This window comes from Microvirga sp. HS2, from assembly GCF_055792805.1.
Window position 1 is genome coordinate 1 of record NZ_JBVVAJ010000010.1, and the last position, 56,990, is coordinate 56,990.

Annotated in this window: 51 protein-coding genes, 1 tRNA gene and 3 pseudogenes (1 of these 55 running past the window's edge); 33 read left to right on the forward strand and 22 right to left on the reverse strand. The window is 63.4% G+C overall.

Annotated elements, in window-relative coordinates; translation table 11 throughout:
- The 4 genes and pseudogenes from ACS5Q0_RS11005 to ACS5Q0_RS11020 form a co-directional block, all read right to left on the reverse strand.
- Positions 1-218: pseudogene (locus ACS5Q0_RS11005) on the reverse strand (malate synthase G); the annotation flags it as partial.
- A 102-nt stretch (positions 219-320) separates the two neighbouring features.
- Positions 321-677 (reverse strand): hypothetical protein, encoded by a 357-nt coding sequence (locus ACS5Q0_RS11010; protein WP_473126676.1) that lies wholly within the window; start codon positions 675-677, stop codon positions 321-323.
- A gap of 223 nt (positions 678-900) precedes the next feature.
- Positions 901-976: transfer RNA gene (locus ACS5Q0_RS11015), tRNA-Ala, on the reverse strand.
- Between the two features lie 61 nt (positions 977-1,037).
- Positions 1,038-1,415 (reverse strand): TIGR02300 family protein, encoded by a 378-nt coding sequence (locus ACS5Q0_RS11020; protein WP_473126677.1) that lies wholly within the window; start codon positions 1,413-1,415, stop codon positions 1,038-1,040.
- A 173-nt stretch (positions 1,416-1,588) separates the two neighbouring features.
- Between ACS5Q0_RS11020 and aroA the strand changes: the two genes are divergently transcribed.
- The 4 genes from aroA to ACS5Q0_RS11040 all read left to right on the forward strand — a co-directional run bounded on the left by aroA (position 1,589) and on the right by ACS5Q0_RS11040 (position 4,861).
- The gene (gene aroA, locus ACS5Q0_RS11025; protein WP_473126678.1) at positions 1,589-2,941 is read left to right on the forward strand and encodes a 3-phosphoshikimate 1-carboxyvinyltransferase; all 1,353 of its coding nucleotides are present in this window, start codon (positions 1,589-1,591) and stop codon (positions 2,939-2,941) included.
- 7 nt (positions 2,942-2,948) lie between these two features.
- On the forward strand, positions 2,949-3,587 hold the full coding sequence (gene cmk / locus ACS5Q0_RS11030) for a (d)CMP kinase (RefSeq protein ID WP_473126679.1): 639 nt from the start codon (positions 2,949-2,951) through the stop codon (positions 3,585-3,587).
- Positions 3,588-3,666: 79 nt separating this feature from the next.
- Entirely contained in the window at positions 3,667-4,473 is an 807-nt protein-coding gene (locus ACS5Q0_RS11035; protein ID WP_473126680.1) for a DUF1194 domain-containing protein, read from the forward strand.
- A 10-nt stretch (positions 4,474-4,483) separates the two neighbouring features.
- Positions 4,484-4,861: a methylglyoxal synthase gene (locus tag ACS5Q0_RS11040; RefSeq protein ID WP_473126681.1), complete on the forward strand. Its 378-nt coding sequence runs from the start codon at positions 4,484-4,486 to the stop codon at positions 4,859-4,861.
- Positions 4,862-4,926: 65 nt separating this feature from the next.
- Here the strand turns inward: ACS5Q0_RS11040 and hrpB are convergent, their stop codons facing one another.
- The 3 genes from hrpB to ACS5Q0_RS11055 form a co-directional block, all read right to left on the reverse strand.
- Positions 4,927-7,392 carry an ATP-dependent helicase HrpB gene (hrpB, locus tag ACS5Q0_RS11045; protein WP_473126682.1) on the reverse strand — a complete coding sequence of 822 codons (2,466 nt, stop codon included), beginning with the start codon at positions 7,390-7,392 and terminating at the stop codon, positions 4,927-4,929.
- Positions 7,393-7,434: 42 nt separating this feature from the next.
- The gene (locus ACS5Q0_RS11050; RefSeq protein ID WP_473126683.1) at positions 7,435-8,055 is read right to left on the reverse strand and encodes an HAD family hydrolase; all 621 of its coding nucleotides are present in this window, start codon (positions 8,053-8,055) and stop codon (positions 7,435-7,437) included.
- Positions 8,056-8,270: 215 nt separating this feature from the next.
- Complete coding sequence (locus ACS5Q0_RS11055) at positions 8,271-10,562, reverse strand: NADP-dependent malic enzyme (protein ID WP_473126684.1); 2,292 nt, start codon at positions 10,560-10,562, stop codon at positions 8,271-8,273.
- Between the two features lie 149 nt (positions 10,563-10,711).
- On the opposite strand from ACS5Q0_RS11055, the gene mutS reads away from it, so the two are divergent.
- Positions 10,712-13,438 (forward strand): DNA mismatch repair protein MutS, encoded by a 2,727-nt coding sequence (gene mutS, locus ACS5Q0_RS11060; RefSeq protein ID WP_473126685.1) that lies wholly within the window; start codon positions 10,712-10,714, stop codon positions 13,436-13,438.
- A gap of 12 nt (positions 13,439-13,450) precedes the next feature.
- Here the strand turns inward: mutS and ACS5Q0_RS11065 are convergent, their stop codons facing one another.
- Positions 13,451-13,906 carry a response regulator gene (locus ACS5Q0_RS11065; RefSeq protein WP_473126686.1) on the reverse strand — a complete coding sequence of 152 codons (456 nt, stop codon included), beginning with the start codon at positions 13,904-13,906 and terminating at the stop codon, positions 13,451-13,453.
- 494 nt (positions 13,907-14,400) lie between these two features.
- On the opposite strand from ACS5Q0_RS11065, the pseudogene ACS5Q0_RS11070 reads away from it, so the two are divergent.
- From ACS5Q0_RS11070 to qatD, 5 genes and pseudogenes are all read left to right on the forward strand, one after another.
- Positions 14,401-15,264 (forward strand): annotated as a pseudogene (locus tag ACS5Q0_RS11070) (YifB family Mg chelatase-like AAA ATPase); the annotation flags it as partial.
- 467 nt (positions 15,265-15,731) lie between these two features.
- Entirely contained in the window at positions 15,732-17,528 is a 1,797-nt protein-coding gene (locus tag ACS5Q0_RS11075; protein WP_473126687.1) for a KAP family NTPase, read from the forward strand.
- 344 nt (positions 17,529-17,872) lie between these two features.
- A complete protein-coding gene (locus tag ACS5Q0_RS11080; RefSeq protein ID WP_473126688.1) occupies positions 17,873-18,415 on the forward strand; it encodes a hypothetical protein in 543 nt (180 codons plus the stop codon).
- Positions 18,412-19,713, forward strand: a complete 1,302-nt coding sequence (gene qatC / locus ACS5Q0_RS11085) for a Qat anti-phage system QueC-like protein QatC (protein WP_473126689.1) — start codon at positions 18,412-18,414, stop codon at positions 19,711-19,713. Before ACS5Q0_RS11080 ends, qatC begins: the two co-directional genes overlap by 4 nt.
- Complete coding sequence (qatD, locus tag ACS5Q0_RS11090) at positions 19,710-20,435, forward strand: Qat anti-phage system TatD family nuclease QatD (protein WP_473126690.1); 726 nt, start codon at positions 19,710-19,712, stop codon at positions 20,433-20,435. The genes qatC and qatD overlap by 4 nt, the downstream gene beginning before the upstream one ends.
- Positions 20,436-20,670: 235 nt before the next feature.
- Here qatD and ACS5Q0_RS11095 read toward each other — a convergent pair whose 3' ends face one another.
- The 5 genes from ACS5Q0_RS11095 to ACS5Q0_RS11115 form a co-directional block, all read right to left on the reverse strand.
- Positions 20,671-21,441, reverse strand: a complete 771-nt coding sequence (locus tag ACS5Q0_RS11095) for a hypothetical protein (protein ID WP_473126691.1) — start codon at positions 21,439-21,441, stop codon at positions 20,671-20,673.
- A gap of 554 nt (positions 21,442-21,995) precedes the next feature.
- Positions 21,996-24,620 (reverse strand): response regulator, encoded by a 2,625-nt coding sequence (locus ACS5Q0_RS11100; protein WP_473126692.1) that lies wholly within the window; start codon positions 24,618-24,620, stop codon positions 21,996-21,998.
- 340 nt (positions 24,621-24,960) lie between these two features.
- Positions 24,961-25,293 carry a response regulator gene (locus ACS5Q0_RS11105; protein WP_473126693.1) on the reverse strand — a complete coding sequence of 111 codons (333 nt, stop codon included), beginning with the start codon at positions 25,291-25,293 and terminating at the stop codon, positions 24,961-24,963.
- Between the two features lie 237 nt (positions 25,294-25,530).
- The gene (locus tag ACS5Q0_RS11110) at positions 25,531-25,935 is read right to left on the reverse strand and encodes a response regulator (protein WP_473126694.1); all 405 of its coding nucleotides are present in this window, start codon (positions 25,933-25,935) and stop codon (positions 25,531-25,533) included.
- Between the two features lie 947 nt (positions 25,936-26,882).
- A complete protein-coding gene (locus ACS5Q0_RS11115; RefSeq protein ID WP_473126695.1) occupies positions 26,883-27,077 on the reverse strand; it encodes a hypothetical protein in 195 nt (64 codons plus the stop codon).
- A gap of 286 nt (positions 27,078-27,363) precedes the next feature.
- Here ACS5Q0_RS11115 and ACS5Q0_RS11120 point away from each other — a divergent pair, with 286 nt between their 5' ends.
- A complete protein-coding gene (locus ACS5Q0_RS11120) occupies positions 27,364-27,591 on the forward strand; it encodes a DUF6894 family protein (protein ID WP_473126696.1) in 228 nt (75 codons plus the stop codon).
- A gap of 50 nt (positions 27,592-27,641) precedes the next feature.
- Here the strand turns inward: ACS5Q0_RS11120 and ACS5Q0_RS11125 are convergent, their stop codons facing one another.
- On the reverse strand, positions 27,642-27,782 hold the full coding sequence (locus ACS5Q0_RS11125; protein WP_473126697.1) for a hypothetical protein: 141 nt from the start codon (positions 27,780-27,782) through the stop codon (positions 27,642-27,644).
- 252 nt (positions 27,783-28,034) lie between these two features.
- Between ACS5Q0_RS11125 and ACS5Q0_RS11130 the strand changes: the two genes are divergently transcribed.
- From ACS5Q0_RS11130 to ACS5Q0_RS11145, 4 genes are all read left to right on the forward strand, one after another.
- Entirely contained in the window at positions 28,035-28,331 is a 297-nt protein-coding gene (locus ACS5Q0_RS11130) for an integration host factor subunit alpha (protein ID WP_473126698.1), read from the forward strand.
- A gap of 54 nt (positions 28,332-28,385) precedes the next feature.
- On the forward strand, positions 28,386-28,544 hold the full coding sequence (locus ACS5Q0_RS11135; protein ID WP_473126699.1) for a hypothetical protein: 159 nt from the start codon (positions 28,386-28,388) through the stop codon (positions 28,542-28,544).
- A 305-nt stretch (positions 28,545-28,849) separates the two neighbouring features.
- Positions 28,850-29,479 carry a GGDEF domain-containing protein gene (locus ACS5Q0_RS11140; protein WP_473126700.1) on the forward strand — a complete coding sequence of 210 codons (630 nt, stop codon included), beginning with the start codon at positions 28,850-28,852 and terminating at the stop codon, positions 29,477-29,479.
- A gap of 225 nt (positions 29,480-29,704) precedes the next feature.
- Complete coding sequence (locus tag ACS5Q0_RS11145) at positions 29,705-29,944, forward strand: hypothetical protein (protein WP_473126701.1); 240 nt, start codon at positions 29,705-29,707, stop codon at positions 29,942-29,944.
- 170 nt (positions 29,945-30,114) lie between these two features.
- On the opposite strand, the gene ACS5Q0_RS11150 is transcribed toward ACS5Q0_RS11145, so the two are convergent.
- On the reverse strand, positions 30,115-31,872 hold the full coding sequence (locus tag ACS5Q0_RS11150; protein WP_473126702.1) for a hybrid sensor histidine kinase/response regulator: 1,758 nt from the start codon (positions 31,870-31,872) through the stop codon (positions 30,115-30,117).
- Positions 31,873-32,265: 393 nt separating this feature from the next.
- Here ACS5Q0_RS11150 and ACS5Q0_RS11155 point away from each other — a divergent pair, with 393 nt between their 5' ends.
- The 6 genes from ACS5Q0_RS11155 to ACS5Q0_RS11180 all read left to right on the forward strand — a co-directional run bounded on the left by ACS5Q0_RS11155 (position 32,266) and on the right by ACS5Q0_RS11180 (position 35,991).
- Complete coding sequence (locus ACS5Q0_RS11155; protein WP_473126703.1) at positions 32,266-32,937, forward strand: sigma-70 family RNA polymerase sigma factor; 672 nt, start codon at positions 32,266-32,268, stop codon at positions 32,935-32,937.
- Positions 32,938-33,260: 323 nt separating this feature from the next.
- Complete coding sequence (locus ACS5Q0_RS11160) at positions 33,261-33,704, forward strand: DUF3597 domain-containing protein (RefSeq protein ID WP_473126704.1); 444 nt, start codon at positions 33,261-33,263, stop codon at positions 33,702-33,704.
- Positions 33,705-34,036: 332 nt separating this feature from the next.
- Entirely contained in the window at positions 34,037-34,504 is a 468-nt protein-coding gene (mscL, locus tag ACS5Q0_RS11165) for a large conductance mechanosensitive channel protein MscL (protein WP_473126705.1), read from the forward strand.
- A gap of 129 nt (positions 34,505-34,633) precedes the next feature.
- Positions 34,634-35,176, forward strand: coding sequence for a YidB family protein (locus ACS5Q0_RS11170; RefSeq protein WP_473126706.1), 543 nt, complete (start codon positions 34,634-34,636; stop codon positions 35,174-35,176).
- Between the two features lie 65 nt (positions 35,177-35,241).
- Complete coding sequence (locus ACS5Q0_RS11175; RefSeq protein ID WP_473126707.1) at positions 35,242-35,589, forward strand: DUF2853 family protein; 348 nt, start codon at positions 35,242-35,244, stop codon at positions 35,587-35,589.
- 81 nt (positions 35,590-35,670) lie between these two features.
- Positions 35,671-35,991, forward strand: coding sequence for a hypothetical protein (locus tag ACS5Q0_RS11180; protein ID WP_473126708.1), 321 nt, complete (start codon positions 35,671-35,673; stop codon positions 35,989-35,991).
- 340 nt (positions 35,992-36,331) lie between these two features.
- Here ACS5Q0_RS11180 and gcvA (ACS5Q0_RS11185) read toward each other — a convergent pair whose 3' ends face one another.
- Positions 36,332-37,216: a transcriptional regulator GcvA gene (gene gcvA, locus ACS5Q0_RS11185; protein WP_473126709.1), complete on the reverse strand. Its 885-nt coding sequence runs from the start codon at positions 37,214-37,216 to the stop codon at positions 36,332-36,334.
- A gap of 198 nt (positions 37,217-37,414) precedes the next feature.
- Here gcvA (ACS5Q0_RS11185) and ACS5Q0_RS11190 point away from each other — a divergent pair, with 198 nt between their 5' ends.
- The 4 genes from ACS5Q0_RS11190 (at position 37,415) to ACS5Q0_RS11205 (ending at position 42,083) form a co-directional block, all read left to right on the forward strand.
- Positions 37,415-38,821, forward strand: a complete 1,407-nt coding sequence (locus ACS5Q0_RS11190) for an amidase (protein ID WP_473126710.1) — start codon at positions 37,415-37,417, stop codon at positions 38,819-38,821.
- A gap of 12 nt (positions 38,822-38,833) precedes the next feature.
- On the forward strand, positions 38,834-40,081 hold the full coding sequence (locus tag ACS5Q0_RS11195; RefSeq protein ID WP_473126711.1) for an MFS transporter: 1,248 nt from the start codon (positions 38,834-38,836) through the stop codon (positions 40,079-40,081).
- A 348-nt stretch (positions 40,082-40,429) separates the two neighbouring features.
- Positions 40,430-41,233: an SDR family oxidoreductase gene (locus tag ACS5Q0_RS11200; protein ID WP_473126712.1), complete on the forward strand. Its 804-nt coding sequence runs from the start codon at positions 40,430-40,432 to the stop codon at positions 41,231-41,233.
- Between the two features lie 211 nt (positions 41,234-41,444).
- On the forward strand, positions 41,445-42,083 hold the full coding sequence (locus ACS5Q0_RS11205) for a YdeI/OmpD-associated family protein (protein WP_473126713.1): 639 nt from the start codon (positions 41,445-41,447) through the stop codon (positions 42,081-42,083).
- 203 nt (positions 42,084-42,286) lie between these two features.
- Here ACS5Q0_RS11205 and ACS5Q0_RS11210 read toward each other — a convergent pair whose 3' ends face one another.
- Positions 42,287-42,994, reverse strand: coding sequence for a glutathione S-transferase family protein (locus tag ACS5Q0_RS11210; RefSeq protein WP_473126714.1), 708 nt, complete (start codon positions 42,992-42,994; stop codon positions 42,287-42,289).
- Between the two features lie 104 nt (positions 42,995-43,098).
- Here ACS5Q0_RS11210 and ACS5Q0_RS11215 point away from each other — a divergent pair, with 104 nt between their 5' ends.
- Complete coding sequence (locus tag ACS5Q0_RS11215; protein ID WP_473126715.1) at positions 43,099-43,980, forward strand: LysR family transcriptional regulator; 882 nt, start codon at positions 43,099-43,101, stop codon at positions 43,978-43,980.
- Positions 43,981-44,211: 231 nt separating this feature from the next.
- Here ACS5Q0_RS11215 and ACS5Q0_RS11220 read toward each other — a convergent pair whose 3' ends face one another.
- Positions 44,212-44,865: a glutathione S-transferase family protein gene (locus tag ACS5Q0_RS11220; protein WP_473126716.1), complete on the reverse strand. Its 654-nt coding sequence runs from the start codon at positions 44,863-44,865 to the stop codon at positions 44,212-44,214.
- A 97-nt stretch (positions 44,866-44,962) separates the two neighbouring features.
- Here ACS5Q0_RS11220 and ACS5Q0_RS11225 point away from each other — a divergent pair, with 97 nt between their 5' ends.
- The 3 genes from ACS5Q0_RS11225 to ACS5Q0_RS11235 all read left to right on the forward strand — a co-directional run bounded on the left by ACS5Q0_RS11225 (position 44,963) and on the right by ACS5Q0_RS11235 (position 48,268).
- Positions 44,963-45,463: a winged helix-turn-helix transcriptional regulator gene (locus ACS5Q0_RS11225; RefSeq protein WP_473126717.1), complete on the forward strand. Its 501-nt coding sequence runs from the start codon at positions 44,963-44,965 to the stop codon at positions 45,461-45,463.
- 240 nt (positions 45,464-45,703) lie between these two features.
- A complete protein-coding gene (locus tag ACS5Q0_RS11230; RefSeq protein ID WP_473126718.1) occupies positions 45,704-47,077 on the forward strand; it encodes a transposase in 1,374 nt (457 codons plus the stop codon).
- A 399-nt stretch (positions 47,078-47,476) separates the two neighbouring features.
- Complete coding sequence (locus tag ACS5Q0_RS11235) at positions 47,477-48,268, forward strand: crotonase/enoyl-CoA hydratase family protein (RefSeq protein WP_473126719.1); 792 nt, start codon at positions 47,477-47,479, stop codon at positions 48,266-48,268.
- A gap of 9 nt (positions 48,269-48,277) precedes the next feature.
- On the opposite strand, the gene gcvA (ACS5Q0_RS11240) is transcribed toward ACS5Q0_RS11235, so the two are convergent.
- The 4 genes and pseudogenes from gcvA (ACS5Q0_RS11240) to ACS5Q0_RS11255 form a co-directional block, all read right to left on the reverse strand.
- Positions 48,278-49,165 carry a transcriptional regulator GcvA gene (gene gcvA, locus ACS5Q0_RS11240; protein ID WP_473126720.1) on the reverse strand — a complete coding sequence of 296 codons (888 nt, stop codon included), beginning with the start codon at positions 49,163-49,165 and terminating at the stop codon, positions 48,278-48,280.
- Between the two features lie 533 nt (positions 49,166-49,698).
- Positions 49,699-50,894, reverse strand: a pseudogene (locus ACS5Q0_RS11245) (IS91 family transposase).
- A 28-nt stretch (positions 50,895-50,922) separates the two neighbouring features.
- Entirely contained in the window at positions 50,923-51,813 is an 891-nt protein-coding gene (locus ACS5Q0_RS11250; protein WP_473126721.1) for a tyrosine-type recombinase/integrase, read from the reverse strand.
- Between the two features lie 707 nt (positions 51,814-52,520).
- The gene (locus ACS5Q0_RS11255) at positions 52,521-52,763 is read right to left on the reverse strand and encodes a helix-turn-helix domain-containing protein (protein ID WP_473126722.1); all 243 of its coding nucleotides are present in this window, start codon (positions 52,761-52,763) and stop codon (positions 52,521-52,523) included.
- Positions 52,764-52,938: 175 nt separating this feature from the next.
- Between ACS5Q0_RS11255 and ACS5Q0_RS11260 the strand changes: the two genes are divergently transcribed.
- The 4 genes from ACS5Q0_RS11260 to ACS5Q0_RS11275 all read left to right on the forward strand — a co-directional run.
- Positions 52,939-53,262 (forward strand): DUF6634 family protein, encoded by a 324-nt coding sequence (locus tag ACS5Q0_RS11260; RefSeq protein WP_473126723.1) that lies wholly within the window; start codon positions 52,939-52,941, stop codon positions 53,260-53,262.
- A 221-nt stretch (positions 53,263-53,483) separates the two neighbouring features.
- Complete coding sequence (locus ACS5Q0_RS11265; protein ID WP_473126724.1) at positions 53,484-53,825, forward strand: DUF6634 family protein; 342 nt, start codon at positions 53,484-53,486, stop codon at positions 53,823-53,825.
- 15 nt (positions 53,826-53,840) lie between these two features.
- Positions 53,841-55,433: an AAA family ATPase gene (locus ACS5Q0_RS11270; RefSeq protein ID WP_473126725.1), complete on the forward strand. Its 1,593-nt coding sequence runs from the start codon at positions 53,841-53,843 to the stop codon at positions 55,431-55,433.
- A 761-nt stretch (positions 55,434-56,194) separates the two neighbouring features.
- On the forward strand, positions 56,195-56,990 hold the 5' portion of the coding sequence (locus tag ACS5Q0_RS11275; protein ID WP_473126726.1) for a TnsA endonuclease N-terminal domain-containing protein. It continues 14 nt past the right edge of the window; 796 of the gene's 810 nt are visible here — the first part of the coding sequence; it begins with the start codon at positions 56,195-56,197; its stop codon lies beyond the right edge, outside the window.

The window sequence follows — 56,990 nt, forward strand, 5'->3', positions numbered from 1 at the left end:
TGGCCGGAGCGGGCGCGGTGATAATCGTCGATCTGGGCCTGGAGCTTATCGCGGATGGCCAGGAGCTCCCGGTCGCGCGGCGCGAAATTCTCGACCAGGCCCGCCAGTCCCGTCCAGAAGGCTACGGCCGATACGCCGGTGCCGGCCAGCGCCTCCCGCTCGATGAAATCATGAAGAACCGGTGCAACCTGGAGGCCGTTCGTCTCAACGCGCGTCATTGTTCCCGCTTTCGTGGATCAGGATATCAAACTTCTATTTTTAAAGCCGTCGCCCGAAAAGAGAAGACGAGCCCCCTCTAGGCAATGAGGCGGGGAATGACACTAGCGGAATTCGCGGCCCGTCAAGTCCTGCAGGCTATCCAGAAAGGCTCGGAAATGCAGGCTCTCCTCCGGGGAATGATTGGAAGCGCCGCTCGGCAGCGGATAAGCGTTGGAGCCTGAGGCTTCGAGGGTTCTGTCCTGATACATTAAAAGGACACGCCACTGTGTGCCGTCGGTCGCCTGCGGATTGAAGTAGCGTGGCTTCCATTGCCAGACCGCCAAACGATCCAGCCGCTCGCGGAAGCGAGCCCACGATTCCGGCGACGGTTCGATGACCTCCTGGTGCGGATCGCGGACATGCCGCTCGTAGACGAGCTTTTCCCCATCCTGCAACCGCAGCGTGGTGTAACCGAACAATGCGTTTCCGTAGTAGATTTCGAGCCGCTGTGGAGGCGCCAGATCAGCCGCCGCGACCGTGCGAACCAAGCATACGAAGAAGAGGACGGGAGCGAGGGCCTTTCTCATATCTTGCAAAGTAACGAAAAAACGTTTCCTCACAAGCCGGGCCACGGATAGAATGAGAATAAGCAGTACGATTTGATGGGGATCAGCTGCCTTGCCCCGAGCTGAGGGGGAGATTTGGTGGAGCCAGGCGGGATCGAACCGCCGACCTCTTGCATGCCATGCAAGCGCTCTCCCAGCTGAGCTATGGCCCCTTTGAAATCCGCGGCGTTTGGGAACGCCGCGGCGTCTCTATAATCAGGTCCGACGCGAGGTTCAAGCCTCTTCGTCGTCTTCCAGATCACTATCGATCAGATCCGAAACGTCATCGTCGCCCTCTTCCTCGTCCTCGAGGAAGGTGTCGTCGGTGTCGTCATCGGCCACGTCGATGTCGTCATCGGCCGGGATGTCCTTTTCGTTCTCGCCAGCCTCGACCTCGTCGAGGGAGACCATCTCCGGACCGGTAGTCTCCAGCTCGGTGTCCTCGTCGTCATCGGAGGCGCGAGCGACTGCCGGGGGAGCGGCGCGGCTCAGAGCCACCGCCTGGAAGACGGTGCCGCATTTCGGGCAGACCGCCGGGTCCCTGTTGACATCGTAGAATTTCGCGCCGCAGCTCATGCACTGGCGCTTCAAGCCGAGTTCCGGTTTGGCCACGGGTGATTGCCTTCATGGAAGTGAATGGTCGGGAAGGCACCCGTTAGTCATGAGGGAAAGGCTTGTCAAATGAGAAATTGCACCGGAGGACCTGCACCATGCACCTTGCGCGTGACGTTGCAGGACACCCGTGTTAGAGCCCGCCCCAAAGAGAAGGCTCAAGGAATACGAGAATGTCCCACGCCCATGGTCCGGCTGCCCCGGTCTCCAGCAGGTCTGGAAATGCCCTGAAAGGACGCATCCGCGTTCCCGGGGACAAATCCATTTCCCATCGTTCCATGATCTTCGGGCTCCTCTCCATCGGCGAAACCCGGGTCGAGGGGCTCCTGGAAGGGGACGACGTCCTGCGCACGGCGGAAGCCTGCCGGGCGCTCGGCGCCACGATCACGCGGGAGGCCCCCGGCCGCTGGCGGATCAAGGGCGCCGGAATCGGCGGCCTGGTCGAGCCGAAGGACGTCCTGGATTTCGGCAATGCGGGCACCGGCTCGCGGCTCATGATGGGCGTGGCCGGAAGCCACCCGATCACCACCACCTTCGATGGGGACGCTTCCCTGCGCAAACGCCCCATGCGTCGCATTCTCGACCCGCTGGTGAAGATGGGCGTCACGGTCGTGAGCGAGGCGGAGGGCGGCCGCGTGCCCCTGACCCTGCGCGGGCCCAAGGAAACGCTCCCGATCACCTACGAAACCCCTGCGGCCTCGGCCCAGATCAAGTCGGCGATCCTGCTCGCGGGCCTCAATTCCCCCGGCCGCACCACGGTGATCGAGCGCGAGGCGACCCGCGACCACACCGAGCGCATGCTGCGCCATTTCGGCGCAACCGTCGACGTCGCTCCCCATGGAGAGGAAGGCCGGGCCATTACCCTCCACGGCCAGCCCGAGCTTCGCGGCACGGACATCGTGGTGCCGACCGACCCCTCCTCCGCCGCCTTCCCCCTGGTGGCCGCGCTGATCACCCCCGGCTCCGACGTCGTGATCGAAGCCGTGATGATGAACCCGCTCCGCACGGGCCTGATCACCACTCTTCTCGAAATGGGCGCATCCATCGAGCGCCTGAACGAGCGTGACGAGGGCGGCGAGACGGTGGCGGACCTGCGCGTGCGCTACAGCAAGCTCACCGGCGTGACGGTCCCTCACGGGCGTGCGCCCGCTATGATCGACGAGTATCCGATCCTCGCGGTCGCAGCCGCCTTCGCGGAGGGCACCACCCGCATGCAGGGCCTCCACGAGCTGCGCGTGAAGGAATCGGACCGTCTGGCGGCCGTCGCGGCGGGCTTGGCCGAGGCAGGCGTCGAGCATGAAATCCAGGGTGACGACCTGATCGTCCATGGCTCCGGCTCCAAGGCGGTACGCGGAGGCGGCAACCCGGTCGCGACCCACCTCGACCACCGCATCGCCATGTCCTTCCTCGTCATGGGGCTGGCCACTCGAGAGCCCATGACGGTGGACGACGGGGCGATGATCATGACGAGCTTCCCCTCCTTCATCCCGCTCATGCGGGAGCTCGGCGCCACGATTCAGGACTGAGTCCGCCATGATCATCGCAATCGACGGCCCCGCCGCCTCGGGCAAGGGAACCCTGGGCAAGCGTCTCTCCGAGCATTTCGGTCTCGCGCATCTCGATACGGGCCTGCTTTACCGGGCTGTCGCCCGGGTCATGCTCGACCGGGAACTCGACCTGACGGACCGGGACGCCGCCCATCAGGTGGCGCTCGACCTCGACGCGACGCATCTCGACGATCCGCGCCTGCGGGGAGCCCAGATGGGCGAAGCCGCCTCCGTGATCTCCGGCTTTCAGCCGGTTCGCGACGCCCTGCTGGCCTTTCAGCGCCAGTTCGCCGAGCAGCCCTCCGGAGCGGTGCTCGACGGGCGGGACATCGGGACCGTGGTCTGCCCCGGCGCGGACGTGAAGCTCTTTATCACGGCCGCTCCCGAGGAACGGGCCCGCCGCCGGCATCTCGAGCTTCAGAAAAGGGGCGAGATGATCGCCTACGAGACGATTCTGGACGATATCCGCCGCCGGGACGAGCGGGACATGACCCGCAGCACAGCCCCGTTGAAGCCCGCGGCCGACGCGCTCACCCTCGATACGACCCATCTCGACGCAGACGCGGCCTTTCGGAGCGCTCTCGACCTTGTCCAGGCCAAGCTTTCCGGAGCCGAGCCCGCCTAACCAGAACGCGACCTTGCGTCATGCTCAGAAGGTGGCACACTGAGCGAACCAGTCCGTCTCCGTTCCCAAGGAGAATACGATGGTTCGCTCAGCGATCACCCATCTGGCCGCAGGACTAGTCTTGCTATGGACGTGCCTTCCGTTGCCGGCCGAGGCGCAGAACGAAAACGAGGTCGACCTAGCCCTCGTGATTGCCGTCGACATCTCCTTCTCCATGGATACGGACGAGCAGGCCCTGCAGCGGGAGGGCTTCGCCCAGGCCTTTCGTTCGCAGCAGGTGCACGACGCCATCCGCAGCGGATTGCTGGGAAGGATCGCCGTCACCTACATGGAATGGGCCGGCTCGCCCGACCAGAAGGTGATCATCCCCTGGACGATCCTCGACAATCCCGAAAGCCTGATGGCCTTCGCGGACAAGATCTCCTCGACACCCCTGCGCCGCGCCCAGCGCACCTCGATCTCCAGCGCCATCGATTTCGGAGTGAAGCTCCTCGAAGACAATGGTGTCGAGGCCGTGCGGCGGGTGATCGACGTTTCCGGAGACGGCCCCAACAACCAAGGGCGCAGCGTGGTGCAGGCCCGCGACGACGCGGTGGCCAAGGGCGTCATCATCAATGGGCTGCCGATCATGATGCGCAAGCCCGGCTATCTCGACATCGCCGAGCTCGATATCTATTACCGGGACTGCGTGATCGGAGGCCAGGGGGCCTTCACGGTTCCTGTCCGGGAGCGCGATCAATTCATCGAGGCCATCAAAACCAAGATTCTGCTTGAGGTCGCCGATCTCATGCCCGTGCAACCTTCCCTCATCAACCGCATTCAGAGTGCGCCTCCCGCGAACTGCCTGGCCGGCGAGATGCAGTGGCGCGATCGCTGGAGCAACTGAGCCCTCTCCCATGAAGAAGCTGACTTTGGCGCTCGTGGCCCACGACGCCAAGAAGAACGACATGGCCGAATTCGTCGCCATGTTCGAGAACGAGATTCGCCCCTTCAACCTCTTCGCCACCGGCACGACGGGCAGCCGGGTGATGGAGCGCTGTCCTTCCCTTTCGGTCACGCGCCTGAAGAGCGGGCCGCTCGGCGGCGATCAGCAGATCGGCGCGATGATCGCGGAGGGCAGGATCGATGCCCTGTTCTTCTTCGTCGATCCTCTCTCGCCCCATCCGCACGACGTCGACGTGAAGGCTCTGATGCGCCTCGCCCTGGTCTACAACATCCCGATGGCCCTCAACCGCGCCACGGCGGAGCGGCTGATCCAGTCGTTCCGGGAATAAGGCCCCTATCCGAGACGGCCGTTGCCCCTCTTCTCAGAACAAGGACCGTGCCGAACGTCGAAGATTCACGTCCCACGCGGCTTCGCACGGCGCGTCGGCGGTGCGCTCAACGGATCGTCCGGCCAGGGGTGCTTCGGATATTGCCCGCGCATGTCGGCGCGCACGGCCGCCCATGACCCGCGCCAGAACCCCGGCAGATCGCGCGTGATCTGGATCGGGCGCTGCGCGGGCGAGAGGAGATGCAGGATCAAGGGGACGCGTCCCGCAGCGATGGCGGGATGCTTGTCGAGGCCGAACAGTTCCTGCACGCGCACCGCCAGGACGGGCCCCTCTTCCGCTCCATAATCGATAGGGATCTGCGAGCCCGTCGGAACCTCGATATGGGTCGGCGCCTCGGCGTCGAGACGGCGCTGGAGGTTCCACGGCAGAAGATGCCGCACGGCTTCGCTTAAGAGATCCGGGCCGATCTCGCTGAGGCCGCTCTTTCCCACGAGATGCGGCGCCAGCCACTCCTCCGCCGTCGCGGTCAGAGCCTCGTCGGAGAGGTCCGGCCATTCGTCGCCCTCGGCGTTTCGCAGGAACATCACGCGCTCGCGCCATTGCGCCAGCGCCTTGGACCAAGGCAAGGCATCGAGCCCCAGGGACACGAGCCCCTTGGCGAGAATGCGAGCGGCATCGTCCGTGGCGGGAACCTTCAGCGGGCGCTCGTTGAACACGAGTGAGCCGAGGCGGCGCACGCCGCGGGCGCGCAGCGCCTTGGCCTGCCGGTCGAAGGCGACTTCATCGCTCTGCTCGATCCGATCCGCGAAAGCGGCTTCGATCTCCTCCACCGTGATCGGAGCGGCTGCGAGAATCCGCGCGGAGGCCGCCCCGCCCGCGATCTCGGCAATGGCGAGGTAGGGCTCTTTCGCCAGACGCTCATGAGGCTCCAGGGAAGCGCCGCGGCCATTGGCCATGAGATAATCGCCGGGCTTGCCCCGCGCCTTCGCGAGACGATCCGGATAGGCGAGCGTCAGCAGCGCACCGAAGGAGCGGGGCTCGCCTCCGGTCGCACCTGCCCGGCTCTTCGCCCAGTTGTCGGCCATGCGCCGCATATCGTCCGCACGGCGCGAGCGGTCGCGGCGGAAGCGCTCGACGCGTTCGCTCAGGTCCACCATATCGCCGCCGAGCCCGCGCTCCACGAGAACGGCCGCGAGATCCGCCGCATCGCGGGCCTGACCGCTCTCTGCCGCGATCAGAATCATACGGGCCAGACGCGGCGGAAGAGGCAGATCCCGCAAGCCCCGCCCCGTATCCGTAATGCGGCCTTCTTCATCGAGAGCTTCGAGTTGCTGAAGAAGGGCGCGCGCTTCCTTCACGGCGGGAGCCGGTGGCGGATCGAGAAAGGCGAGCGTCGCGGGCTCCGTCACCCCCCAGGCTGCGCAATCGAGCAGCAGCGGCGCCAGATCGGCCGCCAGAATCTCGGGGCGTACGAAGGGTTCGAGCGCACCCGTCGCTGCTTCTTCCCACAGGCGGTAGCAGACACCCGGCTCCGTTCGTCCCGCGCGGCCACGGCGCTGATCGGCGGCGGCGCGAGAAGCCCGCACCGTCTCGAGGCGGGTCAGGCCAATATTCGGTTCATAGACAGGCACGCGGGCTAGGCCCGAATCGATCACCACGCGCACGCCCTCGATGGTCAGCGACGTTTCCGCGATGGACGTAGCGAGCACGACCTTGCGACGGCCCGGCTTGGCGGGGCTCACCGCGAGATCCTGCTCCCCGCGATCGAGCGCGCCATAGAGCGGCGCGATGTCGACCGCGGGGTCGGCGATGCGCTCGCGCAGCAGGGTCTCGACACGGCGGATCTCACCCTGCCCCGGCAGGAACACGAGGATCGACCCGCCTTCCCCGCGCAGGGCGCGCATGATGGCCTCCGCCACCTGTTCCTCGATGCGCTTGTTGGGATCCCGCCCGAGATAACGGGTCTCGACCGGATAGGCGCGGCCCTCGGATTCGATCACCGGCGCGTCGTTCAGGAGCTGCGCAACGCGTGCCCCATCGAGCGTGGCCGACATGACGAGCAGGCGCAGATCCTCACGCAAGCCACCCTGCGCATCGAGAGCCAGAGCAAGCCCGAGATCGGCATCGAGGGAGCGCTCGTGAAACTCGTCGAAGAGCACGGCGGCGACACCGTCGAGGGCCGGATCGTCGAGGATCATGCGGGCGAAGACGCCCTCCGTCACCACCTCGATCCGCGTTCTGCGGCTGACCTTGGAGCCCAGGCGGACACGAAGGCCGACCGTCTCGCCTACGGGCTCTCCCAAGGTCTGCGCCATGCGCTCGGCCGCAGCGCGCGCCGCCAGACGGCGGGGTTCCAGCACGATGATCTTGCCGCCCTCCACCCATGGCTCGTCGAGCAGCACGAGCGGCACGCGTGTGGTCTTGCCCGCTCCTGGCGGCGCGACCAACACCGCGTTGGCGCAGGCCCGCAGGCTCGCCGCAAGATCGGCGAGGACTACGTCAATGGGCAGGGAGGTATCGAAAGCGCGCATGCCGCCTGATGGCTCAAGCCGGTTCGAAGAGCAAGCGCGGCTTTAAACCGGGAAACCGTAGCGCCGCAGCTCGACGGCCAGGTCGACTTGCTCGTCGGGATAATGGATCGCCTGCATGCCCACCGCGCGGGCCGTTTCGATATTGGCCCGTGAATCGTCGATGAAGACGCAATCCGCCGCATCGAGCCCATAACGGTCGAGCAGGAGGTGGTAGATGGCGGGATCGGGCTTCAGGAGCCGTTCGTCGCCTGAGACGATCACGCCGTCGAAGCCCGCCAGGAAGGGGAAAATCTCCTGCGCCAGAACGAATTTCGGCCCCGAGAAATTGGTGATCGAGTAGTTCGGCACTCCGGCCTCTCGCAACTGCAGAAGCAGCTCGACATTCTGCTCATAGGTCCCGGAGACCGTTTCCGGCCAACGATCGTGGAAGGCGCGGATCCGGCTCTCATGCTCGGGATGATCTTTTACGAGAAGGGCAACCGCTTCGTCCCAATCGCGGCCCCTGTCCTGCTCGACGTTCCAAGCCGGGGTGCAGACATGGCTCAAGAACCACTCCATCTCCGCTTCGTCCTCAAAAATGGTGCGGTAGAGATGGCGTGGGTCCCAGCGCAGCAGGACATTGCCGATATCGAAGACCACTGTGGTCGGTTGGCGAGTACTCACGATTGCCCCTCTTGTTCGGTCGCTAGGCTTTTGCCCCTTCAGCTCCCGCTTGGCCATTCACCGGACGAAGGCGGAGCCTGACATCCCACGTGGAAGCGAGGACCTTACACGGCTTGGAAAACCGCCACGTCCCTTTCTCATCGCATCTGTGGGAGAGGCAGGTGCGGACAGACGGGGAGAGACTCTCCCCGCCCGGCCCATGTCGCAGTGATGGATCAGCCGCCGATATTGTAGGCCGCCAGCGCCGCCATGTTGACGATATCGTTGTCGGTCGCGCCGAGGGAGACGATCTGCACCGGCTTGTCGAGCCCGACCACCAGCGGCCCCATGACCATCGCGCCGCCGAGTTCCTGCAGCATCTTCGTCGAGATGGATGCCGAGTGGAACGCGGGCATGACCAGCACGTTCGCCGGTCCCTTCAAACGGCTGAAGGGATACTGCGCCATCAGATCGCGGTTGAGCGCGACATCCGCCGCCATCTCGCCATCGTATTCGAAGTCGACCCGCATGTCGTCGAGGATCTGAACGGCTTCCTGGATCTTCTCGGCGCGCTCAGCCTTCGGGTGCCCGAAGCTGGAGAACGACAGAAGCGCCACGCGCGGCTCATAGCCGAGACGCCGGGCCACGCCCGCCGATTCGATGGCGATCTCCGCCAGCTCCTGTGCATTCGGCATCTCGTGGATCGCCGTATCGGCCACGAGAACCGTGTGGCCGCGCGCAAGGCACAGGGACACACCGATGACACGATGACCGGGCTTGGCGTCGATCACGTGGCGCACATCGGCCAGCGCCGTCGAGTAGTTGCGGGTCGCGCCCGTCACCATGGCGTCCGCATCGCCGAGCGCCACCATCGATGCCGCGAAATGATTGCGGTCCTGATTGATCAGACGCTGGCAGTCCCGGAACAGATAGCCCTTGCGCTGAAGGCGCTCGTAGAGGAACTGCGCATAGGTGCTGTTGCGGTGCGAGAGCCGTGCATTGTGGATCTCGATGCCTTCGCGCCCTTCGAGATCGATGCCCGCCTGAGCCGCCGTTTCGAAGATCCGTTCCTCGCGTCCCACGAGGATCGCGCGGCCCAGCCCCTGGTTCACGAAGGACAGGGCGGCGCGAATGACCTTCTCCTCCTCGCCCTCGGCGAAGACCACGCGCTTGGGCATCTTGCGCACGCGCTCGAAGATGCGGTTGAGCGTGCCGGCGACGGGATCGCGCCGCGCAGAAAGCTGCGCCTTGTAGGATTTCATGTCCACGATGGGACGGCGGGCGACGCCCGTCTCCATCGCGGCCTGCGCCACCGCCATCGGAATGGTGTGGATGAGGCGCGGATCGAACGGCACCGGGATGATGTACTCGCGGCCGAAGCGCGGGCGCGCGCCCTGGTAGGCCGCCGCGACCTCGTCCGGCACATCCTCGCGGGCGAGCTCGGCCAGGGCTTGCGCGGCCGCGATCTTCATTTCCATGTTGATGGTCGTGGCCTGCACGTCGAGGGCTCCACGGAAGATGTAGGGGAAGCCCAGGACGTTGTTGACCTGGTTCGGATAGTCCGACCGTCCGGTGGCGATAATGACGTCGTTCCGGATCCGCGCCACCTCTTCCGGCGTGATCTCCGGATCGGGATTGGCCATCGCGAAGATGATCGGATTGGGCGCCATGGAGCGGATCATCTCGTCCGTGAAGGCTCCCTTCGCGGAGAGGCCGAACACGGCATCGGCCCCGTTCAGCGCGTCGGCCAGCGTGCGCGCATCCGTCTCGGCGGCATGCGCGGACTTCCACTGGTTCATGCCCTCCGTACGGCCCTTGTAGATGACGCCCTTCGTGTCGCAAAGGATCACGTTGTTGGGCGCGAAGCCCATGGCCTTCAGAAGCTCGGTGCAGGCGATGCCGGCCGCGCCCGCGCCGTTCACCACGAGCTTGGTCTCAGCCATGTCGCGGCCGGTGAGGTGCAGCGCATTGATGAGGCCAGCGGCGGCGATGATCGCCGTGCCGTGCTGGTCGTCATGGAAGACAGGAATATCCATGAGCTCCCGCAGGCGCTCCTCGATGATGAAGCACTCGGGCGCCTTGATGTCCTCGAGATTGATCCCGCCGAAGGAAGGGCCCAGATAACGGACGCAGTTGATGAAGGCGTCGGCGTCTTCCGTGTCCACCTCCAGGTCGATCGAGTCGACGTCCGCGAAGCGCTTGAACAGGACCGACTTGCCTTCCATCACGGGCTTCGAGGCCAGCGCCCCGAGATTACCGAGGCCCAGGATGGCCGTCCCATTCGAGATCACCGCGACCATGTTGGAGCGCGTGGTGTAGTCGAAGGCAAGCGCCGGGTTCTCCGCGATCGCCAGCACCGGGACCGCGACGCCCGGCGAATAGGCCAGGGACAGGTCCCGCTGGGTCGCCATGGGTTTCGTGGGCACGACCTCGAGCTTGCCGGGCCTGCCCTGGGCATGGAACTGCAACGCCTCCTGATCCGTGAAGGTGGGGCGTTTGCGGCGGTTCGACGGCGTTTCTTCGCTCATGGGACTTTCGTATCTTGGCTGCGGGGCCGTTGTTCGAAGGGGCTGCGACCATAAGGCCTGGGACAGCTTGCCTCAAGACTTGTGCACACCCTTCGCTCGACTTCCATGATACGGGTGAAAGGGGGAGCAGGCTTTGCTACATAGGGCGAATGTCGTCGCAAGCCCTGTACCGAGCCTCAGAGAATCCGCAACAATCCAATCCTGCCGGGCAAAAACCCGCCCAGGACAGCCGCGTCACGCCCATGATGGCGCAGTATATAGAGATCAAGGCCGCCAATCCGGACAGCCTGCTGTTCTACCGGATGGGCGACTTCTACGAGCTTTTCTTCGAGGATGCGGAGATCGCGAGCCAGTCCCTTGGGATCGTGCTCACCAAGCGCGGCAAGCATCTGGGGCAGGACATCCCCATGTGCGGCGTGCCGGTCGACCGGGCCGACGACTACCTCCAGAGGCTGATCGGCCTCGGTCACCGGGTCGCGGTCTGCGAGCAGACCGAGGATCCGGCGGAGGCCAAGAAGCGCGGCTCCAAGTCCGTTGTCCGCCGGGACGTGGTACGCCTCGTGACCCCCGGCACCATCACGGAAGAGCGCCTGCTGGAGCCGGGCCGCGCCAATTTCCTGCTCGGTCTCGCCCGCCGACGCCTCTCCGACACGCAATGGTGCTACGGCCTTGCTGCCGTCGACATCTCCACGGGCCATTTCGTGATGAGCGAGACGGATGCCATGGGCCTGCCTGCCGAGATCGCCCGCTTCGAGCCCCGCGAGATCCTTGTGCCCGACGTCATCCATGACGATCCGGAGCTCTCCGGCTTCTGGCGCGAGACCCGGGCATCGGTCACACCGCTCTCCAGGGACGGCCTCGATCCGGCCTCCGCCGAACGGCGGCTGAAGGAGTATTTCGGCGTAGCCACGCTCGATGCCTTCGGCTCCTTCGGTCCGGCCGAGATCACGGCGGCCGGCAGCGTGCTCTTCTACATCGAGAAGACTCAGATCGACAGCCGCCCGGTACTCAACCCGCCGTCCCGGGAGACGGCCGGGGCGGCCCTTGCCATCGATGCGGCGACCCGCGCCAATCTCGAACTGACGCGCACGCTCGCGGGCGAGCGCGCGGGAAGCCTGCTCGCCACCATCGACTGCACGGTGACGCCGGGCGGGGCGCGTTGCCTGGCGGAGCGGCTAGCGGGCCCCCTCACAGATCCCGGCCAGATCCGCGAGCGGCAGGATGCCGTCGCTTTCCTGGTGGAGAGCGCAGATCTGCGGGACAGGCTGCGGCGCATCCTCAAGCGGTCGCCGGATCTGGCGCGAGCCCTGTCCCGATTGAGCCTGGGACGAGGCGGACCGCGCGACCTGGCCTGCGTGCGCGACGGGTTGTTCGCGGCGCGCGAACTCGGCCTCGAACTCGCCATTGCGCCCAATCTTCCGAAGGAGCTGTCGGCGAACGCTCAGCAGCTTCAGTCCCTGCGGACGGGTGTGGCCGACAAGCTCTCAGCGGCGCTCGCGGATGAACTGCCGCTGCTGAAACGGGACGGCGGCTTCATTCGGGCGGGCTACGATTCCAATCTCGACGAGCTGCGCGAGCTGCAGCAGGATTCCCGTCGCTTCATCGCAGCGCTGCAATCGCGCTATGCCAACGACACCGGCTGCCGGACCCTGCGCGTGAAGCACAACCATATGATCGGCTACTTCGTCGAGGTGCCGCAGAATGTGGGCGAGGATCTGCTGAAGGAGCCGTTCAAGGACACCTTCATCCACCGCCAGACCATGGCGGGGGCCATGCGCTTCTCCACGCAGGAGCTGGGCGAGCTGGAGTCCAAGATCGCATCCGCCGCCGACCGCGCCATGAAGATCGAACTTGGCCTCTTCGACGAGATGACGCAGGAGCTTCTCGCTCTCTCGAGCGACGTCGCCTCGGCGGCCGAAGCCATCGCGGCGATCGACGTGACGGCCTCGCTCGCCGATCTCGCCGTGAGGCTTGACTGGACCCGACCCATCGTCGACAAGGGGCTTGCCTTCACCATCAAGGGCGGACGGCATCCGGTGGTCGAGGCTGCGCTGAAGCGGGAGGGCACGGCCTTCATCGCCAACGACGCCGACCTATCGGGCAAGGACGCAGGCCACATTCTGCTGATCACCGGCCCGAACATGGGCGGTAAATCCACATATCTGCGCCAGAACGCGCTGATCGTGGTCCTGGCGCAGATGGGGTCCTTCGTGCCCGCGAAGGAGGCGCACATCGGCGTCGTGGACCGCCTCTTCTCCCGCGTGGGCGCCGCCGACGACCTTGCGCGCGGCCGATCGACCTTCATGGTCGAGATGGTGGAGACCTCGGCGATCCTCAATCAGGCGACGGCCCGCTCCCTCGTCATCCTCGACGAGATCGGGCGCGGCACATCCACCTTCGACGGCCTGTCCATCGCCTGGGCCGCCATCGAACACCTGCACGAAGCCAATCGCTGCCGGGCGCTGTTTGCCACCCATTTCCACGAGCTGACGGCTCTTGCCGAACGGCTGCCGCGCATCGCCAATGCGACGCTGAAGGTCACGGAATGGAACGGCGACGTGGTGTTCCTGCATGAAGTCGTGCCGGGCACCGCCGACCGCTCCTATGGGCTGCAGGTCGCGCGGCTTGCGGGGCTCCCTCCGGCCGTGGTCGAACGGGCCAAGACGATCCTGAGCGAGCTGGAGAAGTCGGACCGGGAGCATCCGAAGCGAGCCCTCGTCGACGACCTCCCGCTTTTCGCCGCTCCGCTTCGAGCCGAGCCGGCTCAGGCTCCGCTCAAGGACAGCCTGCGGGAGGCGCTCGATGCGCTCGATCCCGACCAGATGACACCGCGCGAAGCGCTGGACGCACTCTATCGCCTGAAAGCTCAGCGCTAGGGGAAGGTGCGGTCAGGACAATTGGGAGTTGCTATCCCTGCGGCTTTTCGCGTCGAACGGGGTGAACGTCATGCGATCCGTGATGCTGTCCGCATGCTCCTGCTCGGCCGTGACATAGGCCAGAGCCTCCTTCACGCCCCGTTCGGTATAGGGCTTTGCGATCACGCCGCGTGCTCCGGCGCAATCCTCCGGAATGCGCTTGGCATTGGCCGTCATGAACAGCACGGTCACGTGGTGCTGATCCGAGAGCGTACGGGCCACGTCGATCCCGGTCAGGCCGTCGGCCAGGTGAATGTCCACGAATGCGAGATCGGGTGCGAGCTGCTGGCCGAGAGACATGGCGTCATCGGACGTGGCGGCGATCCCGACCACATCGTGTCCGGCGTCCTGAAGCAGGCTTTCGAGTTCCAGCGCAATCAGGAACTCGTCTTCGACGATAAGAATGCGCAAAGGCTTCGCGTTACTCAACCCGTGCCCCCCCCCGGCATTGCGCGTAGCAAAATATTCAGCTCTTTTCCATGTACCTGGGTGCCCTGCGCCCCAAGTCAACGGCTCACAGCGGTACCGGCTGTGTATATCCTGCAGAATGGCCGTCCCAGGCCCTGCCGCGAGGCCGATTCGAGGCGCTGCTTCTTGCAGCCGCTCTCTGCCCGGGATCACTGCTGCAGGTCGGGACAAGGATCGAGAATGCGTGGTGCTCATGCTGGTACGCTTGCGAGCCCCGTCCCTTCGCGGGTGCGAAAGGCCCTCGGCTCGGCATCGATGGCTGCCATGATCGATTGTCTCCCCACGAGACCCTTTGATGGGAATCGCCTTTTTGGCGGGCGCAGTGTGACTCAACGTCATGACGCCAGGAGTGTTCCGCCGCTTTCTCGAAAGATGGGCACAAAATTGTTCAATCCATAGAAATGAGATAATGTTTCTATATGTAAGCTAATGTCTTCCTTTTGGGGTTGGGCCTCATGGTCATGCGCGTTTCCACTGTTGCCTTCGAGGGCGTCGAAGCGCGCACGGTCGATGTTCAGGTGCAGATCACTCCCGGGACGGTCGCCTTCATGATCGTCGGCCTGCCCGACAAGGCAGTGGCGGAATCCCGCGAGCGGGTGCGCTCGGCCCTGATCGCCTCGGGGCTCGCCCTCCCTGCGAAGCGCATTACCGTCAATCTGGCCCCCGCCGACCTTCCCAAGGAAGGCAGCCATTACGATCTTCCCATCGCCCTCGGCGTCATGGCCGCCATCGGCGCCGTCCCGGGCGACGCCCTCCATGGCTTCACGGTTCTCGGCGAACTGGCGCTCGACGGCTCCATCACCACCGTGGCCGGAGTGTTGCCCGCTGCCATGGCGGCCGTCGAACGGCAGCACGGTCTGATCTGTCCGGCGGGCAGCGGCTCGGAAGCGGCTTGGGCCAGCGGCGATCTCGAGATCCTGGCGCCGCGCTCGCTGATTCAGCTCGCGAACCATTTCAAGGGCACTCAGGTGATGAGCCGGCCCGAGCCGGCCATCATGCCCGCCTCCGACACGCTGCCGGACCTGCGCGAAATCAAGGGGCAGGAAAGTGCCAAGCGAACCCTCGAAATCGCCGCGGCGGGCAGCCACAATCTGCTGATGAGCGGGCCGCCCGGCGCCGGCAAGTCCATGCTGGCTCAACGCCTGCCGTCGATCCTGCCGCCGCTCTCGCCGCGCGAACTCCTGGAAGTCTCGATGATTCAGTCGGTGGCCGGGCTCCTCGCGGACGGCGCGCTTTCGAACCGCCGGCCCTTCCGGGCTCCGCACCATTCCGCCTCCATGGCCGCCCTGGTGGGCGGCGGCCTCAATGCCAGGTGTGGAGCGACAATAAAGTTTCAACGAAATGTAAGTGTTTCCCTCTCTAAAGGCTGAAGGAGTCGCAAATTAAAGTTTTTACTTTTTAGCCATTTAGTCACATGTCAGAGTGTGATTGGCGGCTCACTGATAACAATAAAGTTTTTGCAGAATCCGCGTCCTCCCTGCACAGGGCTCAATGGGTACTGAGTTTACCGGAAACTGTAGATGATATAACAAGCACCAACGTCAACTGGCGCGGGCCGGCCCGGACGGCTACCTCCGCGTCAGGCTTTGACTTCCGAGCACATTCTCTGGTCAGCATCCCAGCCCCGCCATCTGCCAACACAGCTATAGTATTGCTTGCGAACTCCGGAAGCTAATCCTATGAATATTTATAGGCTAGCTGGGCAATAATTATGTGGGCTGACGTCGAGACCAATCAGGATTTTCTCAACTTTCGCGTGATGGCCGGACTTGCCGGAGAAATGATCATGGATGCGAAGGGCAACCCCCTCAGCATCGGCGTCTCTGGTGGATGGGGCGTCGGCAAGTCTTCCATGGTCCGATTGATCGAGGCCGACCTTCAGGCTCGGAACCCCGACAAGCTCGTCTTCCTGCCGTTCAACGCATGGCTGTATCAGGGCCATGATGATGCCAAGGCCGCCTTGATGGAGGAGATCGGCCGAGCACTCTTGGAGCGAGCAAGGGGAAATGACGGCCTCGTCGCGCAGGCAAAGGATCTGGCTTCAAGGATCAATGTATTCAGATTGGCTAGGATCGGCATGGAAGTGGCAGCCAGTGTCGCAACAGGCGTTCCTGTAAGCCCACTCATCAAAGGGGCCGAGGCGGTCTATCACCACTTCACCGATGGTGAAGTTACGGCTGAGGATGTCGAGGAAGCAAAGAAGTTCGGTAAGGAACATAAGGACGAGGCTAAGGGTCTCATCAAGCCCAAGAAGAAGCCCGAAACACCTCCGGAGATGATCCACGGGCTCAGACAGCACTTCCAGAAGCTTCTGTGCGATCTCGACGTAACGCTGGTTGTGTTCGTCGATGACTTGGACCGCTGTTTGCCACCGACCGTGATCGGCACCCTCGAGGCCATGCGCCTCTTCCTCTTCATGGAACGGACCGCTTTCGTCATCGCAGCGGACGACAAGATGATCAAGGAGGCGGTCCGCATCCATTTCAAGGAGGCCAGGCTCGATGACGACCTCGTCGTCAGCTACTTCGACAAGCTCATCCAGGTTCCACTTCGCGTCCCGCCCCTCGGGATCAACGAGGTCCGCGCCTACCTCATGCTGCTGTTCGTCGAGAACTCGGACCTCATGCCGGAGGTTAAGGCCTCCGTGCGGACGGCTGTCAATGCAAGGCTCTCCGAGAGCTGGAAGGGCGTTTCAGTCAACGCAGAGTTCGTAGCCGGCCTAATCGAGGACTGCCCTGTTGCCCTAAAGGCCGAGTTCGCGCTCTCGGACCGCCTGGCCAAGCAGATGGCGACTTCGCGTCGGATTGCCGGGAACCCGCGCCTGATCAAGCGGTTCCTGAACACCCTCTCGATCAGGCGTAAGCTCGCGACCCTTCAAAACATCCCGGTCGACGAAGCGGTCCTGGCCAAGATCCTGCTCTTCGAGCGGTGCGCCGCTCCGGCGTCCTTCGACCTCCTCGTCCAATCCGTCACGGGGGCCGTCAACGGTAAACCAGAGAATCTTCGGTCCGTCGAAGCGACGGTCAGAGCCGGTTCAGACCTTCCCGGCGACGGGGCGGATGCTTGGTCCGCGGACAAGGCTTTCGTCACCGAATGGCTCAAGCTCGAACCGGCTTTGGCCGATATCGACCTCCGTGGCGTTCTGCACGTGGGCAGGGAGAGCCTACCCCTCGTTTCCGCTGACGACCGCGTCTCCAAGGAGGCGCAGGACGCGCTCGCCGAGATCATTTCCCTACGACTCAGGGGGACCACCGATTTGAAGGACCGCTTCGGCCGCCTCGTTCCCGACGAGCGGAAGTTCGTTATGGATAAGCTGTTGGAACGGGCTGCCTCCGAGAGTGAGTGGGGCACTCCCGACATCCTCTGGGGGTTGGCAGTTGCTGCTGACGCGGATCCTGAGCAGGCAAAGCGGCTTAGCGTCTTCCTGTCGAACCTCTCGAGTTCATCACTACAGACATCCATCGTGCCGCGAATCCGTGGCACCACGTGGGGCGACGAGGCCTTGAAAGAGTGGAAGGAGAGAGAAGACCTTCCGGAGAGGGTCAGGAGGGTGTTGACCTCGAAGCCCAAGGTCTTGCGCTGATGGGTACGTCTAGGTCGAGTTCAGGTCCCGGCAAGAATGTCGGACTCGTTCCACCCTGGTTGGATGCTCCCGGGGGGCAGACTCCTCCCGCAAGCGCGCAGCCTCCGATCGCCACACCTGACGGAGGGGGCAACTCGGGATCCCCTTCTGGTACGCCGGATCCGCAACCCAACGAAGCGCCACAACTACCGCAGCAGATGGGACAGGCGCTACCACGACGGTTCACGGAGGCCAGGCGAGCCATCCGCGACTACGTCGCTTCAGGTGATCGCGGGCGTTTGAGAGCTGGTCTAGGGAGTTACGTCAGGAAGGGCTATCGCGGATCCCGGAGCGCATCGGCTCGAATGGGCCAGGCTGCAACCTCGGCAAGTCGCACCTACGCCGTCCTGAGCGGGCTCGCGGATGGAACCATCACGCCTCGGGACCTTGGGTTTGATCCGACTGCTCTGACCGGCGCCACCATGGAGGATGTCGTAGACGCTCTGGTCGACGCGATCTGTGCGAACGATACCACTCTCGATGACGGGGCGGGTCGTATCGCGGTCGATGAAGCGCTCAGCGAGGTTCTTGATGCCCATCCTGACCTCGACCCGCTGGCAATGCCCGCCGAGCACACGCGCGAAGTCTGGCTACGCACGCTGGCCTATCATGTATTCGAGGACATCATGCTCGATCTCGGAGCCGGGCTACAGAATGGCGCAGGCGGCGACGCCGCTCTTCTGAACAATCGCCGGTTCGAGATCAGAGGTTTTGTCCGCGAATGTTATCGAGAGCAGTTGGGCGCGGTTGAGGCCGATGGACGGGTCCTTGATCGGACCACATGTGATGCCATCGCCCGCCACGTGAGTGGTTTGGTGCTTGATGTATTTGGGAGTTGGGCGGAATGAGAATCGCCGTTCTTCCCAACAACGTGCATGCGGAATCCCCTCATGATGTCAGAATCGCCCTATTCGAGCATGCGGAAGGCCCCGCGGTCGGCAGCGTCGGGACCATGGTTCGGCAGGAAACCCTCAGAACACTGGGTAGGACACCGTCGGCCAAGGCTTGGGACCTCGCCGCACTCGCGATGGCCGTGATCGCCGCTGACAGGCACGTCAACCGTGCCGCAGTGAGCGAGGACGGTTGGACACGTCAGATCCACCTGACGGTTGCTGTCACGGACGCCAATCGATGGGCCAGTCTGAGGGGTCACGTCGAGGGGATGCTACGATTTCTTACCGGTGACCTGTGGATGCTGGAGTTTGTACCTCACGGCGTGCATCCGGCTCCTCCCAGGCAGACCGTCGGCGGGCGTCCTGAGACATGCGTGTCACTGCTTTCGGGAGGTCTTGATAGCCTCATCGGCGCGATTGACCTCACCGCCGGGGGCCACTTGCCAATGTTCGTCAGCAATCGGGTCAAGGGAGATTGCAGCAAGCAAAGTGCCTTTGCTGCGGCCGTCGGGGCGGAGAACCGGATTCTATCCCTCAATCACAATGCCAGGACGAATGTGCCGAACCCAGAGATTTCACAGCGACCTCGGTCGCTCGCATTCTTGGCCTTCGGTGTGCTGGCCGCTACTACCCTCGACACATACCAAGCGGGCTCCACCATCGACCTGTACGTGCCGGAAAATGGCTTCATCAGCTTGAATGTCCCGCTCACGCCGTTGCGAACGGGGAGCCTGAGCACACGTACGACCCATCCTCGGTTTGTGTCTGAGATGCAAGGACTGCTGGATGCGCTTGGACTTAGGGTGCGCCTCGTGAATCCCTATCGACACAAGACCAAGGGTGAAATGATGGTCGAGTGTGCCGATCAAGCATTGCTGTCCCGACTTGCGCCCGAGTCGATGAGTTGCGGTCGAGGGGGACGGATCAACCGACATTGCGGGAAATGCCTACCCTGCCTGGTCCGGCGCTCCGCGTTCTTCCGACACGCGGGCACGGTTCAAGGCGACCGCACGACCCCGATCTATAAGAACCCTGATCCATCAGGCGCCTTCCATCAGCTAGCCTTCAGCCGCTATGACGATGTGATCCAGTGCTTGGCGGCCATTGATACTATGGATCGTCAGGGCGCACGGCGTTGGATCGGACCCGCGATCACGGCTGCGAAGGTACCGGATCCCGGGCCCTATCGTGACGTGGCGGCACGAGGTCTGGTAGAGATCAAGGAGTTCCTGCAAGCGGTCGGACTGGGTTGATTGATTTCCATTGCCACCTCGATCTCTATCCAAAGCCTGCGAACGTCGTCGCACAGGTAGCTAGTCGTGAAACGTACGTGCTTGCAGTCACGACGACACCAAGGGCTTTCGATGGCAATCTGCGCTTCGTCGGAGCGAATTCGCGTATCCGCGTCGCACTCGGGCTCCATCCCGAACTCGTGAAGGATAGACACCAGGAGGTGTCCCTGTTTTGCGCCATGCTGAGCCGGACACGCTACGTCGGCGAAGTCGGCTTGGATGGATCCCCAAAGCATCGCTCGACGCTTGATCTACAACGCGACGTGTTCCGTACGATACTGGAAGCCTGCAAGAGCCAAGGCGGCAAAATCATAAGCCTTCATTCACGGATGGCAGCAGGACAAGTTGTCGAGGAACTGGAACGGGCTGGCGCTGTCGGGACGCCGATCCTGCACTGGTTCTCCGGCACCCAGCGGGAGTTGAGCCGCGCCGTTGAGTTGGGTTGCTGGTTTAGCGTCGGCCCAGCCATGCTGGCTTCAACGAATGGTCGAAAACTGGCCAGCATTATGCCCCGTGATAGAATCCTGCCTGAAACCGACGGTCCGTTTGGACAAATCAATGGCCAGCCGCTGATGCCATGGGACAGCGAGCGTGTGCTTCCGATCCTCGCCGAACTTTGGCAGGTTCCAGAATTGGTTGTCGCGCGGGCTTTCAGCTCTAACCTGCGACGGCTCGTCTCCTGACCAACGCAATTGCTCCAGAACCGAACCGACGCACCGCGAAATCATCACAAGCGGCCCGTCTGTCTCCTATGCCGGCTATCCGAGTACGTTTAGATGAAGCTCTAGTCCGCTCATCGGGTGGCAAGCCGCCGTTCCAACAAAAATCCAGTCGGCATACCTTGACCCTCAGTGGACGTTGCTGGAGCCAAGGTTTGCCCGGCGAATTCCACTAGGCCTATCAGTGCAAAGGAAGCGGTTAGGCGGACTGCTTGGTCCCGTTCCGGAATGGTTCTGGGAAGATGTCGATTGGTGTCGCTCCGCAGTCCGGGCAATGCCAGAGATTTTTTGCCATCGTGGGGCCGTCGTGCGCGCCGTCACAGTGCAGGCAGTGCCATTCGGCTGACAAGCGACGGCCCAGGGGATGACGCGCCCGACCGTTATGGTCCGGCATGGTCGAACGACGTGGCCATTGGCATGCTACCTCGGCATAGATGCGACGGGCACGGATCGTCAGCAGTTGGGTGGCGCGCTCGATAAAGGTCGGATCGAGAGCTGCGACGGATTTAACGCGTCCGCCCAAACGCATGACCTCCGGCTTTGAAGAGGGTGCTTGGTCAAGGCGGATTTCCCAGCCCTGTGAACCGATGGCGACGCTGAACTCGTCGCCAACCATATAGAATGTGTGACCATCAAGCTCACCATGGATCTCGTCGGATTCCATGGGCTGGACGTATTCTGGCACCCAGCGGGTAAAGACAAGGCCATCGCCAAGCACGCTAAGGTCGTAACTTTGACCGGTAGCCGCAGCCGAACAAGTGTTTACGCGGTCTAAGAGCAGGTCCTCCAAGCTTTGCATCTGCTCGGTCGTGGGGCGCCACCCCTGCTTGTAGGTCTCAGCGAGGCCGCGCCAGTTAGGTTTACCCAGTTTTTCGGAGGCGATTTCTAAGGCGGCAATATGCTGAAGACGCTGCGCCCGGGCGAGCCGCTTTGCGAAAGATTTGATGGTGGCGAGAATGTCGGTGGCCATGATGATCCATTCCTTGTTGCAACGAATCCAACCGGGTGCCCACTGCCGACCGGACCCGTCCGAAGGAACGGTGTCAGTCTAAATCATCAAGAGCGCACTGCATGAGCTTCGCGTGGTGGGCACACCGGCCTGTGCGTCAAGGCCAAGTGCACAGTGCCTTCACAACGCCTCGGCGTCAAGAAGCGTTGAGACACGCTCTTTGAAGCAGTCAGGCCCCTGGCGTGCTCCGGAGACGTAAACTTTTTGGTCCGGTTCGACACTCAATTGCCGACGTTCGTTGGGCGGTGGGAAGGTGAAAGGTTGACCCGTAGCTGACTCTAGCTCGCCCGCGATGATATGGATCATGACAACAGAGTTTTGGGAGTGGTACTGGCGCCAGAGGTCCCCAAACGCTCTTCCATGTTCATGTTCAAACGGTTGTCTGCCCTGGCAAGCCGATGACCAGATGATTGACGGGCTGCGGAGTTTCCCTTCCGAAAGGCGGTTACCGTCAGGACCCGGCCTGTGGCCTCGTTCGGCTGGTGGGCTTGCCTTCCGAACGATCAGCGTGCCGGTCAACCGTCCTGGATGATCGAGCGGATCTTCTGCGCGAGTGCGTCGACCGCGAATGGCTTCGTGATCATCTGCATGCCAGGCTCGAGGAAGCCGGCGGCCAGGGTGGCGTTCTCGGCGTACCCGGTGATGAACAGGACCTTGAGGTCGCGGCGGCGCTCCCGGGCGGCGTCGGCGAGCTGGCGCCCGTTCAGGCCCGGCAGTCCCACGTCCGTGATCAGGAGATCGATGCGTCGCCTCGACTGGAGGATCTTCAGTCCCTCCGGTCCGTCCGCAGCCTCCAGGGTTCGGTAGCCGAGATCCTCCAGCACGTCGGTGATCAGGCTGCGCACCACCGGCTCGTCCTCGACCACCAGCACGATCTCGCCCGACTCTGCGCGGGGCGCCTCGGCCAGCGTCGCGGCCTCGATCTGCGCGTCAGTTTCGCCGCGGTAGCGCGGCAGGTAGATCTTGATCGTCGTGCCCTGACCCACCTCGCTGTAGATCTTCGCGTGGCCCTCCGACTGGCGGGCGAACCCATAGACCATCGACAGCCCCAGGCCCGTGCCCTGGCCAATGGGTTTCGTCGTGAAGAACGGATCGAACGCCCGCTCGATCACGTCCTGCGGCATGCCCGTTCCCGTGTCCGTCACGCAGATGCACACATACTGGCCCGGGTTCACGTCCCTCTGGGCCGCGACGTACGCATCGTCGAGGTGCGCGTTGCAGGTCTCGATGGTGAGCTTGCCGCCGTCCGGCATCGCATCGCGGGCATTGATGACGAGGTTCAGCAGCGCGCTCTCAAGCTGGTTGGGATCGCACAGCGTCGCCCAGAGGCCTCCCGCCAGCACAACCTCCAGGGCCACCGTCTCGCCGACCGTGCGCCGGAACAGGTCCTCCAATGAGGCCACGAGCGCATTGGCCTGCACGGGCCGTGGGTCGAGCGGCTGCCGGCGTGCGAAGGCCAGCAGGCGGTGCGTCAGGGCCGCCGCACGGTTGGCCGACGTGGTCGCGGCGGTCACGTAGCGGTCGATGCTCTCGAGCCGGCCCTGCGAGACGCGCGTGCGCAGCATGTCGAGAGAGCCCACGATCCCAGTCAGCAGGTTGTTGAAGTCGTGGGCGATGCCGCCCGTGAGCTGGCCCACCGCCTCCATCTTCTGCGACTGGCGCAAGGCGTCTTCGGCCTGACGCAGCGCCTCCGCCGCCGCCCGCTCCGCCGTAACGTCGCGGCCGATGGCGTAGAACAATCCCTCCTTGGGCACTGCCGTCCAGGAGATCAGCCGGTAGCTGCCGTCCCGGGCGCGGAAGCGGTTCTCGAAGCGGAAGGTTTGCACGCCTTCGTCAAGCCTGGTGAGCTCGGCCAGGGTGCTCTCGACATCGTCCGGGTGCACGAGACTCAGAAAGTCGGTCGTCAGCAGTTCCTCCTCGGACCAGCCGAGCATCGCGGTCCAAGCCGGGTTGACGGCGACCAGGGTCCCGTCCGAGCGGCACACATCCATCAGGTCCGTGCTGAGCCGCCAGATCTGGTCCCTTTCCCGGGTGCGGTCTTCGACCTCGGCTTCCAGGGTCTCGTTCAGACGCCGCAACGCCTCCTCGGCACGTCGGCGCTCCTCGATCTCGCGCTGTGCCCTCTGGAACAGGCGGGCGTTGTCGATGGCCACCGCCGCCCCGGCCGCAAGCGCGGCCATCAGCCGCTCCGAGCGCTCATGGAACTTGCCCGTCTCCGCATGCCCGAAGAACAGGCCGCCGATCACCTCGCCTGAGCGGGACGTTACGGGCACGGCCAGGTAACTGCGGACCGGCAGATGGCCCGGCGGCATGCCCCAGTAAGGCTCGGAGTGGCCATACCGCGAGTCCCTGGTGATGTCATCGGAACGGACGATGCCGTCGCCCGCGAAGGTCGGGGCGAACACCTTGGTGTTGCGCGGCATCGGAAACCTCGAGAACGCCTCCCGTGGAACCCCGGAGATCGTGTAGAGCATGTAGCTCTCGCCGGCCTCGTTCTCCACGTTATAGAAGAAGGCGCCGAACTGGGCCCCGGTGAGTTCGACCCCGGCATCCGTCACACGCTGGACGATACGGTCGAGGTCGAGTTCGGAGGCGACCGCCGCGAGAGCAGCGTTGAGCACCGCAAGGGAATGGGTTTCATCCGCGAGCTCACGCTGGTTGAGGACCTTGTCGGTCGTTTCCGTCGCGGCACAGAACATGCCGCAGATGGGGCCGCCGTCACCCCACACGGGATTGTAGGAGAAGCTGAACCAAGCGTCTTCTCGGTAGCCGTTCCGCTCCATCGGGATCAGCAGGTCCTCATGCCAAATCGCCTGCCCCGAGAGGGTCTGGTCTACGAGTGGCCTGATCTGCTCCCAGATGTCGGACCAGACCTCGGCAAAGGGCCGCCCCAGGGCGTCCGGGTGCTTGGCGCCGAAAATCGGGATGTAGTCATCGTTATAGAGGAAGGCGAGTTCCGGCCCCCAGGCGATGAACATGGGCTGCCTGGCATTGAGAATCAGGCGGACCAGGGCCCGCAGGGACTGCGGCCAGGTCTCCGGCTCTCCCAAGGGCGAAGTCGACCAGTCGTGCGCGCGCATGCGGGCGCCCATCTGCCCGCCCCCGGAGAGAAAGTCCCGATCGGTCTTGGGCGCTCGCATGTCCCTATCGTGCATCGCGATTCCGGGCGGAGGCTGGGGCAAGACGGGATCGTTCGCGTTCGGGACACCCTAACGGCTGCCCGACCGGAGCGGGTAAGTGGCCGACGTAGGTCGGGTCGGTCCGCGAGCTCCGGCGCGGGACGCCTTGGATCGTTCCTGTCGGCATGGGATGGGGCTGGGGGTCGGTAAGCGGTGGTCGAGAGGATGGGATCTAGGGCGGACGACCGGCGGCCGCAACGGGTCCGCCTATCTGGAGGTCTTTTAGGCCGCCAAGTGAACCTGTATTCTCTCCTGTAAGCCGTCGATGCCTATAGCACGTAACAGTCTCCAGCCTCGTTAATCAGCGTTTGAGCAGTCGCACGAGCGTCTCGGGATGAACCGGCTTTCCGATGAACATGGCCCCTTCCGGCAGGTCACCAAGCTTGGGAGCAGCCCGGCCAGAGGCGATCAGAACCCCGATCTCCTGCCGATTGGTGCGAATCTGGCGAGCCAACTCAAAGCCGTTGATGCTGCCCCGCGGCATCTCGACATCCGTCACTACAGCGTGAATGTCCGTGATCGCACTCAGAACCCGCAGGGCCTCATCCGCATGAGCGGCTTCGATCACCTTGAAGCCGGCATCCTCCAGCACGTCGGCAAGGGTCATCCGGACAAGGGCTTCGTCTTCGACCACGAGAATAAGAGGGCGTGGATTGGACTGTGGGCCAGGAATGGACGATGAAAGAGGGAGCAACGGTCTTTGTTCCTAATGCCGAGATCTCAAGCAATGTCTCCTAAGTAGGCACGCATCGGATGAGGTCGACCCTTACGGTGTGGCGCTGAGACAACTTGGCCAACGCTCTTTCCGGGGATCACGACCAGCGGGCTGGCACGGCTCCGGTGCGTTCTTCTCGGCGGCCGCCTGGAAGGATCAACCCGTCATCATGCGGATGATCTGAACGACATCCTTCATGCGGTAGGGCTTAGGGATGAAGCGCGCGTCGGGCGCTTCCCCGCTGAACCCGGACGGCAGTGCACCGGAGGACACCAGGACATGAATGTTCGGATAGGTTTTCCTGACCAGCCGCGCCAAGTCGAAGCCGTTCAGCGCCCCGGGCATGGTGACGTCGGTAAACACCACACCGATATCGCTCCGGGAGGTCAGCAGGGTGATGGCATAGTCGGCTGTGGGCGCCTCCAGCACCGTGAAGCCTTCGTCCTCAAATCCATCCACAGCCATGGCACGGACCATGGGATCGTCCTCGACGACAAGAACAAGGGAGGACACGTTCGGCGGCATGGGATTGGGAAGTAGCCGGTCCCGAAAACGGATCAATCTTCCATCCGCGGCCCTTCTGGATAGGAGCCCGTTATCCACAGGCGGCGTATGCCAACAAGACCTATCGGACTCTGGCCCTGGATGGGCTACTTCGTCCCATTGACCCAATCGCGCGTAGCGCGGATGTGGACCCAGTACAATAACAAGAAGAAACCCATGACCGCACCCGATCGAGTAGAACAACTCACGACTCTCCGGACAGCCCTCGGACTTTCGCAACCTGCGATGGCTCACCTTCTCGAATTAGGGACGCGCGAGTACCAGGCCTTCGAGTGGGGGGAAGCCGAGATTCCACATCTCTATATCCTGGCGGCCGAGCGGATTGCCGTGGCTCATGCCGTTTTATATCGCGCCCCGATGAAGGCCCCTCCTGCCCTCCGAGAGGAAGTCCTCGCTCTGGCGAGACTGGTTGACGCCACAACACCTGCTTAGCTGGTGAACGGTTGGCTGATCGGATGCGAACGGGAAGCCCCAGCCCATTGCGGAACTCTGCGATGCCACCAAGCAGCGCCGCGCTGCTGAGCGTCAGCTTCTCGGTGATTTCGGCTCAAGGACAGGTCTGGCCTGATCAGGGACCTTCTTCGAGGCTGTGACACGGGCCAGTTCCTGTCGGATCAGTTGAGCTGTCTTGGGACCAATGCCCGGAAGCGTGCGGATCTGGTCAGCCATCGCCCGGAGCCGGCCTAAGGTCGTGATGTCATCTCTGCGCAATGCCTCCCACGCCTCGAAGGGCAACCGCAGTCCCCTGATTGGTCCACCAATGGGTTCCCACCTGGCGTTGGGCATTTGTCTCAATCCCAGGGGCCTTCAGGTGCAGGGCAGACGAGGCAAGCCTCGAACAGCTCCCCTCTGAGGCCGAATCTCGACGCACTCGCGTTGCGCTGCTCGCTTCCACGCTGAGAACGATGGCGATCAACTCGCGTTCCCAAGGGGCTTATCGATACTCATTGCTTGCGTAGGAACTGGTTGAGGACCGTGACGGCGAGAGCGAACAACAAAGCACAGGTCGAAACGGTAGCGGCCAAGTGGGGGAAGAAATGCGCGACCAGTGCGTCCGGGGTATACCCAACATGGTCATGACTGAAATGACGGATCGTGGCGAGGACGATGCCGGTCATAAATCCCACGACTGTGGCCATGGAAACACTCCACGGCTCTGCCGATTCCGATCTCCTGCGCATGGTCACTCTCATTGTGGTCGGCTAGCCCCAATCTGCGCGGCTCGGCAAGACCAATGCATGACGACCCGATAAGAAAGCCTAACGGATCCGAGCGGCTTTTATTCCCCGCGGAAGGATCGGCAAGTGGTTCTATTGGCGGTGCTACGATTTGCGGCTAGATACCAGAATGAGACCTTAGCAGTATCGATGCCGCCTCAGGTCTCGGTTGGGCGCCCTGGCATCGCCTTGGATCCAGGGACCATCAATGCGCTGCTATTTTCACCTGGTGAATGGTCACGAGATCATTCTCGATGACAACGGCATCGAGGTCTCGGATCTGGCCATGGCCGAGGAAATGGCTCTGCACGCCATCGACGACCTCAGGAACGAGGCAGGGCCGCACGGCGCATCATGGCAGGGCTGGAGACTTGATATCGTGGATTCCTCCGGCCGGATCCTTGCGTCGATCCCCTTGGATCCCACTATTCACTAACCGCAAGCGGATCGTCAGGCGCTCAGGCCAGAGGCATCAGCCGTATCACACTATCCCTGTGCCTGAACGACAGCCCAGGCGAGCAGGCCTAGTGCGACGAACAAGCCAAGCCAATGGAGCACGCGAGACAACCTGTCAGTGGCGGGTGACGTCTTCTTGACCACGAGGAGCATGTCATCACCGTCATCCATATCGAGGGGCTCCTCCAAAGCGCGCCAGAAAGTTCCCCCATTGACTACGTCACGGGCCCTTATGTTCCCCATTAGTCGCCACTTAAGAAAGGCGCTGCCGCGATTTTGGAAGCCCAAGCGTCGAAAGAAACCTTCAGCCCGGTTCCCGTCTACTCCTTCGAGAAGCCCTCCCTCCTCTTGCGGGAGCATTTCTCCTTGCACTCATGGTGATAGCATCCCTCATTCAAACAGGGGCTGGTCGCTGAGGAACCGATGGCCGGCAAGAACATCACCCGAGAGGATCTGGCCGAGGCCGTCTATCAGAGGGTCGGCCTCTCACGCGCGGACTCCGCCGCATTCGTTAAGCAGGTCATCCGAGAGATATGCGATACCCTGGCCACAGGCGAGACGGTGAAACTTTCCGCATTTGGTGTCTTCACTGTTCGTGAGAAAGGCAAGCGCGCCGGCCGCAACCCGAAAACCAACATCGAGGTGCCGATCGAAGCCCACCGTGCAGTCACCTTCAGGGCCTCACCTGTACTCAAGGCACTCATCAATCGCGGCAAGTAGGAGAGCCGAGGCCTTCGTGGGGTAACGATCAAGTGCTCGAGGGCCCCTTTGTCGATGGCGTGCTGGAACAGTGACAGGAAGCTCCTGCTCCTGTCGGCTAGGCACGAGGTGATGGGCGAGTTCACCGTGAAAGGCTGGCTCAGGGGGCTCGGTTGGGCGGCAACGGCTGTGATGGCGCTAGCCGCCGTCGCCATGGTGGTCACATCCTTCTGAAAGGAAGAGGCGAGAAGCCGCCGGGCTTTAGCTGCGCACGATGCCTACCGTCTGATGCCGAAACGTCTCAAATTGGCACGTTCCGGTCGGGCGCTGAACTTCCGCTTTGGACAGGAACACCGGACGTTCCTGCCAGTGAACGAATTTCATTGCCTGACCGATGTCGTTGAAAAACTCTGCGGGTCGAGCGTCTGGGTGCCCGGCCGTCGCTTCTTAGCGGCTGAGGCGGAGGTGACCGGAGCCAGAGGCCGCAGGCCTTAGCCCGCCCCCTTTCTCAGGCGGGCGCTGCCGCGGCCAGCCGAGCCATGCGGCGCAGGTTCTGGATCGACCACACCGTCCTGTCGAACGGCTGGGTCCTGTCGGTCGGAGCGGACATCACGGCCCTGAAGCAGAACGAGAAGTCCCTGCGCCAAGCCCATGACGCGGCCCTGCTGGCCTCTAGGACCGACCAGCTCACGGGCCTGCCCAACCGCCGCCGCATCCTGGAGCTGCTCGATCGCGCGCTCGTCGAACACGCGGCAGCCGGCTCCAGCCTCTGCATCGCCGTGATCGACATCGACCGTTTCAAGGCCGCCAACGACACGTACGGACACGATGCCGGGGACGCGGTCCTGCGCCATTTCGCCGATACCGGCCGTGCGAGGGTGCGGGCGCAGGACGTGATTGGCCGGATGGACGGCGAGGAGTTCCTGCTCGTCCTCCTGGGTGCCGGCCCCGGCGACGCCTCCCGCGTCGTCGCCCGGGTCCGGCACGGCTTCCCTCCGGCGAGGCTGGCCGAGGACGGGATCCGGCTGCCCTGCACCTTCAGTGCCGGGGTCGCGGAAGCGACGGCGGGGGACGACCGGAGTTCTATCCTGCGGCGCGCCGACCGCGCCCTCTACGCCGCGAAGGGCGGGGGGCGGAATTGCACTATGGTCGGCGTCGCGGCGGGGTGAGGGCCGCCGCGGCAACGGTCCGGTAGCGGCCTGGGGCGGGCGCAATGCGAACGGGTGGGTCGGACCTTCGGATTGCCGATACCGCTTCCATTCTGCCCCTCGGCCCGTCCGCCGGAACCCAATCCTCAGGACCGGGAAGCCATCGTCCTGCACCGGCCCGTCCACCCCGGGCTTGCCCCTATCCTTGGGCGCCATAGCTATGACCATCTTCTCCGGGGCGGCATCTTGCAAGACGGTTTCGACGACTACTTCGTGATCCAGCCGATCGGCGGCCTCTGGGCGGTCGTCGGCGGCGAGATCATCGTCGCCCGATGCCCCAGCGCTCAAGAGGCCATCCGGGCCGCCATCCGGGTGGCCGCCAGGACTGCAAGCTACGGCCGGAGGGTCCTGGTCCTAGCCGAAGAGCCGGAAGGTGGCCGCACCGTCATCTGGGACTCGACGCGCGACGGCTTCAGCGAAGCCTGAGCCGATCCGCGTTCGGACCGCCCGGCAGATCGTTCGCCACGCCGTGCGCCGCACTCCTCCGGAGCATCCGAACGGGGAAACATGCTGCGGATGCGGGGGTGTTCCGCCGGCGGCTCGATGGCCGCGATGCCGCCGCATAGCCTTGTAATGGGTCTGATACCTTCCGTCCGTCATTTTCCGGTGCCGTCGGCCGATCCTGTAAGGCAGGGAAACAGCAGCTCGACCGTCGTTCCTCCGCCGGGCCTGCTCGTGATGCGAGTATCCCCGCCGATGTGGTGCATGAACCCGTAGACCTGCGCCAGGCCGAGCCCGGTGCCGTGGTCGCCCTTGGTCGTGAACAGCGGCTCGAACGCCCGCCTCAGGGCCGCCGGAGCCATGCCTGTGCCGGTGTCGCGCACGAGGATCCGGACGTACGAGCCGGGCTTCAGCGACGGAGTCGGATCCGGCTCGACCCGGAACGTGGTGCCGATGGTGATCGTCCCGCCGTCAGGCATCGCATCCCTCGCGTTGATGACGAGGTTGAGGAGCGCCGCATCGAACTGGGCGCGGTCGACGAGCACGGGCGGCAGGCCATCCACCAGGTCCAGGGTCAGGGCCACGCCAGGGCCGGCCGCCTGCCGCAGCATTGGCTCCAGTGACCGGAGCAACGCGTTCGCGTCCTCAGCCGTCAGCTCCGGCGACTGGTGCCTAGCGAAGGCGAGCAGCCTCGCGGTCAGGTCCGCGCTTCGGTCAAGGGCGTCGCGCAGTGCCCTGACGTGCACCGTCATTCGCGAGGGATCGTTGATGTGGTCCTCCACCAACGTCAGACGCATGCTCGCGACGGCAAGCAGGTTGTTGAAGTCGTGCGCGATCCCGCCCGTCATCTGGCCGAGCATCCCGAGCCTTTGCGCCGCGAATGCCCGCTGCCGGGCCAGACGGCGCTCGAGGCGGCGCTGCACGAACCCGTGTGCAACCACGAGGCTGAGGCCGCCGATGAGCAGGAAAGCGCCGACGCTCCAGGACGCGGAGGCTCTCCAGTCGGCGAGGACCGCCTCCCGGCTGAGAGCGACGGTGACGACGAGCGGAAGGTCCTTGACGGCACGGTAGCTGACGATGCGCTCGAGACCATCGACCTGGCTGAAGGCGACGTACGTCCCGCTCCGGCTGCGGGGCAGGTGCTCCGTGAAGAGCTTCAATGAGGCAAACCGCTGCCCGACCGACTCCGAGCCGATCGGCGCCCGCGCGATCAGCGTCGCATCGGCATGCAGGAGATTGATGACGTCGCCGGGGCCAAGGCGGAGCTCGCCGAAGAACCTGTCGTAGAAGGCCGGCTCGACGGCGGCGACCACGATCCCGCCGAACGAGCCGTCGGAGCGGTCCACCCGGCGGCTGATGCTGACGAACCACCGGTTCACCGAGCGGCTGAGCAGCGGCCGGCCGATGTACAGCCCGACGGAGGGATCACCCTCGTGGACCTTGAAGTACTCGCGGTCGGCGAGGCTCACCCGCGGCGTCGCGGGATGGTCGGTGTCGTGGGTGATGAAGCCGTCGGCCCCGATGACGAACAGGGCACGCACGTGCGGCAGGACCCCGAGCCGTTTCGCCAGCACCTGCTGGAAGGCCTGGTCGTGCTCGGGGATGGAGAAGTTTCGTACCGCATCGGCCATGCCCTGGAGCACGAGGTCTACCGCCTGGACGCTGCGGAGGGTCTGCTCCTCGAGCAGGCGGCTGAGCTCGCTCGCCCTGGCGTGCCCCGCCTCCAGCGCCCGGGTGTGGCCCGCGCGAAGGACGACCGCGAGCACGATGCAGGCGACCAGCACGGCGGCCGCGGTGGCGAGGAAGGCGGGATGGCGCACCACGCTCCCCTGCTCGCGGACGCGGACCAAGGCCCGCCGAAGTCCATCGATGTGGAGCCTGGATGCGATCGTCGAACGGGTCGGGACGACCATTCGGGTTTCCCTTAAACGGAGACGCGACGCAACTCGAAAGCAGGACGTGGCAAAGCCGAAGTCACGCCCGTCGCGGCAGGTACGTCCCGGGACGGTGACGGGCGATTGCTTCGCTTGATCTGTATCGCGACTTCAGCTTGGCCGCACGAGGATTGATGGGGATCAGGACGTGATCCGTCAAGCAGTCTTGCATTTCCGACGGCGCGGGCGCTTTCGGCCATCGATGTGACGCGGAGCCTCCTCCAACGCGAGGATCGCGTGTCGGATGCCTCACCCGCCACAGGCCTCTCCAATGCACGTTCCCATCCTCGAAACCATGGATCACGTCTCCCCCCTGCGGCCTTACCCCTTCGCGCCATTGAACCGTGGCCGTGAACGTTTATCTCTTCGGCCATGACAGAGAACATCGATCGTCCCGCCACTCTCGCCCTCGACGACGCCATCCGCGCCCATCTGGGCGAGCAGTTGCGGGTTCTCTACGGGAACCCTGACGAGATCAGGCTGCCGCAGCATCTGGCCCGTCTCGCTGACCGGGTGGCGCAGGTCATCCGCGCCCACACGGAGCCGGTCGACCAGGCCTTCGTGGACGCGATCATGCAGGCGCTCCCGTCGCTGCGGGCGTTCGCGATTTCGCTGACGAAAAGCCTCGATCGGGCCGAGGACCTCGTGCAGGACACCGTGCTCAGAGCGATCAGCAAGCAGGAGCGGTTCGAGCCCGGCACGAACATGAATGCCTGGCTCTTCACCATCCTGCGCAATGCCTTCTTCTCGGCCCACCGCAAGACGCAGAGGGAAATCGAGGACGCCGACGGATCCCACGCGAGCACGCTCATCACCGTTGCCGACCAAGAGGACAAGATCGTGATCAGGGACCTGGAGGCGGCGCTGGCGAAGCTCTCGCCCGAGCACCGGGATGCCCTGATCCTGGTCGGCGCGGAGGGCATGGCCTACGAGGAGGCCGCGACCGCGCTGGGCGTGAAGGTCGGCACGATGAAGAGCCGCGTCAACCGTGCCCGCACCCGGCTGGCCGAACTGATGGGACTGGACCTCTCCGACGCGGGGTGAGCCGTCCGCCGTCACGGGCGCGCTTCATTCCCCGGGGAACATCAATCGCAACGGCCCGATGGCGCATCATCGCGGCGACGGGCCGCTTGCCGTGGATGAGCCGGATCGCCGTCTGCGGGTCATTGTCGTGCCGACGTGGCGGGCTACCCGCTCCGGATGAGCGAGGTCGAGGACGGCCCCTTTGCCCGGCTCCAGAGCCTGCTGGCCGACGCGGTGCTGCCGAACCGGCGCGCCTGGACGGCGGTCGTTGCTCCGGCCGGGATCGGCTCTACTTCCTGGCCACGGGGCAACCGGCCGGAACGCCGTTTCAAGGGAAGCACACGATGAGCATCTTCAGCAGGATCAAGGACGCCATCTTCGGATCCGCGACGGCGCAGGAAGCGCCTCAGGCCCCATCCGCCCCGGCACAGCCCACCCAGGGAGCTGGCGCAGCCCCTGCCGGGACGACGACCGCTTCGACCGCACAAGGGACGGCGAGTTCGCCGGCCCCGAGCGCAGCGCCGATGTCCCAGGTCGACGTCGAGGCGGTGCTGACTGGCCTCGCCGCGAAGAAGGGTCAGAAGCTCGACTGGCGCAAGTCGATCGTCGACCTGATGAAGCTGCTCGATCTCGACAGCAGCCTCGAGGCTCGCAAGGAACTTGCGAAGGAACTGAACTACACCGGCGACACCTCCGACTCCGCCACCATGAACGTCTGGCTGCACAAGCAGGTCATGGCCAAGCTCGCCGCGAGCGGCGGCAAGGTGCCCGACGACCTGAGAGGCTAGGAACGCGGCGGGTTTTCCGCGCCGATGCATCCCTGCTGGTGCCAACACCGGGGGTGACTCGGAGGCCTCCCCCGAAAGAGCCGGGGCGCCCCAGATGGTGAAACAGGGCCAACTCCCTAGTTTAACCTGTGTTGCACCGCCGTTCCTGCCTTGAGAGAGCCGCGACATGAGGTTCAGGTCCGAGTTGACGGTCGTCACCTGCCTTGGCGTGGTGCCGATGGCGTACGCCCCTGCGAGACCGGCACCGCAGGTTTCTTCGGAAGTAGGTTCGCTATCTGCCGCGCTCGAGGTTCCGAAGCCAGTCTTCAATCCGTACAGATGGAGTGAGCCTCATGCTTGAGGAGTTCAAGCAGTTCGCCCTGCGGGGCAATGTCGTCGACCTGGCGGTCGGCGTGATCATCGGCGTGGCGTTCGGGGCCATCGTGACCTCGCTGGTGCAGGACATCATCATGCCGATCATCGGCGCGGTGACGGGCGGGCTGGATTTCTCGAACTACTATCTGCGCCTGTCCTCGGCCGTGCAGGAGGGGGCCCCATACGCCGACGCCAAGAAGCAGGGAGCCGTCCTCGGCTATGGGCAGTTCATCACGGTCGCCCTGAACTTCCTGATCGTCGCCTGGGTCCTGTTCCTCGTCATCCGCGCCATGAACAGGATGATGCGGAAGGAGGATGCCAAGGTCGACGTGGCCAAGGCGCCGGAGATCCCGGCCGACGTGAAGCTTCTGTCCGAGATCAGGGATCTCCTGGCGACCGGTCAGGGAGCAGGCGGTGCCGGCACCAGGCCGGTGAGAGGCCCCTAGGCCACCGACACGAGCGGCACCGTGGGAATCCCAATTGCCGTGGATCGTTCAGGTCCGAAATCGGGAGCGACCTGAACCCCGTCGAAGGCCTTCCGTAGCTCCCGTCACATCAATCCAAGGAGCATCGCAATGAGTCGCGGATTTCCATCGATGACGGCCCTGCTGGGCCTGCTCGCTGTCGCAGGCTATCAGAACCGGGACAAGATCGCCGAGATGCTGAGGAGAGCCGGATCGAGCGCTCCGGGCACGCCGGACCAGGCTGGCCAGCAGGGTGGCCTGGGCGGCCTTCTTGGCAGCTTGGGCGGCGCCGGTCCCGGCGGATCGGGCCAGGGCGATCAGCAGGCGGGCCTCGGCGACCTGCTCGGAGGCCTGGGCAGCGGCGGGCTCGGGGGCTTGCTCGGCGGTGGCCTCGGTGAGTTGATGGAGAGCTTCAAACAGCAGGGGCAAGGCGACGTGGCCGAGTCCTGGGTCGGCACCGGACCGAACAAGCCCATCGCTCCCGACCAGCTCGAACAGGCGATCGGTCCCGACGTGCTGACAACCTTGACCCAGAAGACCGGCCTGTCGCGGGAGGAGCTTCTGTCGCGGCTTTCGACGACCCTGCCCGAGGCCGTGGACAAATACACCCCAGATGGACGTCTTCCAGACGCGACGGAGGCGCCGCGTTCCTGATCCGGCATCCAAGGAGAATGCCAAGGGCCGGTTCATGTTAACCTTGAGAGGCATGGGAGGAGAAGATGGCTGAAGACTGGACAGCGGACGTGCAGAAATACGCTCCGGACGCGGACCGGAATGCGATTGCCGGAATTGTCCGTCACTGCGGCATCTCCTTGCAAAAGCGAGATTCGTCCCTGGTCTCGCTGAGCGACAGGGAGGAGGTTGCCCGCGTGCGGGAGGGTTTCCTGAAAAAGAAGCTCGGCCTGGCCGATTCCGATGCCGACCTCGACAAGGCGATCATGGCGGTCGGCGACAGGATGAAGGGCGACCGGACGAAGAACAGGGTCACCGTCTACTACCTGCTGGCCGAGCACTTCGGGAAGCTGTCGATGTTCGGTGGCCCGAACTCCGCGGCGGGAACGGGCTGAGCTCCCGGACATCCCTTCCTTGCTGGCCGCGGCTGCGCCGAACCGACGTGCCGCAGTACCGATCCAACCTGGAGACCCTTCGTGCGCCTGCCGTCCGTGATGTTGATGTCCCTTGCCGTGTCCGCGTGCGTCTCGTCCGGCGAGCAGGGAGGGCAGCCTGTGCCGCCCGCGAACCTTGGGGCGACCCAAGCGAAGCCGTCTGCCGCCCCGACGCCGACATCTGCTCCCAGGTACACGAGACGCGTGACCTACGGCGACGGCAGGTACACCATGCCCGACGGCACGACCGTGGCGGCGGAGCCGGGGGGCGGCTTCACGCTGTCGAACGGGGTGAGAGTGCCGCCCGACGGCACGGGCGGGATCGTCCTTTCCCAACGGGGCACGGTGCGTTTCGGACGGTAACCGCGGCTATCTCTGTCCCTGACGGTCCTGGACGGCCGCAGGCCTTCTGCGGTGGTACGTTTTGGGATTGAACCGAATGTCAGCTCTGGCAGGGAACACCAGACATACCTGATGGACAGCAAATTTCCCAGGTTGACCCGATGCCCCAAGCATCCAGCCAGGAGCTTGCTTGCCCCTTGGTGGTCTTTGCTGCCGAATGCCGGACTATCCGCTACTGGGGTGGGTGGAACCGGACAAGAAGCGAACATTTCAGTTCGCTGTGAATCGAGGAGCAAAGCGCCCCTTGGATTTTCTCGGTCACAGATCCTTACGCGCCGGCTGAACGCTTGCTGACACCGACTCAATGTGCGGCCTCTTCGAGAATCCACGATCTGAACGTCGCAATCTTGGGTCGGCTGTGGCTCGATTCGGGATAGACGAGATAATAGGCAAACTCATCCAGGAGGGCTGTATCCGCGAGATGGATGAGGCGACCTTCCTCGAGTTCGTCAGCGATCATGGCCGCCGGCAATAGACCCGCGCCTTGCCCGCTTAGCACGGCTTTGAGGAGAAGACCCGAATCGTCGAATGAGGGGCCTCGAGGCGCCGAGGTTTCCTCAACGCCTTGTGACAGGAACCAAAGGTTCCAGCCCTTTCGCTCGGCATCGTGGACGTGAGGCCAATGGACCAGCTCTGTCGCACGGACCGGCCTGCCTTTTTCAGCAACGAGCGACGGGGACGCGACGGGCACAATTTCGACTGTGAGCACCCGATCGCTGTGTAGCCCTTGATAACGGCCAAGACCATGCCGAACCGCCACGTCCACTCCATCGCGGGAAAAATCCGCAAGGGCGCTGCTGGTTAGGATCCTCAGGTCGATGTCGGGGTGATCGTCTTGGAACCGCTTGAGGCGGGGCACGAGCCATGTTGCGGCGAAGAACGGCGTGACGCTGACGGTCAGCGTCGTGTCCGCCGCGATCGCCACACGCCTCGTGGCTTCTTCGATCTGTCGGAATGCATTTCGGATCGGAGGCAGATAGCTCTGGCCGACGTCGGTCAGGAAAATACCCCGATTGACACGGTGGAACAACTTCGTCCCGAGTTGCAACTCCAGCGTTTTGAGCATCTGGCTAACCGCGCCCGGGGTCACACACAGCTCAGCGGCGGCATTCTTCACCGATAGATGTCGCGCGGTGGCCTCAAAGGCGCGCAAAGCGTTGAGCGGGGGCAGTCGACCTTCAATCATTTAGTTTTTCTAATCCGATCAAGAGAGAACATATGGTTTGCACGGAAGGCCGAAAGGGGATCATTTAGGCCAACCATCGGCGTTCGCTTCGAGTCGCTCAGATTAGCCATACTGACGTGAATATGGAAGGTGACTGTTTCGATGATCAGCGGTGATGGGATTGGGTGAACCAGGCAGGGTTCCAAAAGAGAGACTGATATGAACGCTCCAGCCGCGGATCTCCACTACCTTGAACTCTCCGAGCTCGCCGCCTGCCTTCGTGCGCGCGCCGTTTCGCCGGTGGACGTCACACACGCGCAGCTCGAACGCATCGCGCGGCTGGATCCCTCATTGAATGCTTACGCCCTCGTCCTGGCCGACGATGCACTGTCTCAGGCCAAGGTAGCGGAGGCGGAGATGGCCCGCGGCGTATATCGCGGCCCACTGCACGGCGTGCCGGTTGCGGTGAAGGACTTGTGCTGGACAGTAGGGCGCCCTACGGCGGCGGGAATGCTCGCACGCCGGGACTACTGCCCTTCCGAGGACGCAACGGTGGCGTGCCGCCTGAAGGAGGCCGGCGCGATCATCCTCGGCAAGCTTCAACTTACGGAAGGCGCCTACTCGGATCATCATCCATCGATCAAGCCTCCGAAGAACCCTTGGAACCCGGACTATTGGCCCGGCATCTCATCAAGCGGTCCGGGCGCGGCCACCGCGGCAGGCCTGTGTTACGGCGCGATTGCCTCCGACACGGGCGGCTCGATCCGCTGGCCTTCCGCCGCAAACGGCTTGACCGGTCTGAAGCCGACCTGGGGGCGTGTCAGTCGCCATGGAGTCTTCGAGCTTGCCGCGACCCTGGATCACGTGGGACCGATGGCGCGCAACGCGATGGACTGTGCCCTGCTTCTGGCGACGGTTTCCGGCGCCGACCCGAAGGACCCTACGGCACTGCTCGATCCCGTACCCGACTACGCCGGACTGGCCGGTCAAGGTGCGAGGGGCCTTCGCATAGGCGTCGATCCCGCTTGGAACAGCGATGATGTCGATCCGGCTGTTCAGACTGCACTCGCGCAGGCCACGGAAGTCTTCCGAGCGCTCGGCGCCACCATCGTGGACGTAGCCTTCCCCGAGGTGGGGCAAGCAATTGTCGACTGGGCTCCCAATTGCGCCGTCGAGGCAGCGGTCGCTCACGAGGCGACCTATTCTCTGCGCAAATCGGAGTATGGACATGTCCTGGCATCCGTCGTGGAAAACGGACGCGCGCTCTCCGGCACGGATTACCAGAAGATCCTGCTACGGCGGTTGGAACTGCGCGGGCGGGTGGCTGCCTTGTTCGGTATCATCGACCTCCTGCTTACACCGGTGCATCCCTTCGGACCACTCAGCCTGGAGTCGATCCGGACGCTCGGTGAGCAGCCAGACCTCATCTTCAAGCTCCAGCGGTACACCTGCCCGTTCAACATGACCGGCAGCCCTACGATCACGTTGCCTGGCGGCTTCACTGACGCGGGACTTCCGATCGCGTTCCAACTGGTGGCCGCGCATCTGAACGAAACGGCTTTGATTCGAGCCGGCGTCGCTTTCCAGGGCGAGACGTTCTGGCACCGCCGGCACCCGGTGGCCTGACGGGGGGATATCATGAGCCGCACTCCGATCCGCTCCGGTCCCCGGGTATTCTATGGTTGGCTGGTGGTCGCCGCCGCCTTCACCGTCACTTTGCTCGGTTTCGGCAGCGCGTACACATTCAGCGCCTTCTTCGAACCGCTTCAGAGGGATTTCTCCGCATCACGTGGGTCCGTCTCTCTCGTGTTCTCGCTCGCCGGGTTTTTGTATTTCGGCCTCGGCGTCGTCAGCGGACCGCTGTCCGACCGGGTAGGCTCGCGCACCCTGGCGGTTGTCGGGATGGCATTGCTTGGAGCGGGATTGACCCTGGCCGGCGCTGCCCGCAGCTTGACCGAAGTCTACCTTGCATACGGCCTCGGCGTCGGGCTCGGCATCGGTCTGTCGTATGTGCCCGTGCTCGGCGTAGTGCAGCGTTGGTTCACGCGGCAGCGCGGCTTCGCGTCGGGTATTGCAGTGAGCGGGATAGGCATCGGCACGCTTATCATGCCGTCGCTCGCGTCCTGGCTGATTGATCTTTTCGGTTGGCGTACAGCCTACATCCTGATCGGCGGCCTCGCCGCGGTGATCGGCGCGGGCATGTCTCTGCTGATCGTCAATGACCCTCAGGATCGCGGGACCGCTCCGGATGGCGATCCCATCGGACCCCGATTGAACCTGCCCCTGCCTCAAGGAGCCTCAATTCGCGAGGCGATCCGGTCGCCGCATTTCATCGCGCTCTATGCCGCCTGCCTGCTCTGCTCGTTCGGCGTGTTCGTTCCGTTCGTCCATCTCGCGCCGTACGCGCTCGACCACGGCATTCCGCAATCGTCCGCCATACTGATCCTGGGCGCAATCGGTATCGGCAGCACCGTGGGGCGCTTCTGTCTCGGGGGCTTGGCCGATCGACTCGGACGGCAGGTATCACTGGTGGCGATGTTCGCCGGCATGGCGCTCGCCATGGGGGTTTGGGCGTTGTCCACGCAGGCGTGGCAACTCGGTACCTTCGCGATCGTCTACGGCCTCTTCTATGGCGGCTGGGTAGCCCTGCTCCCGGCCGTGGTGATGGACGAGTTCGGGGGGCGGAACGTGAGCGGGATCATCGGGATCCTTTATACCAGCGTCGCCTTCGGAACCCTTGTCGGGCCAAGCGCCGCCGGATTCGCGTTCGATCTCACCCAAAGCTACACACTGCCGATTGTCGCGAGCGTGTGTGCCAATATCGCCAGCACCTGCATCATTGCCGTTGCATACCGCTCCCGCATGAACAGGGTGAGGATAGGTTAAGGCGGGGCGCTGGCGCACGGAAAGTTGGTAGTGACCTGCAACAGCAACAATGACGGTGTGACGGCAGTCGGATCAAGTTCTCCCAAGCCGTGCACGGGATCGCGGCTGACGATCCGGCTCTCCCGCGGTTCGTGACGCATGTCCCGGCTGGCCTGAATTCCCTGATGAAGCGCAGCCGAGTCCGTTGGGTCGGCAGCCTCGATGACCGAGAGCACCTTTCGGTGGTCGCAGCAGAGCCTGGAGCAGTATCTGTTTGGATGGCTCTGTTGAGGGCGATGGACAACTTCATCACAGGAATCGGGCGCAGGAAACGGGTCGTCGCCCCCGATCCGATCTGGGAAATCGGTCATGGGCATTGAGCCCAAAGAAGGATTTCCATCAGTGACTACGCTCATGAACAAGACGGCCATCGTGACCGGGGCCAGCTCCGGCATTGGATACGCAACGGCCAAACTATTTGCGCAGGAAGGGGCGAATGTGCTCGTCACGGCGCGCCGAGCCGATGAACTGGAAGCGCTGGTTGCGGAGATCAGGGAAGCCGGAGGTGCTGCCGTCGCGATTGCGGGCGACGTGAGGGACGAGGCACTGGCCGAGACACTTGTCAGAACCGCGATCGAGCGCTTCGGCGGTCTCGACATCGCCTTCAACAATGCTGGTGTCGTGGGCGACACCGGAGCGGTCTCGGGCCTGTCGCTGGATGGATGGCGCGATACGCTCGAGACCAACCTGACGAGCGCGTTTCTCGGCGCCAAGTACCAAGTCCCGGCAATGTTGGACCGAGGCGGCGGCTCGTTGATCTTCACTTCGTCCTTTGTCGGCTACTCGGCTGGCATGCCCGGAATGGCCGCCTATGCCGCGAGCAAGGCGGGTCTCATCGGGTTGACCCAGGTTCTCGCGACCGAGTCCGGGGCCAGGGGCGTTCGCGTGAACGCCATCTTGCCGGGCGGGACCGATACACCGTCGAACATCGTCAACGCGCCGGGATCGCCTCCGGAGGTCCGCACCTTCGTCGAGGGCCTGCATGCCCTCAAGCGGCTTGCGACCCCGGCGGAAATCGCGAAGGCAGTCCTGTTCCTGGCGTCGGATGCTTCGAGCTTCGTGACGGGCAGCGCCTTTGTCGTCGATGGAGGTGTTTCCATAACCCGGACGTAGGGCTCGGGAAGCGCGGGTTCGCGCCCAGTGCGCGAGCCCGGTCGCGCAAAACATGTGGGTTCCTGAAGCTGCCCCTATTCGGGAACTGCCGCCGGATCGCCTTCCCAGGTCAGCTCCGGCGCCTCGTTGCCCTGCCAGCAGCAGCACCGGTACTGCGATGTCGGCCGCCGGAGCGCCTGCGCGAGCCTAGGCTCCAGGCTCAATTGCGGGAATGATCCGACTCTGGCGCAGCCTCGCTGCTTCCAAAAAGAGATATCAGTTGCTACCTATGACCATGGTTGGAAAATCAGGCACGCCAGTGGCGTTTCGAGAGGCGCGAGAGCTGGGTGAGTGGCTGGCGAAGCATCACCACAGCAGGAGCGAGCTGTGGGTCCAAATCTTCAAGGCCGACTCCGGCCATCCGTCCGTCACCTGGACTGAGTGTGTTGTAGAGGCGATCCGGTTCGGTTGGATCGACGGCCAGAAGCAACCGCTCGATGACAGGTCTTTCCTCCAGCGGCTCACGCCGCGGAAGCCGAAGTCGAACTGGTCAGCCAGGAATCGAGAGCATGCAACAAGGCTGATCGCGGAAGGGCGGATGACGCCTGCCGGGCTCGCGCATGTCGATGCGGCAAAGGCGGATGGGCGCTGGGAAGGCGCCTATGCAGGATCGGCGGCGATGGTGATCCCTCAAGACTTCCTTGACGCGCTGGAGACGATGCCGGACGCCAAGGCGTTCTTCGAGACGCTCGACCGCAAGAACCTCTACTCGATCTACTATCGGCTCCAAACGGCGAAACGGCCCGAGACGCGAGCGAAAAGAATCGCTCAGATCCTCGCGCAGCTTGAACGTGGCGATCGGTTTCACTGAACTGCAAACCCTGGCGAATTTCGTAGAAGCATTTACGGAAGCAGTGTAGCTGCGCGATCAAGGTTCTCATTGGGACGGCATCTCCAAAGGAGCTCTCGCGGACAGGTTCACTACGGGATGCGGGGCGGCCTCCTCGGACCAGTCACCTACTGCCATTGCTGGCAGAAGGCCCGCCTCAAATCGTGAGGCGGGCCTTCACTGCATCAAGCTGCGAGAGCCTGCTGGCGCAAGACAGTGTCCAAAGTGATCTCCCCCTGGAACCCACCCACGCTGACAGCGGGTTCGCCACGCTCGATCGCGTGCGCGAACCTGACTGCCGGATCCGCCTCCAGCCTCTCGAACAGACGCTGCAAGCCCGGATAGTCGCGGCGATCGACGACGTCGTGATACTTGGTCCACCGCGCGATGCCTGCGAAGTAGGCATCGGCCAACGTGGGTCGGTCGCCCAGCAGCCAGTCCTTGTCGCCGAGCATGGCTTCCAGGTCGGCATGGGCCTTGGTTACCTTCGCCGCACCGTAAGCTCTGAGGGCGTCCTTCTCGGACCCCTCAAGGCCATGCTCGAAGACGTACCAGAGCGGACCGAAAGCGGTGAAGAAGCTCGTGTTCAGGAACGCCAGAACTCGGTTGAACCGGTCGAACTCCGGCGTGCTCTGGGCGAAGGACAATCCCTTGTTGATGCCACGCGCACCGAGATGGTGGAGGATGGCCAGGCTCTCGCTGATCCGCTCGCCCGTGGCGGTCATCAGCGTCGGTGTCTCGCCGACAGGATTGATCCGGCGGTAGGCTTCGCTCTGTACATCTGCCGGCATCTCGATGCGGCAGAGGCGGTAAGGCTCTCCGAGCCATTCCAGCGCGACGATCGAGCCGAACGAGCATCCCGACGGAACGCCGTACATGAGGGTTTGAACCATGCGTGTCTCCTTTGGTCTGTGACGACACCAACATGGCACCATGGACTTTGACCCTGTAGCCGTTACTTTGGAGACCATAAGTCCACATTTGTGAACGATGGCGCATGAGGTTCAACTTCAACGATCTGCATATTTTTGTCCAAGCGGTCGACAGCGGGGGCTTCGCAGCGGCCGCACGGCATCTGGGCGTTCCCAAGTCGACGGTCAGCAAGCGGGTGGCCGAACTCGAGGCTGATCTTGGAATCCGCCTGATCCATCGGACGTCGCGCAGCTTCGTGCTGACCGACGTCGGCCGGGATTTCTACGACCATGCCCGGGCCGCCGTCATCGAGGCCGAGGCCGCCGAGAGCGTGGTGCAGCGGCGGCAGGCCGAGCCGGCGGGTACGGTGCGGATTACCGCCTCAGTGCCGGTGGCGCAGTTCCATCTCGCCGATCGCCTGCCGACCCTGGCCCGCGCCTATCCCAAGCTGGACCTGCAACTCCACGTCACCGACCGCTTCGTCGACCTGGTCCGTGAGGGCTTCGATATCGCGATCAGGAGCCACTTCGCGCCGTTGCCCGATTCCGATCTCCTTCAGCGCCGGATGGCCACCGAGCGGATCACGCTGGTCGCCTCACCGGACTACCTGGCCCGGCGGGGCGTGCCCCGGCGCCCGGAGGACATCGTCGGCCATGACGGGCTCCTGACGGCTCCAACGTCCAAGACATGGCTCCTGAAAAGCAATGACGGACTGGAGGTTCAAGTCGCTCCGGCGGCGCGTCTGGTGGCCGATGAATCCTCGGTGCTGTTGCGGGCCGCGGCTTCGGGTCTCGGCATCGCCTGCCTTCCCGAGACGATGACAGCCGCATTGGTCGAAAGCGGGGACTTGGCAACGGTGCTCCCGGACTGGGCTGCCGGCATCGTGACCTCTACGATCCTGACGCCTCATCGGCGCGGCCAGCTCCCAGCCGTGAGGGCAGTCCTCGATTTCCTGGCATGCGCCTGACAGCCTGGGATCGATGGCTCCGGTGAGGACCACTCCGGTGGACGCGGGATGTGTGCAATGGCCATGACATGGAGAGCGCCATCCCGAGTATCCTCGAGGATACTCGGATGGGTTCAATCGGAGCCGGTGGTCTTTGCTGCCGAATGCCGGATATCACTGATGGTGGCGCTGTTGCTCGGATCGCATCCTTTCCCTGGCATCTGTGGTCGGATGGGAATGCAAAAAACCCGTTCAATCCTGATCAGGGGCGCCAAGCGGAAAGAGATGGCGATACGGCCGTGCCTCGTCCACAGCCCGTGCGAATGACGGCCGCACCAGCAGTCGCCTGCGATAGGCCCGGACGTTGCCAAACACTTCGCTGACCGGGTGCACCCAATCAGCGTAGAAGAGCGAGGGGGCTGCCGCACAATCGGCGAGGCTGAAAGCCTTACCCGTCGCCCATTCTCGCCCATCAATGACCCTATCAAGCCAGGCATAGGACCTATCGAGCATCTCGCGGGCCTCAGCCACGCCCTGTGGATCTCGCGCCTCCGGAGACCGCAGGCTGTCGGACACAATCCTCTGCACCGGTGTCATGATGTAGTTGTCAAAGAAGCGGTCCATCATTCGCACGTCGAGAGCGGCTCGGGCGTCCTCAGGAACGAGGCGCGTCAATCCCGGGTGATGGAAGTCCAAATGCTCGATGATGATGCTCGTCTCGACGATTGGGCAGCCGTCGTCCACCAAGACCGGAAACCGCTTGATCGGCCACAACGCCGCCAATTCTGAGTTCGCCTGCTCGTTGTCGAGCATCCGGTACTCGAATGCGGTGCCATTCTCGTAGAGCGCGATCAGCGCCTTCTGACAGTAGGACGAAAAGGGGTGGGCATAGAGCGTCAACGTCATCGTCACCTCGTGCGGGAGTATCTGGTTTCAGAATGCAACTGGTTGATTGGTAGCTCGACCGATCCTATTTTGCAAGCAGTCTCCGATGAGGATCCACATGGACGATGCGCACCGCTCCGGTTGCCCGATCAACCTGACGCTCGAAGTTCTGGGCGACCGATGGAGCCTGATCGTCATCCGAGACATCATGTTCGGGAATCGGCGCCATTTCCGCGAGTTGCTGAACCGCTCGGAGGAGGGGATCGCCTCCAACATTCTGGCCGCTCGGCTCAAGCGGCTGATGGAGGCCGGACTGCTCACGAAAGCGGACGATCCCAGCCATCAGCAGAAGGCCATCTATAGCCTGACCGAGCCTGCCATTCAGCTCGTGCCCCTGCTCGTGCAGATGGGGAGCTGGGGGCGGCGCCACAGGCCGGTCTCGGAGGAGCTGTCGATCCGCGCGCAGTTGCTGGAGGAAGGCGGTCCTACGCTTTGGGATGCATTCATGGCGGAGCTCCGTGCGCTGCATCTCGGCGCGCCTGCTTCGAAGCGCTCGGTGCTGCATGAGCTTCAGGCCGCATACGAAAAGGTCGCTGCGCAAAAGAAGGCTCCTCACTGAGCGTTCGTCATCCGAAGAAGCGATTCCATATAGCCTTCCGCGAGATTGCACATCTGAACCAGGAAGGTCGGTTAATGGCACATCCCGGAAGTACGTCAAACTTCAGTACTCACAAGACAAGCTGACCTTCATAAGGCTATGCTCAACGGCTCAGTTTGACCGATGCTGTTGAAGAACTCGGTTGTGTCGGCGCGCAGAGCGTGATTCCGTTCTCCTCAGGATCTGTGAGGAGGCGCAGCGATGATGGGGCGTCAGCGGAACGATCAGGCGCAGTTCTTCTATGCCTTTCACTTGGACGAGCGCGTTCCCGCCGGCCATCTCCTCCGCAGGATCGACGTCTTCGTCACCCAGGCGCTGGCCGGCATCCATCGTGAGATCGCGGCCTTCTACAGCCACACGGGACGGCCCTCAATCGATCCCGAACTGATGATGCGCATGCTGATCGTCGGCTACTGCTACGGCATCCGCTCAGAGCGCAAGCTGTGCGAGGAGGTCTCGCTCCATCTGGCCTATCGCTGGTTCTGCCGGCTCGATCTGGACGATGCGGTGCCGGATCATTCCACCTTCTCGAAGAACCGGCACGGGCGCTTCCGCGACAGCGATCTGCTACGCCTGGTGTTCGAGCGCGTGGTCGGCCTCTGCCTGGCCGCCGGGTTGATCAAAGGCGAGGGCTTTGCCGTCGACGCAAGCGTCATCGAAGCCGATGCCAGCCGCTACCATGGCCTCGAGCCAGAGAAGATCGACTGGGATGCCGTCGAACGGCCAAGCCGAGCCGTGCGCGAGTATCTTGCGGCCCTCGACGGCGCGGAGGAACTCGAGGCTGGCCGCAAGGCGCCGAAGGTGATCTCGCCCTCCGATCCGGCCTCTGCCTGGACGGCCAAGGCCAACAAGCGGGTCCAGTTCGGCTATGGGCTGAACTATCTGATCGACAACGAACATGCCATCATTGTCGATGTTGAGCCGACGCCGGCGCGCACCTTCGACGAGGTGCGCTCCACTGCCACTATGCTCGAGCGCACCCGGGCCCGGTTTGGTCTCAAGCCGAAGAGGCTCGCGGCGGACACCGCCTACGGAACCGGCAAGTTCCTGGACTGGTTGATTGGCCAAAAGATCGAGCCGCACATTCCGGTCTGGGACAAGGGCAGCCGTGACGACGGCACGTTTGGCCGCTCTGACTTCAGCTTCGATCCCGCGCTGGACCAGTACACCTGTCCGGCGGGCAAGATCCTGAAGCAGTTCCGGCGCAATTACACAGTAACGCGCACCGACAGCGCTCATGACGGTATTCGCAAGTACCGTGCCTCGCAGAAGGACTGCCAGATGTGTGAGCTCAAGGCGCAGTGCTGCCCGAACATCCTGGCCCGTAAGGTGTTACGCAGCGTCCATGAAGAGGCACGCGATCAGGCGCGACAGTTGGCCGGAACACCGCAGTTCGCGACCTCGCGCAACGAGCGCAAGAAGGTCGAGATGCTGTTTGCCCATCTCAAGACCACCCTGCGGTTCGAGCGCATGCGCCTGCGGGGACTGACGGGCGCCAGCGATGAATTCCACCTCGCCGCCATGGTGCAGAACTTGCGCCGCATGGCGCGGCTGACCGCGGCCGCGGCCGCCTGAGAAAGGAGGCAGGCTGAGGCCGGCAGCCTCAGGTTCAAACTACCTTCATCCAAGCCACGAAGAGACAAGACCCGGGGACCCAGCGGCGCGACCGGCGGAGTTTTTCAACAGCATCGACCCGATCCTGACGTTCACAAACGATCAGACTTTTGAGACTGTCGCTTTTCTCAGGTGCAGTCTGTGCGGTGCTATCTGGTGGTTCTGAAATACCCGCTCGTCAATGAAGAGCGCGATGGCAGCGATCCGAAGTAGGGCCCAAGCGCAAGTAAAGCAGGTCCTCAAGACGAGGATCGGTGCCCGGATGAAATTGCCTCATCTGAAACGTCGGCCTATTCGTTTGTCACTCCGCGACGGGCGCTCGACACTGGAGGCATTCTGAACCTCAGACAGGAGCCTTGCATGTCCAGCCCAGTTCTTTGCGAAATCTCGGAGGGAATCGCCACCCTCACACTCAACCGCCCCGAGAAGCTGAATGCGGTCAACTATGCGATGGCGGATACCCTCCTTGCAGTTTTGGATACCTTGGAGGCCGACGAGAATGTTGGCGCCGTGATCGTGACGGGGGCCGGCGAACGGGCCTTCTCCGCAGGCGGCGACATCGGCGAGTTCTCGCAGAGCGTACGTCGCGGGCCCGCGGTGGCAGTCCGGGAATTCGTGCGACGGGGACAGGCCATGACCGCTCGGATGGAGGCCTTTCCCAAGCCCATCATCGCGGCGGTCAACGGATTGGCCTTCGGTGGGGGTTGTGAGATCACCGAAGCGGTCCATCTGGCTGTCGCCAGTGAGCGCGCGGTCTTTGCCAAGCCGGAGATCAAGCTCGGCATGCCGCCCACTTTTGGCGGTACCCAGCGGCTGTCCCGCCTCGCGGGTCGCAAGCGGGCCTTGGAGCTGCTGCTCACGGGAGAGACCTTCTCACCCGGACGAGCCCTTGAGATGGGGTTGGTCAATCAGGTGGTTGCCCATGGCGATCTCATGCCCGCGGCAAGGGATCTTGCACACCGCATCATGCGCCATTCACCGCTGGCGACGGCAAGCATCATCACGGCCGTCTGCCGCGGCCTGAACATGACCATCGGCGAAGGCTTGCAGATGGAAAGCGAGCAGTTCGCCCGTGTCGTTCCGACGCAAGACATTCGTGAGGGGCTCGATGCCTGGATCGAAAGGCGACACCCTGTCTTCACCGGCACATGAGGAGGCCGGTCAGGGGTGATGGGCGTTGATCTCGGCTCGGATCCAGTTGCGGAAAGCCGTCACCTCCGGACGGGTCAGAGACTCTCGACCGGCCACAAGCCAGTAGCCGGTCGAACACCGCCGCGGCGGTCCGAGAACCGGGACGAGACGCCCTGCCTCGATATCAGCGGTCACAAGAGGCAAGCGGCCGATGGCCACGCCGAGCCCCTGCGCGGCAGCCTCCAAGGCCATATGGATCGTGTCAAAGCGCAGGCCCCGTTCGGAACGGCTCAGACCTCCGCCCGTCATGGCGGACCATTCGTGCCAGTCGTCGGTGACACTCATCACATGCAGCAGGGGCACGGCCTCCAGGTCCTGCGGCGTCCTGATGGTTTTTGCCAGGGCCGGCGCACAAACCGGGACCAACTCCTCCATCACCAAGCAGACGGCATAAAGGTCCTGCCAATCACCGCGCCCCATGCGGATCGCCACATCGATCCCATCTCGCGGGAAGTCGACCTGCCGCTGGGCCGTGTTCAGCGACACCTCGATATTGGGGTGCTTCGCGCTGAACCTCGGCAATTTGGGAACAAGCCATCGCACCCCGAAGCTCGGGGCTGCGCTGATAGCCAGGCGGCCTGTCGGGTGCCGGCCGGGGACGGCCTCGGTGGCCTGGGCAAGCTGCTCAAGGACATGGCGGACCTGCGGCAGGTAAGAAGCGCCCGCACCGGTGAGGATCAGGGAGCGGTTCCCACGGGCGAACAGTTGCACGCCAAGCCAAGCCTCCAGCGACTGGATGCCGTGACTGACGGCACTTGGGGTCAGGTTCAGCTCTTCTGCGGCCAGCTTGAAGCTCAGATGCCGTCCGGCGGCCTCGAACAGTCGCAAGGTGTTGAGTGGCGGCAAGCGATACGCCATGGAAAGGCTCCCTTCCTCGGCTGAGCTTTACCGGTTTGCATTCTGACGCCAACTGAAATCGGGTGGAGCTCGAGTGAGCGAGATTCATCTCGGGGCCTGCTCTGGCCGAATGGGCCTGATGACCAGCGCCTGCTGAACTTGAACCCGGTTCCAACCTCGGAACGGCGGCTAATGTGTAGGGTTTCGGATGCCGGCCATCACAGGCGCAGCCAGACGCACCGGGGCCGGCGTCCGAAAGCCTCCAGGGAACGAACCCGCGGGATGAAGTCCGCAGGTTTTGGCCTATGGGGATTTGACGGTTCCGCCTGGTCCGCTGTCGCCGGATAAACGCGTTGGGCGAGTTGGTCGTAAGTCTTTGACCGGTGGCCACGGCACGGGAGGCCCGCAGAAGGTGCGAGGCGGCCGTGGAAGAGTGGATGATTCCAGCCTTGCGACCCGTATGACCGATGCCCGCAAGCTCAGTCGCACGGAGCGATCCGGCCGCCGATGGTGAGCTTGCTCGGCAGCGGTACAATCCGGTGAGTGGGGCGAGCTCATGGCGTTTGCGTCCCAGGCGGCGCACGGGCATGGGGGCCACGCGCGAAGGTCTCAATGACGATCATGCGGCCGCCGCAGCATGGGCAGCGCAGTCTCCTGTCCGGAGATGCGGCAGAGCCGGCCTTGTCCGTATCAGCGCAGTCCGTCTCAGGTTCCGGCACGGCGAGCAGGGCGCGGGCGCGCAGGAGGTTCGCCTTGCGGCCGGCACTGGCGAGAAGGCCGTAATGGCGAATGCGGTGGAAGCCCTTGGGCAGCACGTGGAGCAGAAACCGCCGGATGAACTCGCCCGCATCGAGTGTCATCACCTGGTAGCGCTCAGGGCCGGTGCGGCGATAGTCCTTGTAGCGGAAGGTGACACCCCTCTCGTCGAGCGAGATCAGCCGCGCGTTGGAGATCGCGACGCGGTGGGTGTAGCGCGACAGATAGGCCAGCACCGCCTCGGGTCCGGCGAAGGGAGGCTTGGCGTAAACGAACCACTTCGTCCGGCGCAGGGGCGCCAGGAGCCGGCAAAGGCGCGCCGGTCGCTGAGGCTCGCATGATCGCCGAAGAACTCGAGATGCCCGGCCGCATGGGCGTCGGCGAGCTTGGACAGGAACAGCCGCCGAAACAGCCGCGAGAGCACACGCACGGGCAGGAGGAAGCCGGGCCGGCACGCCACCCACCGCTGGCCATCGAGCGAGAGGCCGCCGCCGGGCACGATCATGTGGACATGCGGGTGGTGGGTCAGGGCCGAGCCCCAGGTGTGGAGCACGGCGGTGAGGCCGATGCGAGCGCCGAAATGCTTCGGATCGGCCGCGAGGGTCAGCATCGTCTCGGCCGCGGCCTTGAACAGCAGATCGTAGATCACCGCCTTGTTCTGCCAGGCGATGGCGGCAATGCGGGCCGGCAGCGTGAACACGACGTGGAAATAGCCGACCGGCAGCAGATCGGCTTCGCGCGCGGCAAGCCAGTCCCGCGCCGCGGCACCCTGACATTTTGGGCAGTGCCGGTTGCGGCAGGAATTGTAGGCGATGCGGACCTGGCCACAGTCCTGGCAGGCCTCGACATGACCGCCGAGGGCTGCGGTGCGGCAGACCTCAATCGCCGCCATCACCTTGAGTTGGCCAAGGCTGAGATGGCCGGCCTGGGCCGCGCGCCAGGCGGCGCCATGGCGCTGGAAGATGTCGGCGACCTCGAGCGGCGGGCGGCTCACCGCCGCCCGGTCACCCGTCCGGCCGCGTCTAGTCCTGCGGCACAAGCCAGATCCGGTCAAGCGGGCTCATGACGGTGCGGATTGTGCTGGTGGCGACGCGGGCATAGAGCGCGGTGGTGTCGAGCTTGGCATGGCCGAGCAGGACCTGGATGACGCGAATGTCGATGTCCTGCTCCAAGAGATGCGTGGCGAAGCTGTGGCGCAGGGTGTGCGGCGTCACCCGCTTCTGGATCCCGGCGGCTTGGGCGGCGGCGTGAACGGCGCGGTTCACCTGACGGGTGGACAACGGCGTGACCGGATTGCGACCGGGGAACAGCCAGCCCTGCGGCAGCATCAGGCCGCGGCGGCTTCCCTCGCGCCACCAGGCGCGCAGGAGCTCGAGCAGGTGCGGGGACAGCATGGCATGGCGGTCCTTGCGGCCCTTGCCCTGCTCGATGCGGATCAGCATGCGGGTGCTATCGATGTCGCTCACCTTGAGCGACACGACCTCGGAGACCCGCAATCCGGCGCCGTAGGCCGTGCCCAATGCGGCCCTGTACTTGGGACCCGGTGCCGCTTCGAGCAGCCGCGTCACCTCCTCGAGGCTCAGCACCAGTGGCAGCTTGCGCGGCTGGCGGACGAGCGTGAGACGGCGGGCGAGATCAGGCCGGTCCAGGGTCACGGTGAAGAAGAAGCGCAGCGCCGCGACGGTGCTGTTGATGCCCGGAGGCTGGAGGCCCACCTGCGTCTGGTGCACCTGGAACCGGCGCAGGTCCTCGGCTGTGGCCTTGTCGGGGGAGCGGCCGAGGAAGGCGGCGAAGATCTTCACACAGCGGATATAGTCGTGCTGGGTCTTCGCGGTGAAGCCGCGCACGGTCATGTCCTCGATCATGCGCTGGCGCAAGGCGCTGCCGGACGGATGCGACGGGTGGACGATCATGGAGCGCTCCTCTCAAGCTGAAGGCTGACCCTTCATGCTCGGAGGCGGAGCCCCGTCCGTCACCTCTGATCGCTCACAGCCTCACTGGCGTCAGAGGCTCAGCTTCAGCCTTGAAACACGCGCCCTCCCGCGCGAGCGGGTTCGTTCCCTGGCACTTCTGAGACGTCAGCCGGAGGGCAGCAATCCTCACGGAACCGGACGTACCAAAGGCGCCAGGAACTTCGGTGCGCGGCCTGTTGCCGACCATTTAACGAGTGCGGCATTTGCCTGGCGATCGTGATATGCACTACCTCCATTGGAGATCAGCCCGGTTCACACGCCGGATCGGTTGCGGGCATGATCCGACGCGGGCAGGATGTGCGGCATCAGGAGGCATCCGGGTGACTGCGAAGACCGAAAAGCCAGAGAAGCCCGAACCCGCTCCGGCCAAGGAGGCCCAGTCGTTCGGGGAAGCGCTCGACGAAATGGGGTTCCTCCCGGTCAACCCGCCCCAGAGGATCGTCATTCGATCAGGCAGGGCTGGCAGACCCCTGAGGCTCGGGAGATTGCGCAAAGAACAGACCTGAGGGCTGTCAGATTGCGCTCCTCAGCGTCCTTCCAACCAATCAGGCATTCGGTTATAGGGTCATGCCTCACTGCGAGGCTCATTCCGGCAAGACGGTATCACCACATCTTGCTGCTTGTGAAATGGGCGGTTCCGGAAAGCATCACTTCGGGGTCTTGGGGAGCCGTAATCCTTCGCCTTCATCGTCGGTTTCCTGAAGGAACCGGACGCCTTGGCGCTCGTACACACGTTGAACCGCCTCGAGCACGTCGATGGTCACCTTAGCGGCTCCAGACTCCATGCGTTTCACGGTCTTGTCGCTCAAACCTGCGGCTTCGCCGACCTGCTCCTGAGTGAGATTCAGGAGAAGACGTGCGGCTTTCAGGATCTTGGGCCTCGCTAACATTCGGCCACATCGGCAACGCTCAGGTTGCCTTGTCAACAATTGTCCCGTAAAAGTCGTTTTTTGTCCTCTCGTTCGATATTAATGTCCCCTGAAGGGACAGAGTCGATGGACAAGGCGTGGGGTGAAGCCTATACCGGCCAAGGATTCGGGATTACGAATCAGGGAGGCGCTTCGCATGTTTGGGCTTAAGGACGATGGATTCGATGATGCGGAACGCATGCTCTTGATAGCTGACCGCCTCGAACGGCTGGCGGCAGACCTCAGGACGATCCACGCCGGCACCGGTCCAAGCCAGAGTCGACTTGCCAGCGCCCCGGTCATCGATGATTGGGCCTTTGAGTTCGTACCCACTCAAGCGATCTTCGGAAATGTGTTCGACGAGGCAACCAGGAGGCCTCTCGCATTCTTCACGACAGACCTTTGGGTACTCGCAAAGGAACAGGGGTGGGTACTCACGCTCGCAGGCTTGTTCAGGCTCGGCATACCTGACCGCACCTGAACCTCAGGTCATCGGCTCTGCGGGGTCAGCGCCACAACCCTGCTCCTGCGTTTTATCGACCGTTCACCGGCTCCAATCACGCAAAGCGTAATGTCTTGAGACCACCAAAACCCAAGTCGATGTCCCGCTAGGCGGGCACCCGCGACCCACTCAGTCGGATACCCGATGCGAGTGCGATGCGGCGCGGTCCCTCTTGTCTAACTCAATGGAAACGAATTGCGATGATACTCATTACTCGCGAGTATGGCCCCTTCCGGGGCCTCCTCGACCTCGAAATCGATCGTCTTGTCCGTCTGACCGCGGATCTCATGGCAGTAAGGCACAGCAGGGGGCCGACTAAGTCGGATCTTGAGGACGCACCGATCCTCGGCAATTGGGAGCGTGGTACCCGGTCGGTCCCCTGCCTGATCGGCAATGTCTGCGACCATCCGGTGCTGCCCGGCATGGGACGCCCGATCGCCACGTCCGATCTCTGGGTCCTGGCCCCGGACAAGGGATGGGCGAGGACGAGGTCGCGATGGTACCGCCTCGGACGCCCACGTGAGGCCAGTCTAACTTCGTGACGAGGGAATGGATTCGTGGCCACCAAGGAAACATCCGGGGAAGCTAAGCGCATCCGCGTTACACTCAGGCACTTCGAGCGCCGCAAGAATGCGGCTGTCGCGGGTAGTCACCTGCCGACCGAAGTCGAACTGCTTGCCGGAATGCCTTTCCTCGGCGCCGACATCCAGCGCGACATGCAAGCCTTCGCGGAAAGGTTGATGCCTCGCCTTCAAAGGAAGGCGGATCACGCTCATTTCGCAATGGTCATTCACGGCCTAGAGCAATTGACTGTCAGCGCCGGGATGGACGAGGTCAGGTCACTTGCAGACATGCTACGCGTGGCGGCGGCTTCCCTTCCTGTTGGGGCGAAGTCCTGGCAGATGCGCTGCCAAATCTATCTTGCCCATCTCGGCGACCACGGTGCCGCCATCGAACTCGCCCGCCAGACGATCACGGCCGTGATCGGGTTGGAGCAGGATCCAGCCGAATCGGAATACGCTATCCCGTTGATCACGTCGGCCTTGGGTTGGATCTCCTTTTCCATATCCGACCCTGCGTTCGCATACTTCGGGAAGGAAGCGCGGTTGCTGCGCACACGAAGGCCCGCCGATCTCGTGTCCCACTATGGCTGGATCCTGACCAACCTCATCGAGATACAAGCCATTTCCGAGCAAGCGGCTAAAGTTAAAGCCGCGATTGAAAAGGCCCCGGAAGAGCACGCGGCAGAAGCTCCGGCCAACTCACCGCAAGAGGAGAAGCTGGGGATCAATTTCCCGTCCTCAGTTGTCGTTCTTCAGCAGGTGGGAAATGCGACCACAAGCGAGGGAAAGAAGGTGGCAAAGGAGCTGGAGCCGCTCACCGGAAAGGCGTTGCCTCTGGTCCCAGTGCCGGACCTGATCCAGGTACGGACTGCTTTGCACGCCGAGTTCCCCTATGCGACGGACGTGATTGATCACATCCTTGTGGATCTCGTACCTCGTTCGCATGTTTTGCTCCGCCCTACGATCCTCGTTGGGCCGCCAGGATCCGGAAAAACCCGATTGGCACGCCGACTTCTCACTGTGCTGAACGTGCCGCATGATGTCGTTCCCTGTGGCGGAATCTCTGACGGAAGTTTTGCGGGGACACCGCGCCGCTGGTCAACCGGCGAGCCCTCTCTGCCACTTGCCCTTGTAACTCGGTACCGGATCGCTGGGCCAGGTGCCGTGCTGGACGAGATCGAGAAAGCCGGCACCTCCCGTTTCAATGGACAGGTGCACGATGCGCTTCTGGCCTTTCTCGAGAAGGAGACGGCCCGCCACTTCCACGATCCATATGTGCAAGCGCCATGCGACATTTCTCATGTCAATTGGCTGATGACGGCCAACTCCCTTGACGGACTTTCCGCTCCGCTGCGTGACCGCTGCCGGATCATCCCTTTTCCGGAGCCCGTACATGAGGATCTGCCGAAGCTCTCCCGCCAAATCATCGCCGATATCCTGGCGATGCAAGGGTTAGATTATCGTTGGATCACTCCACTCGATGAGGTCGAGATGTCGGCTGTTGCAGCAGCATGGCCAGGAGGGTCCATTCGAAAGCTGAGGAGGATGATTGAGGTTATCCTGGCCTCACGAACCATTCCGCATTGACCCTGATGAATTTCAGCGACCGGTAACAGGTACCACCGGACTTCGGCAGACCAATTTGGTGCTCTTCAGCTTCACCTTTGCAAGGGCACCACGTGAGGCTCAAAGTGGGACCACCGCAGGAACGCGCGGCGCTGAACGGCAGGATCATGTGGACGGTGCACGTGCCTGGGGCCATCAAGACGCAGCATTGGACATACATCTGTTCCGTCCGCTGAATAGACTATCGACATGTAGGATCGGATCTGGCTGCAAGAATGGACACAAGACGCATCACTCAGATCGAAAGCTTAGAAACAAGGATTGAGTCCAGAGTGGTTGCGACATAAAGTATTCATTCAAGGACTCAGTATTATCCAAGTACCTGCTTTGTCAACAATTCACGAAATTCATTATTATTCCCAATCTGGGCGAAATTTTTCTCAGCTTCTAATTTTAGTTTGTACCTACAGGCCGGGATATTAGATGCGATACCACTTGATTACTTGACAAACTGCCATAGCTGCCTGAGACTGGCATCAGGATCTTGCATTGAGTTAGTTGCAGAACGAGTAATCCGGTTCGGACTACGGCCTCCGGCTTGTCGAAAAAATGGCCAGTATTGGACAAGAAATCGGACAAGGCCCAGCCTGTTCGACGGCTGATGCTTGCGCCCGCAGATGCGGGCGCTCAAAGCCGCGAGATTGGGCAATGATAGCGGCGACGACGCCAAGCAATCGACCTGAAGGCGAACTTGATTACTGAGATAGCCAAGGACCCTCAATATGGCTTACAACCGCTACGCCTTCACTGAGAGCAAGTTCTCACGCTTTATGAAAGAGGGTCGAGGAAGCGGAACCGGCAAGGAATACAAGCCGTGGCTTACGGTTCACGATGTAAGCTCGCGAGGGCGGGTTCACCGTGTCTTTTGCGCAACGACCGGACGCGTGCACCATCTTCTCTCTGACAATGAGTTTCGTGCCTTCCTGGTACTATGGTGGCGCGATGATACAATAGATATCCGCGAGCAGTTCCCGATTCCGGACCGGCGAGAAACATTGGCAATCGCCAGGTCGCTCGGAGTGCGCCACCCCGTTGATCGTGCTAGCCAGTCTCCGATTGTCGTCACGACGGATCTCCTTTCCACTCAGGGTACTGTTCATGACCCGATGCTGGCAGCATACTCCGTTAAGGAGGCAGACGACTTAAGCAGCACAAGGGTACTCGAGAAGCTTGAAATAGAGCGAACGTACTGGATGCGGCGGGAGGTCCCGTGGTCACTAATGGTAAGTGACGACTTGAAGAACAACTTCACCAGAAATCTCGCATGGATATACGATCCCGGCCCTCGCACTCGCAGCGACGCTATGGCCCGAAAAGCTGATGAGCTGCTAGCACCCTATATGCTTGAGGCCATGGCGACCCTAAGAAGCGATCCGGTACGTTGCATCTGTCTAGGGATCGACGCGAAGCTTGATTTCACTCCTGGGCGCACGCTCGCCTGTCTGAGGCGCTTCATCGCCTCCAAACGCATCCGCGCACCTCTCGATCTAGCACGAATTCAAGATCTCCCAGCTTCAC

Bases quoted from the DNA above. Each gene is read 5' to 3' on its own strand.
- ACS5Q0_RS11100 (WP_473126692.1), bottom strand. From the start codon at position 24,620: ATGCGAGCGCCCAAGACCGATCGGGACTTTCTCTCCGGGGGCGGGCAG.
- ACS5Q0_RS11235 (WP_473126719.1), top strand. From the start codon at position 47,477: ATGTCCAGCCCAGTTCTTTGCGAAATCTCGGAGGGAATCGCCACCCTC.
- ACS5Q0_RS11205 (WP_473126713.1), top strand. From the start codon at position 41,445: ATGATCCGACTCTGGCGCAGCCTCGCTGCTTCCAAAAAGAGATATCAG.
- ACS5Q0_RS11040 (WP_473126681.1), top strand. From the start codon at position 4,484: ATGAAGAAGCTGACTTTGGCGCTCGTGGCCCACGACGCCAAGAAGAAC.
- ACS5Q0_RS11255 (WP_473126722.1), bottom strand. From the start codon at position 52,763: ATGTTAGCGAGGCCCAAGATCCTGAAAGCCGCACGTCTTCTCCTGAAT.
- ACS5Q0_RS11115 (WP_473126695.1), bottom strand. From the start codon at position 27,077: ATGGCCACAGTCGTGGGATTTATGACCGGCATCGTCCTCGCCACGATC.
- cmk (WP_473126679.1), top strand. From the start codon at position 2,949: ATGATCATCGCAATCGACGGCCCCGCCGCCTCGGGCAAGGGAACCCTG.
- ACS5Q0_RS11120 (WP_473126696.1), top strand. From the start codon at position 27,364: ATGCGCTGCTATTTTCACCTGGTGAATGGTCACGAGATCATTCTCGAT.
- ACS5Q0_RS11215 (WP_473126715.1), top strand. From the start codon at position 43,099: ATGAGGTTCAACTTCAACGATCTGCATATTTTTGTCCAAGCGGTCGAC.
- ACS5Q0_RS11140 (WP_473126700.1), top strand. From the start codon at position 28,850: ATGCGGCGCAGGTTCTGGATCGACCACACCGTCCTGTCGAACGGCTGG.
- ACS5Q0_RS11225 (WP_473126717.1), top strand. From the start codon at position 44,963: ATGGACGATGCGCACCGCTCCGGTTGCCCGATCAACCTGACGCTCGAA.
- ACS5Q0_RS11200 (WP_473126712.1), top strand. From the start codon at position 40,430: ATGGGCATTGAGCCCAAAGAAGGATTTCCATCAGTGACTACGCTCATG.
- gcvA (WP_473126720.1), bottom strand. From the start codon at position 49,165: ATGGCGTATCGCTTGCCGCCACTCAACACCTTGCGACTGTTCGAGGCC.
- mutS (WP_473126685.1), top strand. From the start codon at position 10,712: ATGTCGTCGCAAGCCCTGTACCGAGCCTCAGAGAATCCGCAACAATCC.
- ACS5Q0_RS11230 (WP_473126718.1), top strand. From the start codon at position 45,704: ATGATGGGGCGTCAGCGGAACGATCAGGCGCAGTTCTTCTATGCCTTT.
- aroA (WP_473126678.1), top strand. From the start codon at position 1,589: ATGTCCCACGCCCATGGTCCGGCTGCCCCGGTCTCCAGCAGGTCTGGA.
- ACS5Q0_RS11075 (WP_473126687.1), top strand. From the start codon at position 15,732: ATGGATGCGAAGGGCAACCCCCTCAGCATCGGCGTCTCTGGTGGATGG.
- ACS5Q0_RS11175 (WP_473126707.1), top strand. From the start codon at position 35,242: ATGGCTGAAGACTGGACAGCGGACGTGCAGAAATACGCTCCGGACGCG.
- qatC (WP_473126689.1), top strand. From the start codon at position 18,412: ATGAGAATCGCCGTTCTTCCCAACAACGTGCATGCGGAATCCCCTCAT.
- ACS5Q0_RS11265 (WP_473126724.1), top strand. From the start codon at position 53,484: ATGATACTCATTACTCGCGAGTATGGCCCCTTCCGGGGCCTCCTCGAC.
- ACS5Q0_RS11160 (WP_473126704.1), top strand. From the start codon at position 33,261: ATGAGCATCTTCAGCAGGATCAAGGACGCCATCTTCGGATCCGCGACG.
- ACS5Q0_RS11220 (WP_473126716.1), bottom strand. From the start codon at position 44,865: ATGACGTTGACGCTCTATGCCCACCCCTTTTCGTCCTACTGTCAGAAG.
- ACS5Q0_RS11125 (WP_473126697.1), bottom strand. From the start codon at position 27,782: ATGGATGACGGTGATGACATGCTCCTCGTGGTCAAGAAGACGTCACCC.
- ACS5Q0_RS11155 (WP_473126703.1), top strand. From the start codon at position 32,266: ATGACAGAGAACATCGATCGTCCCGCCACTCTCGCCCTCGACGACGCC.
- ACS5Q0_RS11055 (WP_473126684.1), bottom strand. From the start codon at position 10,562: ATGAGCGAAGAAACGCCGTCGAACCGCCGCAAACGCCCCACCTTCACG.
- mscL (WP_473126705.1), top strand. From the start codon at position 34,037: ATGCTTGAGGAGTTCAAGCAGTTCGCCCTGCGGGGCAATGTCGTCGAC.
- ACS5Q0_RS11035 (WP_473126680.1), top strand. From the start codon at position 3,667: ATGGTTCGCTCAGCGATCACCCATCTGGCCGCAGGACTAGTCTTGCTA.
- ACS5Q0_RS11095 (WP_473126691.1), bottom strand. From the start codon at position 21,441: ATGGCCACCGACATTCTCGCCACCATCAAATCTTTCGCAAAGCGGCTC.
- ACS5Q0_RS11130 (WP_473126698.1), top strand. From the start codon at position 28,035: ATGGCCGGCAAGAACATCACCCGAGAGGATCTGGCCGAGGCCGTCTAT.
- ACS5Q0_RS11250 (WP_473126721.1), bottom strand. From the start codon at position 51,813: ATGATCGTCCACCCGTCGCATCCGTCCGGCAGCGCCTTGCGCCAGCGC.
- ACS5Q0_RS11190 (WP_473126710.1), top strand. From the start codon at position 37,415: ATGAACGCTCCAGCCGCGGATCTCCACTACCTTGAACTCTCCGAGCTC.
- gcvA (WP_473126709.1), bottom strand. From the start codon at position 37,216: ATGATTGAAGGTCGACTGCCCCCGCTCAACGCTTTGCGCGCCTTTGAG.
- hrpB (WP_473126682.1), bottom strand. From the start codon at position 7,392: ATGCGCGCTTTCGATACCTCCCTGCCCATTGACGTAGTCCTCGCCGAT.
- ACS5Q0_RS11080 (WP_473126688.1), top strand. From the start codon at position 17,873: ATGGGCCAGGCTGCAACCTCGGCAAGTCGCACCTACGCCGTCCTGAGC.
- ACS5Q0_RS11135 (WP_473126699.1), top strand. From the start codon at position 28,386: ATGGCGTGCTGGAACAGTGACAGGAAGCTCCTGCTCCTGTCGGCTAGG.
- ACS5Q0_RS11260 (WP_473126723.1), top strand. From the start codon at position 52,939: ATGTTTGGGCTTAAGGACGATGGATTCGATGATGCGGAACGCATGCTC.
- ACS5Q0_RS11195 (WP_473126711.1), top strand. From the start codon at position 38,834: ATGAGCCGCACTCCGATCCGCTCCGGTCCCCGGGTATTCTATGGTTGG.
- ACS5Q0_RS11170 (WP_473126706.1), top strand. From the start codon at position 34,634: ATGAGTCGCGGATTTCCATCGATGACGGCCCTGCTGGGCCTGCTCGCT.
- ACS5Q0_RS11210 (WP_473126714.1), bottom strand. From the start codon at position 42,994: ATGGTTCAAACCCTCATGTACGGCGTTCCGTCGGGATGCTCGTTCGGC.
- ACS5Q0_RS11150 (WP_473126702.1), bottom strand. From the start codon at position 31,872: ATGGTCGTCCCGACCCGTTCGACGATCGCATCCAGGCTCCACATCGAT.